The sequence below is a fragment of the Nostoc sp. genome, assembly GCF_036918245.1.
Taxonomy (GTDB): Bacteria; Cyanobacteriota; Cyanobacteriia; order Cyanobacteriales; family Nostocaceae; genus Nostoc.
In genome coordinates, this window is the sequence record NZ_JBALEF010000006.1 from 1 (window position 1) to 57671 (window position 57671).

The 57671-nt window shown below is 41.3% G+C and carries 51 protein-coding genes, 1 tRNA gene, 1 pseudogene and 1 other annotated feature (1 of these 54 running past the window's edge); of the genes and pseudogenes, 27 read left to right on the forward strand and 26 right to left on the reverse strand.

Annotated elements, in window-relative coordinates; genetic code table 11:
- Nucleotides 1-137 precede the first annotated feature (137 nt).
- The 6 genes from V7L12_RS01445 to V7L12_RS01470 all read left to right on the forward strand — a co-directional run bounded on the left by V7L12_RS01445 (nucleotide 138) and on the right by V7L12_RS01470 (nucleotide 4543).
- Nucleotides 138-842: a hypothetical protein gene (locus V7L12_RS01445; RefSeq protein WP_335081455.1), complete on the forward strand. Its 705-nt coding sequence runs from the start codon at nucleotides 138-140 to the stop codon at nucleotides 840-842.
- Nucleotides 843-1201: 359 nt separating this feature from the next.
- Nucleotides 1202-1588, forward strand: coding sequence for a GtrA family protein (locus tag V7L12_RS01450; RefSeq protein WP_335081457.1), 387 nt, complete (start codon nucleotides 1202-1204; stop codon nucleotides 1586-1588).
- A 70-nt stretch (nucleotides 1589-1658) separates the two neighbouring features.
- Nucleotides 1659-2609 carry a glycosyltransferase family 2 protein gene (locus tag V7L12_RS01455; protein ID WP_335081548.1) on the forward strand — a complete coding sequence of 317 codons (951 nt, stop codon included), beginning with the start codon at nucleotides 1659-1661 and terminating at the stop codon, nucleotides 2607-2609.
- A gap of 264 nt (nucleotides 2610-2873) precedes the next feature.
- The gene (locus tag V7L12_RS01460; RefSeq protein WP_335081460.1) at nucleotides 2874-3257 is read left to right on the forward strand and encodes a sugar 3,4-ketoisomerase; all 384 of its coding nucleotides are present in this window, start codon (nucleotides 2874-2876) and stop codon (nucleotides 3255-3257) included.
- Nucleotides 3254-4051: a DegT/DnrJ/EryC1/StrS family aminotransferase gene (locus tag V7L12_RS01465; protein WP_335081462.1), complete on the forward strand. Its 798-nt coding sequence runs from the start codon at nucleotides 3254-3256 to the stop codon at nucleotides 4049-4051. Before V7L12_RS01460 ends, V7L12_RS01465 begins: the two co-directional genes overlap by 4 nt.
- 108 nt (nucleotides 4052-4159) lie before the next feature.
- The gene (locus tag V7L12_RS01470; RefSeq protein WP_335081550.1) at nucleotides 4160-4543 is read left to right on the forward strand and encodes a hypothetical protein; all 384 of its coding nucleotides are present in this window, start codon (nucleotides 4160-4162) and stop codon (nucleotides 4541-4543) included.
- Here the strand turns inward: V7L12_RS01470 and V7L12_RS01475 are convergent.
- Nucleotides 4452-5547 (reverse strand): annotated as a pseudogene (locus tag V7L12_RS01475) (B12-binding domain-containing radical SAM protein). The gene V7L12_RS01470 and the pseudogene V7L12_RS01475 overlap by 92 nt on opposite strands.
- Nucleotides 5548-6235: 688 nt before the next feature.
- On the opposite strand from V7L12_RS01475, the gene trpS reads away from it, so the two are divergent.
- From trpS to V7L12_RS01490, 3 genes are all read left to right on the forward strand, one after another.
- Entirely contained in the window at nucleotides 6236-7246 is a 1011-nt protein-coding gene (gene trpS / locus V7L12_RS01480) for a tryptophan--tRNA ligase (RefSeq protein WP_335081464.1), read from the forward strand.
- A gap of 58 nt (nucleotides 7247-7304) precedes the next feature.
- Nucleotides 7305-8234, forward strand: coding sequence for a methylenetetrahydrofolate reductase (locus tag V7L12_RS01485; protein ID WP_335081466.1), 930 nt, complete (start codon nucleotides 7305-7307; stop codon nucleotides 8232-8234).
- A gap of 122 nt (nucleotides 8235-8356) precedes the next feature.
- Entirely contained in the window at nucleotides 8357-9214 is an 858-nt protein-coding gene (locus V7L12_RS01490; RefSeq protein ID WP_335081469.1) for an Rpn family recombination-promoting nuclease/putative transposase, read from the forward strand.
- Between the two features lie 74 nt (nucleotides 9215-9288).
- On the opposite strand, the gene V7L12_RS01495 is transcribed toward V7L12_RS01490, so the two are convergent.
- The 3 genes from V7L12_RS01495 to V7L12_RS01505 form a co-directional block, all read right to left on the reverse strand.
- Nucleotides 9289-9534 carry a hypothetical protein gene (locus V7L12_RS01495; protein WP_335081472.1) on the reverse strand — a complete coding sequence of 82 codons (246 nt, stop codon included), beginning with the start codon at nucleotides 9532-9534 and terminating at the stop codon, nucleotides 9289-9291.
- Between the two features lie 208 nt (nucleotides 9535-9742).
- Nucleotides 9743-10291: a phosphate-starvation-inducible PsiE family protein gene (locus tag V7L12_RS01500; RefSeq protein ID WP_335081474.1), complete on the reverse strand. Its 549-nt coding sequence runs from the start codon at nucleotides 10289-10291 to the stop codon at nucleotides 9743-9745.
- A gap of 87 nt (nucleotides 10292-10378) precedes the next feature.
- The gene (locus V7L12_RS01505; protein WP_335081476.1) at nucleotides 10379-11302 is read right to left on the reverse strand and encodes a tetratricopeptide repeat protein; all 924 of its coding nucleotides are present in this window, start codon (nucleotides 11300-11302) and stop codon (nucleotides 10379-10381) included.
- A gap of 265 nt (nucleotides 11303-11567) precedes the next feature.
- On the opposite strand from V7L12_RS01505, the gene V7L12_RS01510 reads away from it, so the two are divergent.
- Complete coding sequence (locus tag V7L12_RS01510) at nucleotides 11568-13616, forward strand: elongation factor G (RefSeq protein WP_335081478.1); 2049 nt, start codon at nucleotides 11568-11570, stop codon at nucleotides 13614-13616.
- Between the two features lie 53 nt (nucleotides 13617-13669).
- Here V7L12_RS01510 and V7L12_RS01515 read toward each other — a convergent pair whose 3' ends face one another.
- Nucleotides 13670-14140 carry a hypothetical protein gene (locus V7L12_RS01515; RefSeq protein WP_335081480.1) on the reverse strand — a complete coding sequence of 157 codons (471 nt, stop codon included), beginning with the start codon at nucleotides 14138-14140 and terminating at the stop codon, nucleotides 13670-13672.
- 188 nt (nucleotides 14141-14328) lie between these two features.
- Between V7L12_RS01515 and V7L12_RS01520 the strand changes: the two genes are divergently transcribed.
- A complete protein-coding gene (locus tag V7L12_RS01520) occupies nucleotides 14329-14979 on the forward strand; it encodes a Uma2 family endonuclease (protein ID WP_335081483.1) in 651 nt (216 codons plus the stop codon).
- Between the two features lie 135 nt (nucleotides 14980-15114).
- Here the strand turns inward: V7L12_RS01520 and rplL are convergent, their stop codons facing one another.
- From rplL to rplS, 8 genes are all read right to left on the reverse strand, one after another.
- Nucleotides 15115-15504 carry a 50S ribosomal protein L7/L12 gene (gene rplL / locus V7L12_RS01525; protein ID WP_335081485.1) on the reverse strand — a complete coding sequence of 130 codons (390 nt, stop codon included), beginning with the start codon at nucleotides 15502-15504 and terminating at the stop codon, nucleotides 15115-15117.
- Nucleotides 15505-15597: 93 nt separating this feature from the next.
- Nucleotides 15598-16212, reverse strand: coding sequence for a 50S ribosomal protein L10 (gene rplJ / locus V7L12_RS01530; protein WP_335081487.1), 615 nt, complete (start codon nucleotides 16210-16212; stop codon nucleotides 15598-15600).
- Between the two features lie 62 nt (nucleotides 16213-16274).
- Nucleotides 16275-16441: a sequence feature (ribosomal protein L10 leader region), on the reverse strand.
- Between the two features lie 70 nt (nucleotides 16442-16511).
- Complete coding sequence (gene rplA / locus V7L12_RS01535) at nucleotides 16512-17225, reverse strand: 50S ribosomal protein L1 (protein ID WP_334825386.1); 714 nt, start codon at nucleotides 17223-17225, stop codon at nucleotides 16512-16514.
- A 112-nt stretch (nucleotides 17226-17337) separates the two neighbouring features.
- On the reverse strand, nucleotides 17338-17763 hold the full coding sequence (gene rplK, locus V7L12_RS01540; protein WP_335081489.1) for a 50S ribosomal protein L11: 426 nt from the start codon (nucleotides 17761-17763) through the stop codon (nucleotides 17338-17340).
- 6 nt (nucleotides 17764-17769) lie between these two features.
- Nucleotides 17770-18420 (reverse strand): transcription termination/antitermination protein NusG, encoded by a 651-nt coding sequence (gene nusG, locus V7L12_RS01545; RefSeq protein ID WP_334825388.1) that lies wholly within the window; start codon nucleotides 18418-18420, stop codon nucleotides 17770-17772.
- Complete coding sequence (gene secE / locus V7L12_RS01550; RefSeq protein ID WP_292780076.1) at nucleotides 18420-18641, reverse strand: preprotein translocase subunit SecE; 222 nt, start codon at nucleotides 18639-18641, stop codon at nucleotides 18420-18422. Before secE ends, nusG begins: the two co-directional genes overlap by 1 nt.
- 187 nt (nucleotides 18642-18828) lie before the next feature.
- Nucleotides 18829-18901, reverse strand: a tRNA-Trp gene (locus tag V7L12_RS01555).
- Between the two features lie 152 nt (nucleotides 18902-19053).
- The gene (gene rplS / locus V7L12_RS01560) at nucleotides 19054-19416 is read right to left on the reverse strand and encodes a 50S ribosomal protein L19 (protein ID WP_094348921.1); all 363 of its coding nucleotides are present in this window, start codon (nucleotides 19414-19416) and stop codon (nucleotides 19054-19056) included.
- Nucleotides 19417-19569: 153 nt separating this feature from the next.
- On the opposite strand from rplS, the gene V7L12_RS01565 reads away from it, so the two are divergent.
- The gene (locus V7L12_RS01565) at nucleotides 19570-20514 is read left to right on the forward strand and encodes a glycosyltransferase family 2 protein (protein ID WP_335081492.1); all 945 of its coding nucleotides are present in this window, start codon (nucleotides 19570-19572) and stop codon (nucleotides 20512-20514) included.
- A 146-nt stretch (nucleotides 20515-20660) separates the two neighbouring features.
- Here V7L12_RS01565 and V7L12_RS01570 read toward each other — a convergent pair whose 3' ends face one another.
- Nucleotides 20661-22274 (reverse strand): calcium-binding protein, encoded by a 1614-nt coding sequence (locus V7L12_RS01570; RefSeq protein WP_335081493.1) that lies wholly within the window; start codon nucleotides 22272-22274, stop codon nucleotides 20661-20663.
- Nucleotides 22275-22653: 379 nt separating this feature from the next.
- Between V7L12_RS01570 and V7L12_RS01575 the strand changes: the two genes are divergently transcribed.
- Nucleotides 22654-23712 (forward strand): glycosyltransferase family 4 protein, encoded by a 1059-nt coding sequence (locus V7L12_RS01575; RefSeq protein ID WP_335081496.1) that lies wholly within the window; start codon nucleotides 22654-22656, stop codon nucleotides 23710-23712.
- A 120-nt stretch (nucleotides 23713-23832) separates the two neighbouring features.
- Here V7L12_RS01575 and V7L12_RS01580 read toward each other — a convergent pair whose 3' ends face one another.
- Nucleotides 23833-24489: a hypothetical protein gene (locus V7L12_RS01580; protein ID WP_334825401.1), complete on the reverse strand. Its 657-nt coding sequence runs from the start codon at nucleotides 24487-24489 to the stop codon at nucleotides 23833-23835.
- A gap of 345 nt (nucleotides 24490-24834) precedes the next feature.
- Here V7L12_RS01580 and V7L12_RS01585 point away from each other — a divergent pair, with 345 nt between their 5' ends.
- Nucleotides 24835-25170: a hypothetical protein gene (locus tag V7L12_RS01585; protein WP_335081498.1), complete on the forward strand. Its 336-nt coding sequence runs from the start codon at nucleotides 24835-24837 to the stop codon at nucleotides 25168-25170.
- A 312-nt stretch (nucleotides 25171-25482) separates the two neighbouring features.
- Here V7L12_RS01585 and V7L12_RS01590 read toward each other — a convergent pair whose 3' ends face one another.
- A complete protein-coding gene (locus V7L12_RS01590; protein WP_335081500.1) occupies nucleotides 25483-26310 on the reverse strand; it encodes an ABC transporter permease in 828 nt (275 codons plus the stop codon).
- A 600-nt stretch (nucleotides 26311-26910) separates the two neighbouring features.
- Between V7L12_RS01590 and V7L12_RS01595 the strand changes: the two genes are divergently transcribed.
- Complete coding sequence (locus tag V7L12_RS01595) at nucleotides 26911-27450, forward strand: DUF3172 domain-containing protein (protein ID WP_335081502.1); 540 nt, start codon at nucleotides 26911-26913, stop codon at nucleotides 27448-27450.
- A gap of 102 nt (nucleotides 27451-27552) precedes the next feature.
- Here the strand turns inward: V7L12_RS01595 and V7L12_RS01600 are convergent, their stop codons facing one another.
- Both V7L12_RS01600 and V7L12_RS01605 read right to left on the reverse strand, forming a co-directional pair.
- Nucleotides 27553-28317: a DeoR/GlpR family DNA-binding transcription regulator gene (locus tag V7L12_RS01600; RefSeq protein ID WP_104906232.1), complete on the reverse strand. Its 765-nt coding sequence runs from the start codon at nucleotides 28315-28317 to the stop codon at nucleotides 27553-27555.
- Between the two features lie 117 nt (nucleotides 28318-28434).
- Nucleotides 28435-28602, reverse strand: coding sequence for a hypothetical protein (locus V7L12_RS01605; protein ID WP_335081504.1), 168 nt, complete (start codon nucleotides 28600-28602; stop codon nucleotides 28435-28437).
- Nucleotides 28603-28612: 10 nt separating this feature from the next.
- Here V7L12_RS01605 and V7L12_RS01610 point away from each other — a divergent pair, with 10 nt between their 5' ends.
- Nucleotides 28613-30532 carry a transketolase C-terminal domain-containing protein gene (locus tag V7L12_RS01610; protein WP_335081506.1) on the forward strand — a complete coding sequence of 640 codons (1920 nt, stop codon included), beginning with the start codon at nucleotides 28613-28615 and terminating at the stop codon, nucleotides 30530-30532.
- Between the two features lie 99 nt (nucleotides 30533-30631).
- Here V7L12_RS01610 and V7L12_RS01615 read toward each other — a convergent pair whose 3' ends face one another.
- The 6 genes from V7L12_RS01615 to V7L12_RS01640 all read right to left on the reverse strand — a co-directional run bounded on the left by V7L12_RS01615 (nucleotide 30632) and on the right by V7L12_RS01640 (nucleotide 37740).
- Entirely contained in the window at nucleotides 30632-31462 is an 831-nt protein-coding gene (locus V7L12_RS01615; RefSeq protein WP_335081508.1) for an AMIN domain-containing protein, read from the reverse strand.
- Nucleotides 31463-31572: 110 nt separating this feature from the next.
- Nucleotides 31573-32046: a hypothetical protein gene (locus tag V7L12_RS01620; RefSeq protein WP_335081510.1), complete on the reverse strand. Its 474-nt coding sequence runs from the start codon at nucleotides 32044-32046 to the stop codon at nucleotides 31573-31575.
- 4 nt (nucleotides 32047-32050) lie between these two features.
- The gene (locus V7L12_RS01625; protein ID WP_335081513.1) at nucleotides 32051-34240 is read right to left on the reverse strand and encodes a cation:proton antiporter; all 2190 of its coding nucleotides are present in this window, start codon (nucleotides 34238-34240) and stop codon (nucleotides 32051-32053) included.
- Between the two features lie 436 nt (nucleotides 34241-34676).
- Complete coding sequence (locus tag V7L12_RS01630; RefSeq protein ID WP_335081515.1) at nucleotides 34677-35966, reverse strand: cation:proton antiporter; 1290 nt, start codon at nucleotides 35964-35966, stop codon at nucleotides 34677-34679.
- Between the two features lie 409 nt (nucleotides 35967-36375).
- Nucleotides 36376-36810, reverse strand: a complete 435-nt coding sequence (locus V7L12_RS01635; protein ID WP_335081518.1) for a hypothetical protein — start codon at nucleotides 36808-36810, stop codon at nucleotides 36376-36378.
- 183 nt (nucleotides 36811-36993) lie between these two features.
- Nucleotides 36994-37740 (reverse strand): GDSL-type esterase/lipase family protein, encoded by a 747-nt coding sequence (locus V7L12_RS01640; RefSeq protein WP_335081520.1) that lies wholly within the window; start codon nucleotides 37738-37740, stop codon nucleotides 36994-36996.
- A gap of 586 nt (nucleotides 37741-38326) precedes the next feature.
- Here V7L12_RS01640 and V7L12_RS01645 point away from each other — a divergent pair.
- Nucleotides 38327-39529 carry an AAA family ATPase gene (locus V7L12_RS01645; RefSeq protein WP_335081522.1) on the forward strand — a complete coding sequence of 401 codons (1203 nt, stop codon included), beginning with the start codon at nucleotides 38327-38329 and terminating at the stop codon, nucleotides 39527-39529.
- Between the two features lie 70 nt (nucleotides 39530-39599).
- Here V7L12_RS01645 and V7L12_RS01650 read toward each other — a convergent pair whose 3' ends face one another.
- Together V7L12_RS01650 and V7L12_RS01655 are read right to left on the reverse strand one after the other, a co-directional pair.
- The gene (locus V7L12_RS01650) at nucleotides 39600-40559 is read right to left on the reverse strand and encodes a DNA-binding response regulator (protein WP_335081525.1); all 960 of its coding nucleotides are present in this window, start codon (nucleotides 40557-40559) and stop codon (nucleotides 39600-39602) included.
- Nucleotides 40560-40700: 141 nt separating this feature from the next.
- A complete protein-coding gene (locus V7L12_RS01655) occupies nucleotides 40701-42680 on the reverse strand; it encodes a scytonemin biosynthesis sensor histidine kinase (RefSeq protein WP_335081527.1) in 1980 nt (659 codons plus the stop codon).
- Between the two features lie 1737 nt (nucleotides 42681-44417).
- Here V7L12_RS01655 and scyA point away from each other — a divergent pair.
- From scyA to V7L12_RS01705, 10 genes are all read left to right on the forward strand, one after another.
- Nucleotides 44418-46301, forward strand: coding sequence for a scytonemin biosynthesis protein ScyA (gene scyA, locus V7L12_RS01660; protein WP_335081529.1), 1884 nt, complete (start codon nucleotides 44418-44420; stop codon nucleotides 46299-46301).
- A 332-nt stretch (nucleotides 46302-46633) separates the two neighbouring features.
- A complete protein-coding gene (scyB, locus tag V7L12_RS01665) occupies nucleotides 46634-47695 on the forward strand; it encodes a tryptophan dehydrogenase ScyB (protein ID WP_335081531.1) in 1062 nt (353 codons plus the stop codon).
- A gap of 25 nt (nucleotides 47696-47720) precedes the next feature.
- Entirely contained in the window at nucleotides 47721-48689 is a 969-nt protein-coding gene (gene scyC / locus V7L12_RS01670) for a scytonemin biosynthesis cyclase/decarboxylase ScyC (RefSeq protein WP_334825443.1), read from the forward strand.
- Between the two features lie 88 nt (nucleotides 48690-48777).
- On the forward strand, nucleotides 48778-50058 hold the full coding sequence (locus tag V7L12_RS01675; RefSeq protein ID WP_335081533.1) for a ScyD/ScyE family protein: 1281 nt from the start codon (nucleotides 48778-48780) through the stop codon (nucleotides 50056-50058).
- 343 nt (nucleotides 50059-50401) lie between these two features.
- Nucleotides 50402-51700 (forward strand): ScyD/ScyE family protein, encoded by a 1299-nt coding sequence (locus tag V7L12_RS01680; protein ID WP_335081535.1) that lies wholly within the window; start codon nucleotides 50402-50404, stop codon nucleotides 51698-51700.
- Nucleotides 51701-51875: 175 nt separating this feature from the next.
- Entirely contained in the window at nucleotides 51876-53072 is a 1197-nt protein-coding gene (gene scyF, locus V7L12_RS01685; RefSeq protein WP_335081537.1) for a scytonemin biosynthesis PEP-CTERM protein ScyF, read from the forward strand.
- A gap of 114 nt (nucleotides 53073-53186) precedes the next feature.
- Nucleotides 53187-54476 (forward strand): glycosyltransferase family 4 protein, encoded by a 1290-nt coding sequence (locus V7L12_RS01690; protein WP_335081539.1) that lies wholly within the window; start codon nucleotides 53187-53189, stop codon nucleotides 54474-54476.
- A 14-nt stretch (nucleotides 54477-54490) separates the two neighbouring features.
- Entirely contained in the window at nucleotides 54491-55582 is a 1092-nt protein-coding gene (gene tyrA, locus V7L12_RS01695) for a bifunctional chorismate mutase/prephenate dehydrogenase (protein ID WP_335081541.1), read from the forward strand.
- A gap of 11 nt (nucleotides 55583-55593) precedes the next feature.
- Nucleotides 55594-56799, forward strand: coding sequence for a 3-dehydroquinate synthase (locus V7L12_RS01700; RefSeq protein WP_335081543.1), 1206 nt, complete (start codon nucleotides 55594-55596; stop codon nucleotides 56797-56799).
- A 383-nt stretch (nucleotides 56800-57182) separates the two neighbouring features.
- On the forward strand, nucleotides 57183-57671 hold the 5' portion of the coding sequence (locus V7L12_RS01705) for an anthranilate synthase (RefSeq protein WP_335081545.1). The gene runs 1716 nt beyond the window's last position; 489 of the gene's 2205 nt are visible here — the first part of the coding sequence; its start codon is at nucleotides 57183-57185; its stop codon lies off the right edge, out of view.

The following is a 57671-nucleotide window of genomic DNA, read 5'->3' on the forward strand; positions in this document are numbered from 1 at the left end:
TAATTTCGATTTCAGACACGGTAGTAAATACAATCTGGTATGATTTGCGCTGGATTATACCAGATTGTGTCTACATTTAGAATGAAATAGCCCTGCGCACTAGTCAAAGAGTATACCTTGTTGCTGCTGGTCTTGCTGTGGCTTTAAGTTTACTAATTTATTTGGAGATGCAATCTCCTATTTATCTAAGTTCTACTGCGAGTTTAAGCTTAGGCTTGAATAGTTTAAGTAATCCTCAAGAATGGCCGTATAGGTTTATTAATGAATGGCCATTTTCTACAAAAATTCATGACTTACTAAGCGGTTTAATTCGTAATTCGACAGTATTTAAATGGGTCTGGCAAATACTATCTATATGTACTCATGTTGCCTTGAGTATGATAGGTATTCCTTTGCTCATTATCACTAGCATTTACCTATTTTGCCAACCAGCACATCAAGAATTTCTCCTTTTTAGGAGCTTGATTGTGTGGATAACAGTTGTGTCAGCTCTAGGTGTAACGTGTCTAAAATTGAGTTATGACGATTTCTCACTTGCGGGAGAACTACTTTTGCTAATAAGATGGTATCCATTTTTATTAATGATTCCTGGACTTTATCAGGTTTACCAGTTTTTGCAGCCTCATATATCCTTAACTAGACCAACGCAGATTAGTTTAGTAGTCGCTTTTGTCGTAATATATCTGGCTGCTCAACAGCTTGCTAGACCTAGTATTTTAATGACTGCGCTGTATTCTGAGGCAGTCATAGTAAGTGCTAATGAACGAATGGCTCTTACTTACATTCATGACAATACGCCACAAAATTCTGTAACTTTAACGGATAAGTATCTAAAAGACTGAAATTTTGTATTAACCAGTATTACCGGGAGGCCAACTTATCTACAAAAGGATTATGACGATATAAGCGAGCTAACATTAAAAAATTTTCCCTCAGAGAATCGAGAGCAAGTTATTAAAGACTTATGGGCAACATCTCAATCAGAGCAATTTTGCCGACTCCTAATAGCAACTCCAGCGACTCATCTTATCGAGTATTCAACTCATCCCTTACTTGTAAATGACCCAGCCTGTATACAGCCTATTTGGGAAAGCTCTAATCAAAGTATTCCAATTTCATCTGAAAAGGTAACTATCTGGAAAATCAATCGTTAACTAGGAAAAAACATATGGAAATGATGAGTCGTTATTGAATTAAGCTTATGCGTTATCCTTCCAAAAGATTTGTAAATTTCCTGATAGTAGGGGGAATCAATACACTTTTTGGTTACTCAATGTTTGCTCTGTTGATTTTGCTGAAAGTCTCCTATGAAAATGCAGTTCTCATATCAACTATGTGTAGGATATTATTTAACTTTAAAACTACCGAAGTTATCGTTTTTAAAAATATAAACAACACTCTAATTTTTAAATTTATAGGAGTCCATGCTATTATCTACTTCCTGCAAATATTTTTACTCAAACAATTAATAGCTTACAAAATTAATATTTTTTTAGCAGAAGCTTTAATTTTACTTCCTCTCGCATTAGGAGCATATACATTAAATAAAATATTTGTTTTTCCCAAATCTCAACCAAGAAAAATGTGAATGATCAATATAGCGTCTGCAAAAATTAAAAATTACGGAGGATTTAACATTAGCTTATATTTCTGTTGTTATTCCTGTCTATAAAGCTGAAGGTTGTCCACATGAGCTTTATCAAAGGTTAAAGGCCTCTCTTGAAATTATTACTGAAGACTTTGAGATAATTTTAGTTGAGGATTGTGGAGGCGATCGCTCCTGGGAAATCATAGTAGAATTAGCTAAAAAAGATCCGCGAATTAAAGGAATTCAATTTAGTCGCAACTTTGGTGAGCAATATGGTATTACAGCTGGCTTAGATCACTGTAATGCGGAGTGGGTTGTAATTATGGACTGTGACTTGCAGGATCGTCCTGAAGAAATTCCTCGTTTATATGCTAAAGCACAAGAAGGCTACGATATAGTATTGGCTAGGAGAGGTAAGCAAAAAGACCACATTTTGAAGCGCCTTACTTCCTCGCTATTTTATAAAGTTTTCAACTATTTAGCAGATATCAATTACGATGGGCAAGTTAACAACTTTCGTATTGTTTCTAGGAAAGTTGTAGACAGTTTTCGTGTCTTGCGTGAACAACTAAGATTTTTTAGTCTTTTGGTACAGTGGATTGGTTTTCCCACTGCTAGTATTGACGTTCAACATGGTAATCGTTTCGCAGGAAAAAGTACATACACCTTTAGTAAATTATGGAAACTGGGAAGCGAAACTTTAGTTGCTTATTCTGATAAACCTCTTAGATTATCAATCAAGCTGGGTTTCTTAATATCTTTCCTAGCTTTTCTATATGGCATTTATACTTTTATTGATTCCTTACTTTACGGCTCAACGGTTACAGGTTGGACTAGCCTGATTGTTTCTTTGTATTTTCTGTGCGGAATTATTATTGCTTTTTTAGGAATTATCGGTCTTTATTTGGGTAAAACTTTTGATGAGACAAAAAAAAGGCCACTATATATAGTTAGACAATATTCAGATAGTAAGGACAGCAGTGTATCAAGGTTGTATTTAAGTAACCGTTCAGGGGGGTAACGAGACAATGAGGGTTACAAGCGATTTCTTAAGTATGAATGGATTTAAATAGATGTTTATTCTAGCTAGCGAACATTTGTTGCATCTATTGAAAAAGTTATCAGAGAATTTTGCAAAAACCATGTAATTAGTTTTGTTTGACTACTTATTCATCAATATCTGCAACTTCATCTAAATCAAGTGAAAGTTTAATATGTCAGTTGAAATAAATATTTAAAAGTCTTTGAAAGAAAATCAGACTAACATTCAGCAATATCGATTGATTTGCCGAAAATTACTGATCCTCGTGGCAATTTGACTTTTATTGAAGCGAATAGACATATCCCTTTTGAGATAAAAAGAGTTTTTTATCTTTATGATGTGCCGATTGGCGAAGAAAGAGCCGGACATGCTCATCGCGAGTTACAGCAATTTGTTGTGGCAATATCAGGTAGCTTCGATGTAAAAATCAATGATGGTTATCAAGAGAAAAAATATCACATGAATTGCTCACACTATGGTCTTTATTTCGGCTCGATGATCTGGTGCAAAATTGAGAATTTTTCGCTGGGAGCGGTTTGTATGGTTTTAGCATCAGATTTCTATGATGAATCTGATTATTACCGCAACTACAAAGATTTTATTAAAGCTATAAAAGACAGATCATGAAAATATCGTTTCTTGATTTAAAGGCATCTTCTTTAGAAATAAGACAAGAATTAGATGAAGCCTATAAAAAATTTATAGAGTCCGGCTGGTACATTCTTGGGCAAGAGTTAGAAGCTTTTGAAGCAGAATTCGCCTCTTATTGTAATGTCCAGCACTGTATTGGTGTTGGAAACGGTTTGGATGCACTACATCTAATATTAAGAGCAATGAATATTGGCTTAGGTGATGAAGTAATTGTTCCAGCTAACACTTACATTGCGACTTGGCTAGCAATTTCTCATGCAGGAGCTACACCAGTTCCTGTAGAACCTAATGAAAAAACTTACAATATTGAACCAAAGAATATTGAAGGAGCAATTACTTCTAAAAGAAAAGCAATCCTAGCAGTTCATCTTTACGGTCAACCTGCTGATATGGATTCGATTAACGAGATTGCTGCACGATATGAACTTAAGGTAATTGAAGATGCTGCACAAGCTCATGGTGCACGTTACAAAGGTAGAAAAGTTGGTAGTTTAGGTGATGCAGCGGGCTTTAGTTTTTATCCAACTAAGAATCTAGGAGTATTAGGAGATGGTGGAGCAGTAACAACAAATGATGGTGAACTAGCAGATAAAATTAACCTGCTCCGAAACTATGGCTCTCGTGTTAAATATTTGAATGAAATTCAAGGTTTTAACAGCAGGGTTGATGAATTACAAGCTGCCTTTTTAAGAGTGAAGTTAGCAAAACTGGATAAGTGGAATGCTCATCGGGATCAATTAGCAAAGTATTACATAGACAAACTGTTCTAGAGCAAGAATTTTCTGAGGCCAAAAGCATAAGTTTCTGAAGGTGATACAGACGGAAATTCCCGATGTGCTGATTATTGAACCACTTGTTTGTATAGGGAGTAATTGTCAATGGAATCTATAATTTACATTATGCAGAGAAAATTCTTTCGTTTTCAACCGGCAATTCAGTTATTAAAGGTTGAAATACCCTATGTATTAGTGCTCATTACTACTTGGATTCTTATGACAATTCTTGTAAATCCTTTGGGAAATTTTCCTCTAAATGATGACTGGGCTTATGGGCAAAGTGTGCAATCTCTTGTAGAAAAAGGTAATTTAAAAATTTCACCTTGGAGTGCTGCTAATTTACTTTCTCAAGTTTTTTGGGGCGCATTATTTTGCTTACCATTTGGTTTTTCATTCACAGCACTTCGATTCTCAACCTTAACGTTGGGTGCTTTAACGCTTCCAGTTGTGTCTCTAGTTGCACCTTCACTTCATGACGGAAGCTGAAGAAGTGTTCACCAAAGCTCAATGCTACAAGGTAATCATACAATAAATCCGGTTTCTGGAAGGCGATCGCAACCAATTGCCACCAAAAACGCCAACGAGTTGAGCGAACAACACCCTGACGCCAAACAATTATCCCAAATAAACGCAGTTCATGCCAAGTTATAGGACGTTTGCCTTTGGGACGCTTACCTATCCATCAAGTCAATCAGTTCGTCGTCCTCTGCTAGATTTAAGGACGCTTCTGGGAGTAACATAAATGGATAGTTACGCTCTTGCATCCAGGGAATTAGCGATCGCAAAAACACTTTAGCACTGCGTTTGTTACCAATAAAGTTGTCATCTACAACAAATACCAATCGTCGCCAGCCCATTTGATATAAGACTTCCATCTCAGCCAGCATTTGCTCTGGTGTTTTTGTGCGCGGCTTGCGACCAAATAAGGTGATAATATCGCAAAATTCACACTGGAACGGACAGCCCCGCGAAAATTGCACGGTGATTGCTAGGTAAGCATCTAAGTCTAGCAAGTCGAAACGGGGTATAGGTGTTTGAGTAACATTAGGTTTTTCTATAGCGCGGAAAATTCCCTTTGTTTCTCCCCGCGCCAATGCTTCTAAAAATAAGGAGATAGTGCATTCCCCTTCATCCAAAATTAAATAATTAGCTCCTGCTTCTAAGGCAAATTCTGGTACGGAGGTAGCGAAAGGCCCGCCAACTATAACTTTTTTACCTAACGCTACCCCTTTTAGAATTAACTCCCACAAATCTTTTTTCTGGATAATCATTGCAGAGATGATTACCAAATCACACCAATCCCAGTCTTCATCTGTTTCTAGGCGGATATTACGATCCAGTAGTCTAATTTCCCAATCCTTTGGTAGCATTGCTGCTACTGTAATTAAACCCAATGGCGGATTTTTAGAGCGTAAACCTGCCAAATCAAGGGTTTTTTGGTAAGACCAGAAAGAACTGGGCATTATGGACCAGAGTAGTAAAGCTTTCATCAGCAAACTCCCCGGAGTGGAAAAATTAATTAATAATTCTCAGGTTACTGCTACTTTCTCTGAGCAAAATTTAAATTTTGTCTATTTCTGTAAATCAAAGGAAATAAATCACTTAAATAAAAAAAAGTGTTATTTGCTGGCTCTTGCGGTTTAGTGTTTGTATTGTTGTGCTATCTCAACGCAATCTACTGCATTGTTAATGTATCGATTCACAATGCGATTGTTTCGATTCACAATGCAATTGTTTCGGTTCACAATGTGATTGTTTCGGTTCACAATGCGATTGTTTCGGTTCACAATACGATTGTTTCGGCTTACAATGCGATTGCATCAAGTTTTTATTTACAAACTACAGTAAAGTAGGCATTGTAATGCTCACCTTACAAGCTGTCTTACCACACAAACTTGTGTCGTTATCACACTATAGCGGTTCCCATTCAGATACGGTTACAACATTACATCACAAGTGTAGGGTGTACCTCAGGTAAACGAGAACCGCTATAAATTATCGTTTTCCTTTATGAAAAGTTTCTATAGCAATCCAAGTTGAGTTAAAATCTCTCATCCACAACGGCGAGTTGACCTGGAAAATGTCAAAATTAAATGAGTTTTGCATAGGCGCAAGCGACTTGTCGCCAGACATCGCCACTTGACATAGCGCGGATTTGAGATAACTAAGTTGAAATTTATGGGCAAGCAACGTGTTCTTTCTGGAGTTCAACCAACCGGCAATTACCATCTAGGTAACTACTTGGGAGCCATTCGCAACTGGGTAGAAGGTCAGAGCGAATACGAAAATTACCTTTTTGTAGCTGATTTGCACGCGATTACAGTGCCACACGACCCAAAACAGTTGGCAGCTGATACCTACACTCTTGCTGCTCTCTATTTAGCTTGTGGTCTTGATTTAAATCACTCTACTATCTTTGTACAATCTCACGTTTCAGCCCACAGTGAACTCACCTGGTTGCTCAACTGCATTACACCTTTAAACTGGCTGCAAGATATGATCCAGTTTAAGGAAAAGGCCGTCAAGCAGGGAGAAAATGTGAGTGCAGGCTTATTGGATTACCCTGTGCTGATGGCAGCGGATATTTTGCTTTACCAAGCTGATAAAGTGCCAGTGGGTGAAGACCAAAAGCAACACTTGGAATTGACACGTGATATTGCAGCTCGGTTAAATCACCAATTTGGTAAACCAGAACAACCAGTTTTGAAGTTACCAGACCCTTTAATTCGCAAGGAAGGGGCAAGGGTGATGAGTTTAGCGGACGGTACCCGCAAAATGTCGAAGTCCGACCCTTCCGATTTAAGCCGGATCAGTTTGTTAGATTCACCAGAACAGATTCAATACAAGATTAAGCGTTGTAAAACCGATCCGATTCGTGGTCTGACTTTTGACGATCCAGCGCGTCCAGAGTGTAATAATTTGTTAACATTGTATACATTGCTTTCTAGGAAGAAAAAGGAAGATGTCGCAGTTGAGTGTCAAGATATGGGTTGGGGACAATTTAAGCCATTATTGACAGACACAATTATTGACTCCCTGAAACCAATTCAAGAAAAATATCACTCGATAACGGCGGATAAAAGCTATTTGGAGTCTGTGTTGCGGGATGGAGGGGAAAAAGCTAGAGCGATCGCAAATCAAACTTTATCACAAGTCAAAACTGCTTTAGGCTACTCTCTTCCTCTATAAGTTTTCACCTTTAGGTGTGATTTGTTATACCATTTAAGAAATTGAAAACCTTAATGTCATGCATCACACCCATAGCCCCACAGCCTTTAATGACTTTCGTCGAGCTGTACAAGCAGGAGAATTTCTAGTTACCGCCGAAGTAGCACCGCCGAAAGGGGGAGATCCAGCGCACATGATTCAAATGGCGGCGACTCTTAAGGGGAGAGTTCATGCCGTCAATGTTACTGATGGTAGCTGCGCCGTGTTACGGATGTCTTCGTTAATGGCGTCGGTGATTTTGTCACAGAATGGTATAGAGCCGATTTGTCAAATTGCTTGCCGCGATCGCAACCGCATCGGTTTACAGGCTGATTTGATGGGCGCTCATGCTTTAGGTATCCGCAATATTTTAGCTTTGACTGGCGACGCAGTAAAAGCAGGCGATCATCCAGATGCCAAAGCAGTGTTTGACTTAGAAGCTGTGCGACTGCTGCAACTGATTCGGAAGATGAATCAAGGTGTTGATTGTAATGAAAAACCCTTGACTGATGGGGCCTTAGATTTATTTGTCGGTGCAGCAGTAGATCCGCAATGTAAAAGTTGGTCGGGTTTGCAAAGTCGATTTGAACGCAAAATCGAAGCCGGAGCGCAGTTTTTTCAAAGTCAGTTGATTACCGATTTTGAGCGACTAGAAAAGTTTATGGATACCATTGCTGCTGGTTATAAAAAACCGATTCTAGCAGGAATATTTCTGTTGAAATCGGCAAAAAATGCCCAGTTTATTAATAGATGTGTTCCGGGTGTAGATATTCCCCAACATATTATTGATAGATTGGCAAAAGCCAAAGACCCTTTTGAGGAAGGGATAAAAATTGCTGCCGAGCAAGTGCAGATAGCGCGGCAATTATGTCAAGGTGTCCACATGATGGCGGTGAAGCGTGAAGATGCGATCGCGCCAATTTTAGATTTGGCGGGGATTGCTCCAGTTAATCAGTTGGTATCTATGTAAAGGAGAGAATGAATCTTTTATTGAAGCAGATGTAACCATCTGCTTTTTTTATGCTGAAACAGACCCGTCTATACTATTTTTGATAGACTTTCAATATCCAATGTTCGCTTGACTAAATCTAGGTGCAAACTGACAAAATATTTTATAGCTTATTTCAAGCTTTTCCTAGCATATTTTTTGCCATAATTGGCGACACAACTGCCAATGTCAACGCATATCAATTTGTTTCAGTCGAGCTAAAAGAAACTGCTTTTAGGATTGATGGTGTATTCATCCCCACAAGTGAAACTACAAACCAACCACTTTACTTTGTTGAAGTCCAGTTTCAATTAGATTCAACTTTTTATAGACGCTTCTTTGCCGAAATCTTCGTTTACTTGCGTCAAAATGAATCCGTCAATTTTTGGCGTGCTGTGGTTATCTATCCTCAAAGAAGTTTAGATCCAAGCGATCGTCTACCGTATGAGTTGCTGCTAGACAGTTCACAAGTGCAACGAATTTATCTAAATGAATTAGATACGGGGGAGAACTCACTTCAAGTTGCGATCGTTAAATTAATTATCGAAAGAGAAGAGACAGCCATTGACAAAGGTAGAGAATTGATTTTACAGGCTAGGCAACAGCTGACAGATGAATCTACCACCAAGCAAATTGTAGAATTGATAGAGACTATTCTGTTGTACAAATTTACCCGGTTAAGCCGAGAGGAGTTAGCAGAAATGTTGGGTATAGACGACGAATTCAAAAAAACACGCATGTATCAATCAATCAAGGAAGACGGCTTAGAAGAAGGTCGTCAGGAAGGTCGTCAGGAAGGTCGTCAGGAAGGTCGTCAGGAAGGTCGCCAGGAAGGTCGCCAGGAAGCTAAGTTAGAAGCTATTCCCCGATTGTTGGCATTGGGATTAAGTGTCGAACAAGTAGCAGTGGCTCTCGATTTGACGGTGGCGCAAGTACAGCAAGCAGCCCAGAATCAATTCTAGCTGATAGTGGACGCTGGTTGCGTCTAATGTAATTAACAAGTACGTAGGTGTAACCAACGCGCTTAAAATCTGGGTTACATCTTACCGTGTTCCAGCACTTGTTGTAGATGTTGGCGAATCTCTTGTGCATGTTCAATATCAGATTGCCGCAATTTTTGGAACAACTCTACACAAGGTTGAGAACCTACTTTTTCTGCATCTTTGATGTAGGTATCGTAAGCTTTAACGGCTTCAGCCTTGTTCTGCAAAACGGTGACAAAATCATACTCCAAGTCGCTAATCGCTATTTGAGATTGTCCGTTACCTGTATTTGTAGCCATTACTTGAACCTCTTTTAGGATTTCTAATTAACGTTATACTCACCCTTAAAGAGCGATTCATCTTCCAAAAAGAGTATATTTCAATACGTCGGAAGTACCTTGCAAAAATAATTTCCTGATACAGCCTCACACAAAGGAGTGGAGAGTAGGAAAATACTTTTTCGCCACTCCCCACTCCCCACTCCTCACTCCCCATTTTCATAACAATTTATCCAAGCGGTTGATTCTCATCACATTGACGTGAATACTGTAATTCCAACTCGTTTTGCCGTTCTCTACCTCCTCTATAGACAACCGGACAAAACTTAGTGTTAGCGCTCATACAATCCATGTGTGGCGTCTTAGCACATACCACGAGTAGTCCACCCAAAACAAACAACAAACCACAAATTGCAAGCGTATTAACCCAATAAATTTCCAGCGCTCCGTGAACTACTACCTCGCGCAGTAGAGATACAATTGTTACCTCAACTGCCACTCCTACAGAGATACTATGTTCTTGCAAATAGACCATTAATAGTCGAAATAACTCGACTAAAATCAACACAAATAGTATTTTTGCAGTCACATGTTTATAGTCTAGTGGCTGCATGAGGGCGATAGCTATCCCCCACAATTGGATTAGCATGACGGCGAACAAACCCAAACACAAAACAATCACAATTAAGTCTTGAAAGGCTTCCATGTTGCGAACAATTGAGTGCCGATCAAGCCAGCGATCGCTAAATAAAAATCGACTTTTCTGGCGCTTTTGCATGTACATTTTTCCAATCGGGACAAGTTCAGACAACACCAGCGAGTCAACCCAATAGTTTTATGTTATGCAATATTAAGTTTTTCTGCCTCAGCGAGGTTGGTAATTTAAATTTTGTGCTTGTTGCAACAATTGCTCGGCGTTTTTCGCCCACTGGGGATTTTTTTGAGCATTGTATAAATCTCTAGCAAATTGCAATACTTGTACTGCATCGCCATATTGCTGTAACTGGATAAAAACTAACCCAGCACCATAATAAGCATTGGGATAGTTAGAGTTAGCTTCGGCTGATTTTCTAAAAGCCTCTAATGCCTCTTGTAATTTACTTTGTTGAAAAAAAATTGAGCCGAGATTGTAGTAAGCTTCTGGATACTTGGGATTAATTTTTAATGCCTGATAAAATGCACTTCTGGCTGGATCGAGTTTACCTTGTTGGAGATAACACATCCCTATATGGTAAGGAGGTTCTGGTGCATTTTTACTATATTCTACGGCTTTTTTAAAAGATGCGATCGCTTGTTCACAATTTCGTTGCTGTTCTCGCACTAATCCCAAGTTATAGTGGGCAAATCCTAGTTTGGGATCGAGTTCTAAAGCGCGTTGCAAATAATCGTTAGCTAACTTGAAATTATTGCCTTCTAATAACGCTCCGCCTAAATTAGCAAAAGCTGGAGCAAATTTGGGATCGGCTTGCGTCGCTCGATAAAATGCATCCGCAGAGGGTTGTAATTGTCCTGTTTGTCTGAATGCTAACCCTAAATTATAGTGCGCTGGTGCCAATGCCGGATCTAGTTTGGTTGCTTGTTTAAAGGCGGCGATCGCATCTTTTACCTTTCCCGCCTGAATTGCTTGTAAGCCTTGGTTTAACCAGTCTACAGCACTTTTAGGATTAGATTGTGCCAGCTTTGAGGCGACAGGAGGAGATAGAGCAAGAGAGGGGAAGGAAATACTCATAACCAGCAAAGTCAAACTTACTAACCCCGCCATGCGATATTTAAAGAATGGTAATCTCATTGAGTTTCTGACTCGCAACACTTTCAGTTAAATTTACTTCATAAAAAGTTTTTTACAAAAGTTTTTGATTCGGTATAAAAATTTGTGATGCTTAACTTTTCTTAAGCTAAATCTTACGACAGGCTACAATTTTTTTAACTTTCGATTAAAGGGAGGATAATAACGAATTAAAGAAGGGGTAATTTTGACTCCAGAGAACTATTTTTTATCCCTTGATATATACAGAATCATGCGGTTATAAAAGACTTACCGCAAGGGAGGTTTTATGAACGAAAAAGTAAAATCGGGTTCGCGGAACGTTGCAATTGTCGGGCCTTATTTAAGTGGAAAAACCACTTTACTAGAAAGCTTGTTATTTGTCACAGGGGCAATTTCCCGCAAAGGCAATATTAAGGACAGCAATACAGTGGGAGATAGTGCTGCCGAGTCGCGCGATCGCCAGATGAGTGTAGAAGTCAGCGCCGCTAGCACTGAGTATAACGGCATTCGCTTCACTTTTATTGACTGTCCGGGAAGTGTAGAATTTGCCCAAGAAACGTACAATGCTTTAATCGGAGTCGATGCAGCAATTGTAGTTTGCGAACCCATCCGCGAACGAGTCCTCACCCTTGCCCCTTTATTTAAATTCCTGGACGATTGGGAAATTCCTCACCTCGTCTTCGTCAACAAAATGGATCGGGCAAATACTCACGTCCTAAAAACGTTGCACGCCCTGAAAGCAGTATCTAGCCGTCCCCTGGTAGCGCATCAATATCCGATCATGAACGGGGAACAACTCACCGGCTTTATCGATATGGTGAGCGAACAGGCATATCAATATCATCCAGGCGCACCTGCTGACCCCATTCCCTTCCCCGAAAGTTTAAAAGAAGAAGAACATACAGCACGGGCAGAAATGCTCGAAGCATTAGCAAATTTTGACGATCATTTACTCGAAGAACTTTTAGAAGACATCGAACCATCCCAAGAAGAAATCCTTAAAGATTTAAAAATGGAATTAGGGGCAGATTTGGTAGTACCCGTTTTCTTTGGTGTGGCAGAACAAGATTATGGTGTTAGACCTTTATTAGAAGCCTTGTTACGGGAAGCCCCCGAACCAGAAACCACAGCAGAACGTCGCTTAAAAAACTTAAAAGGTGATAAACCTCTAGCGCAGGTATTAAAAACTTACTACACTCCCCAAGGTGGCAAACTCTCTCTGGTGCGTGTTTGGCGGGGCAAATTAACTGATGGCATTGTCCTCAATGGCATTCGCACTGGTGGGGTTTACCGCCTGATGGGACAACAGCAGCAGTTCGTTAATGAAGTTGGTGCTGGTGAAATTGTCGCATTGAGCCGTTTAGAAGGCATTAAGACAGGGGATACAATCTCCACAGAACAGCAATTGGCGATGGAATTACCCAAAGCTGTACAGTTGGAACCTGTGTATGCTCTGGCCATTACACCAGAAAAGCGCAACGATGAAGTTAAACTCAGTGGTGCCATCACCAAGTTATTAGAAGAAGACTGCTCACTTGCTTGGGAACAACACGGCGATACCCACGAAGTTATTCTTTGGGGTCAAGGCGAGATTCATTTGCAAGTCACCCTAGACAGACTGCGCCGTAAATATAACTTGCCGATGACAACCCACTTACCGCAAGTGCCTTACAAAGAAACCATCCGTAAAACGGTGGCTTCAGTTCATGGGCGCTATAAACATCAAAGCGGTGGTCACGGACAGTTTGGTGATGTTTTTCTCGAAATCAAGCCCCTACCACGCGGTACAGGTTTCAACTTTAATGAAACTATTGTCGGCGGCGTGGTTCCGAAACAGTACATTCCTGGCGTAGAAATGGGCGTGCGGGAATTTTTGACACATGGGCCTTTGGGCTTCCCAATAGTTGATGTGGCGGTAACTCTGACTAATGGTTCGTATCACAACGTTGACAGTTCCGAACAAGCCTTTAAGCAAGCTGCCCGATTGGCAATGCAAACGGGGATACCTCAAGCGGAACCTACCCTATTAGAACCAATTTTGCGGGTGGAAGTGACAACACCAAGTGAATTTACCTCCAAAGTGCTGCAACTATTGAGTGGTAGACGGGGGCAAATTTTAGGCTATGAGGGGAGAAACGATTGGCAAGGTTGGGATAATGTCTCTGCATACTTGCCACAAGCAGAGATGCAAAATTTTATTGTAGAGCTGCGATCGCTCACCTTAGGCGTTGGTTCCTTCCACTGGGAATATGACCATCTCCAAGAAGTGCCAGAAAAGCTTGCCGAACGTATCATTCATAGCAATGGTAATGGTGGTAACGGCAACGGCAAGTAATTTTGGATTTGTCTGAAATCAAAGCCCTGCACTTTTAAATGCGGGGCTTTTTGTTAATGAATATTTAATACGCTTTGGACGTGCTGTTGAAACGCTAATCCTTCTGTACTCCACCGTTCTTGAAATGCTCGTATTTTTTCCAATCTTATTGCTTTTCCATTGGGAGGGAAGTTAATTGCACAATCAAATACTTTACTCTTATCTGGAGGATGAACCCAATCATTCGTCATCCAAATCACCTGGACAAGACGATAAATATTAAATTCCTCTCCAGCATTTCCATCAGGATAAAGTTGCTTATTCAGCATTTGAACAACATGCGTTACTTTGCTACGTTGTCTTAAAATCATCAGTTCACCTTCTTGTGGAGTCTTGGCATTTATTTCATCTTTATTTTCTAAATTTCTCCAATGCATAGCAAAAATCTTTAATTCTGGATGTATAGTAAGTATGCTTTGATAAGCCCAATGTTCACCATCTATAGGTTTTACGTTTTTCGTCCAAATTAATCCATTCAAATCCATAACTATTTCTCAATCTTGTTCTAATAGAGAAGCTTCAGTTATAGTTTTCCCTAAAATCATGCTAAAGTAACAAAACTTCGTTTTTGCACATATCATAAATCAAAAGTTTGATAGTTCAATATTATTTTTTGCTACGATAGTTACATCTTGGCTTTTACAATCTAAACCTGAAATTTCAATGGTAAGTAATGGTAACACTTCAATTGCAACAATTAAGTGTTCCGCCGGGACATAGAGTAATACTCCACGATGTTAGCTGGCAAGAATTTGAGGCAATTTTAGAAGAACTTGGCGACCATCGAGCCACTCGGTTGGCTTACAGCCAGGGAACTTTGGAGATGAGAATGCCGTTACCAAAGCATGAGAAAGCCAAAGTCATCATTGGGGATTTGGTGAAAATTCTGCTGGAGGAGTTAGAAATTGACTGTGAAACATTTGGCTCAACCACTTTCAAACGTGAAGATATGGCTTTTGGTGTAGAACCTGATGACTCTTTCTACATTCAAAATCATGCTCAAATGATTGGTAAAGAGCGAATAGACTTGAGGGTTGACCCGCCACCTGACTTTGCAATTGAAGTTGATGTTACTTCCAAAACTCAACTGGATGCTTATGAAGCATTGCGAGTTCCTGAACTGTGGCGATATGAAAATGGCAAGCTACAAATTAATATTCTTCAGGAAGGTAAATACATTGAGTCTGAAATTAGTTCTACTTTTCCCAACTTGCCCATTGTTGAAGAAATTCCCCGATTTGTCGAACAGAGTCGAACTTTAGGTAGAAGTCCAACACTTAGAGCATTTCGTCAATGGGTAAGAAAGCAAATCAACCCAATTTAATCTAATCCTTGTTCTTTTAACAACAAATGAGCGTTGTAATACTTAATAGTATTTTTATCTGCAACAAAAAACTTTACGATAAAAAAAGGAGCCTAACTTAGGCTCCTTAATAAAAAACTGGTAATAGAATTGTGACTACTTAACAGTTACCTTACCGCCAGCTTCTTCGATGCGCTTTTTAGCATCTTCAGCAGCATCCTTAGCAATACCTTCTTTAACTGCCTTGGGCGCAGCTTCCACCAAGTCTTTAGCTTCTTTCAGACCCAAACCGGTCAATTCCCGAACAATCTTCAGCACAGCAATCTTCTTATCAGCTGGGACTGATTCGAGAATGACTTCAAACTCAGTTTGCTCAACAGCTTCTTCAGCAGGAGCAGCAGGCCCACCAGTACCTGTGAAGGCTACACCAACAGGTGCAGCAGCACTCACGCCAAAAGCTTCTTCAATTTGCTTGACTAATTCAGAAGCTTCTAGCAAAGAAAGAGTTTTTAGTTGTTCTAAAATGTTATCGGTTGCAGCAGACATTGATATAACTCCTGTAATTTTGATTATTTATTTGTCATGGGTCATTGGTCTTTAACTATAGACTTTTGACTTTTGACTGATGAACCACGAAGTCTATTCAGCAGCAGTTTCAGTGCTGCTATCACCTTCAGCAGTGCTTTCGGCACTGCTATCTTGGACAGCAGCAGTTTCGGTACTACCACCACTTTGCTCTTGGTCGGCCACAGCCTGCAAAGCACGAGCCAGTGAACCAGGAACTTCGTTGATACCCACAGCAATCTTGGTAGCCAAGGAATTGATAGCCCCAGCAATTTGGGCGATGAGTTGTTCCTTAGATGGCAAGTCTCCTAGTACTTTGACATCAGGTTCTTTGAGTAGGCGACCTTCCAGTACACCACCGCGAAGTTCTGTCTTCTTGGTGACTTTTTGGAATTCTTGGTATGCCTTAATTGCCGATGAAAAATCTTCTTTTACCAGCAAAAAGGCGGAAGCACCGTTGAGTAATTCCGACAGAGGTTGCCATTTTTCATCGTCTTTAATGGCAATGCCCATCAGGGTGTTTTTAGTCACTTTACAAACAGTGCCACTGGGACGCAGGCGCCGCCGTAAGTCTGTGATTTCCGAAACTGTTAGCCCCTGATAGTCAATTACCAGTGCCAAAGTTGACTCACTCAAAGTTTCTTTGAGGTCAGCTACTATTTCTTTTTTATTTTCTAGTGTTCTACCCATTCCAATCTCACCTCCTTAAAACAATCGGGGAAGTGCCCTTTTTGTACGTTTTTTTCAACCTGAACCCAAACAACAAACCCCAGCTAACTTAGCCAGGGTTGAGTAGTAAGACTCTTGACGCCATAGTTATCACACTTTTTTGGTGGTAATTCTGACAATTAGAGTTTTAACCTCGGCAGGATATTAAGTTATTAGCACCTGCTGTCTCCGGCTTTGCCTATTTAATTTTGTCATTTGTCATTTGTCTTTTGTCATTAGTCCTTTGCCTTTACAAATGACTAATGACTAATGACTAAAAATTAACCAGCTTCGCTCAGTTTTAAATCTCGTAGGGCACTGATATCAACTTTAATTGATGGCCCCATTGTGGCTGACACATAAAATGTGCGCCAATAACGACCTTTAGCTCCTGAAGGACGGTTACGGTCAATCGTCTCCTGCAATGCCTTTAGGTTAACTAACAAATCTTCGGGCGAGAAGGTTGTCTTACCAAACATAACATGGACAATACCAGTTCGGTCAGCTCGGAATTCTAATTTACCAGCTTTGAATTCTGCGATCGCACTTCCTAAGTCAAATGTTACGGTTCCCCCCTTGGGCGATGGCATTAAACCACGCGGCCCAAGCAACTTACCCAGCTTTGCCACCTGTGGCATCACATCGGGTGTGGCAATCAGCTTGTCAAAATCCATTCTACCTTTCTGGATTTCGTCAATCAGTTCTTCTGAACCAACTATATCAGCACCAGCGTTGCTGGCTTCGTTGACCTTTTCGCCTCTGGCTATCACCGCCACCCGGACGATTTGTCCTGTACCTTTGGGCAGTGCTACCGTTGTCCGTAACTGTTGGTCTGTATACTTGGGGTCAATTCCCAACCGGATATGCGCTTCAGCAGCTTCAGTAAATTTAGCTGTTGCTGTGTCTTTGAGAAGGGCTAAAGCCTCTAGGGGATGATAATCTTTCTCTTCTACTTTTGCTTGCAGACCCTGCAAACGACGCGATATTTTTGGCATTTGTTCTCCTGGGGTAATTCCGAAGCCTCGCCTCTCCCCCGATAATTTTTAGTTATTTGTCCTTTGTCATTTGTCATTTGTTGATTTTTTACTAATAACCAATGACCAATGACTAATCCGTGACTGTTACGCCCATATTTTTAGCCGTTCCTGCCACAATCTTCATTGCCGCGTCGATATCGTTGGCATTCAGGTCGGGGAGTTTCGTTTGGGCTATTTCTTGCAATTGTGCTTTGGTAATTGACCCAACCTTCTTTTTGTTGGGTTCATTCGAGCCTTTTTCAACTTTAGCCGCCTTCCGAATCAGCACTGATGCGGGTGGCGTTTTGAGTACGAATGTAAAACTCCGGTCTTCAAAAACCGAAATTTCTACAGGTATCACCGTTCCAGCTTGGTCTGCTGTTTTGGCGTTGTACTCTTTACAAAACATCATGATGTTGACACCATGTTGACCCAAGGCTGGACCAACTGGCGGTGCTGGGTTGGCTTTTCCAGCATTCAGGGCCAGTTTAATGACCGCCACTACTTTCTTCGCCATTTGTATTTAGCTCTGTTTCTCTACCTGATTAAATTCCAATTCTACTGGTGTATCCCTGCCGAAAATTGAGAGCAAGGCTTTAAGTTTACTCCGCTCTGGAGAGACTTCAATCACCTCGCCTTCAAAGTCTTTAAATGGACCAGAAAGCACCATTATCTTATCACCAGTAGCCATGTCAATTTTGACAACAGCTTCTTGCTCGCTGGTTTGTTTGAATATGCGTTCAACTTCTGAAGAACTCAGTGGTATGGGGTTGACATGACCGCGACCCTTGCTACTACCACGTTTTTGTTCTGAACCGACAAAGTTAATTACATGAGAGGTGTTGCGTACCACCTGCCAAGTATCATCATCCATCATCATCCGCACCAGCACATAGCCAGGGAAAACTTTTTCTTCTGTATGCTGGCGACTGCCATCTTTGCGGATTTTCACCGCTGGCGTCTGCGGAATTTCTACCTGGATAATTTTGTCACCTACGTCAAAAGTTTGAATGCGTTGCTCTAAGTTAGTCTTTACACGCTTTTCACAGCCTGAAGCTACTTGTACTGCATACCAGCGTGCTTCTTTTGACGCTGCTTCTGCTGCTTCTGCTGCTTCTGCTGTTTCCTCTGACTGCAACATTGAGTTGCGTGGTTCATCTGTTGCAAAACTCATTAGAACACCTGTTTTGCTGCCCAATGAAACAATCCATCGACCAAGTATATCAAAGATGCGGAGAGTGCCACCATTAACAACACAGCGGCGGATTCGCTCACTATCTGTTTACGACTGGGCCAAACTACTTTTTCAAGTTCTTCTTTGGTTCCCTGTATGAAGTTGCCAAAGCTAAACCCATTTGCGGTTTCTGGCAATTCTGCTTCACTTTTTTTGGCCACGACCGTTTATCCCCCGTTTCTTATACTAGATCCTGTTTAATTGTCATCTAGGTTTGCAGTTTCGACTCTATTTCACTTACTGTCAGCAAAACAACTGCAAATACAATAAGTTTACCCGAAATTATTAGCGCTAACTGCTATATTAGCAGCTGCGTAATTATTTCGGGCTTTGTTTTTTGCTCTTGAGCGCGCCCTGGAGGACTTGAACCCCCGACATCAGGTTTTGGAGACCTGCGTTCTACCAACTGAACTAAGAGCGCACAAGCTGTTTTTGATCCAGTGATTGCGCTGAACTAAATTTCAGTTTAACGCAATATGCGATTTATATCATACCTTAATTTGGTCGGAAAAACAAGTCAGCGGCAGATGCCGCTTGAAGCTTGAGATTTCTCCCATACTTTTGCAGGATGAATCACAAAGGGCGGTCAAACCGTTGCTTGATCCGGGTTGCCTTACCTACGCGATCGCGGAGATAATATAGTTTAGCACGGCGGACTTTACCGCGACGTAACACTTTGATGCTGTCAATCCGGGGAGAATGCAACAGAAATACCCGCTCAACGCCCACGCCTTGAAAAACCTTACGGACTGTAATAGTTTCGTTAATGCCGCCATTGCGCTTGGCAATCACTACTCCCTCGTAGGGTTGTACGCGGTATTTTTCGCCTTCCTTGATTTTCACTCCTACTTTTACAGTATCGCCCACGTAAATGTCGGGCAGATTTGATTTTATCTGTTCCGCTTCAATGGAGCGGATAATCTCTTGAGCGTTCATAGTCTTTCTGTCTGCTTAAAAAAAACTCACAATCATCAATGATAAATCGATAATCCTATTTCAGTCTACTTGTTAGGATTGATAATTTTACTGATACAACAGCCTAAAGATCAAAGCTATATTGCAGAATGCTGTACCACAGGGGTGAAATTTATGAAATTTAGCGTCGTCATCAGTACCTATAATCGCTTGAATTTGCTGCAAAGAGCAATTGATTCGGCTCGTAACCAAACAATCAAGTGCGAGGTGGTTGTTGCTGACGATTGTTCTTCTGATGACACCCAAACCTATCTTAAAAGCTTAGGGGACAAAGTTGTTTACCACCGTAACGAAGTGAACCTTGGTCATGCAGCAACGGTAAATGCTGGAGTTGCCAAAGCTAGCGGCGACTGGATTAAGTTTTTAGATGATGACGACTATTTAGCGCCTAACTGCATAGAAGAGATGGCAAAGGCGATCGCACTTTGTCCCGATGCTGTAATCTGTTCTTGTGTGGCGGCTCAAGTGGATGGCAATGAAGTTGAACTCTCTCGCACTCCCCAAGTCGGCCCCGGTTTAGCTTTTTATATCCCGCAAGCCGATATTCACTACGGTATGCTTTTAGAGCTTGTACCCTTTGGCACACCTGTACAAGTAGCTTGTCGGCGTGATGCTTTCCTGAAAACTGGTGGTTGGGACTCCACACTCGATGCTAACTGTGATGACATCGATTCCTGGATTCGGATTGCTCAGTTTGGCGATGCGATTTTCCTTAATCAGTGTCTTGCTTACCGCACTGTCTGGCCAGGTGCTTATAATCAAAAGTTTTCTTTGTCTCGGCGGTTGGCGACAAATATTTTGATGAAGGAAAAAATTTACGCCTTGGTAAATGAGCAACATCGCTCAAAGATTCCCGTCTTTCAGGATATAAAAAATTACCTGAAACTTCATTGGATTTTAGTGGCACTGAAGCAAAAAAATCTCAAGAGTTTTCTTTCAATGATAGATCCGTCTATACTTTCTCCTCAGTCTTGGAAGTTTTTGCTAACTGCTGCCTCATCACGCCGCTCTCAAGGAAATAATTCTCAGGTTCGTAAACTTGTATTGATTGAGTTGTAATCTAATGTCCGACAAAATACCCAAAATAAAAAATTTATTTTGAAGTGAGAACTTTAGTCCTCACTTTTCGTCAATTCAATACTAATGAATTTATGCAATTTGGTACTGTCAAGTGTATTTACCTCATACTATGCCAAATCTGAAAGCTAGACGAGGACATTACTACCAACTACCAGATTTGTCGCAGTGAAATTATTCAAAGTCGCTACGGTGTCATCGTCATAAACTCCAATGTAATTGACTTTTGTCGAAGTACCCGATTGCACAAACTTTAGGTGGCCATCTAAGATTGGATTGCTGCCACTGTAGCCCCGGCTCTTAAGCAGGTCAGTAAGAACTAACTTATCCTGGCTTTGATTGAAGTCAGTAATTGTACTGTAACTACCAAATCCTTGGTAGACAAATTGATCGTTACCGCTACCGCCAGTCAGGGTATCATAAGAATCACCAACAAAGAGAATGTCATTACCAGCACCTCCGATGAGGCTATCCTGACCTCTACCACTTACAAGGGTATCATCGCCAGTACCACCAATGAGAGTATCATTACCTGCACCACCACGTAGTAGGTCATTGCCACTCTTGCCATCGATGCGGTCATCACCCCCCTGACCATTAATGACATCATCTGAGTTATCAAAGCCATTGACATTATTGTTCTGGTCATTGACAAAGGTGACTGTGTTTTTGTTGAAGATGGTGCTTTGGGTGGAGTTGGCATTAAAGACATCAAAGCTATCACGAATGCTGCTTTGCCCATCAAATAGGATATTGCCGATGCTGGAAAGGTTATCTAAGTTTTGCAGGATAACTTTGTCATCAGCTACGCCTTTAAAAGTGATTTCCAGATTGTTATTATTCTGGGTGAGTAGCAGATTTCGGGCAGTCAATCCAGTACCTTGGAATTTGAGTGTATCCAATTCACCAACGATTGCTGCCGATGGATTTGAGCCTTTTCCTAACTCACCAAAATCGCTGATGGTATCAACACCGTCACCTAAATTGTAAACAAATTTATCTTTACCACCGCCACCAGTTAGCAGGTCGTTGTCTTGATTACCTGTGATGATATCGTTCCCAGCTTCAGCATCAATTATGTCAGCGTAGTTGTTGCCCACTAAATTATCAGCGCCACTGGTTCCAATCAAACCGTTGAACTCTAATGCACCAATATCAACTGTACCCTCAGATACTCTGTCAAATCCGATGCTGCGTTGGTCAGTGGTGATACCTGCTGGAATCAGGGCATTATTACCAGCGTTAATGGCGCGACTATCCTCAAGTAAGGCATGGGTAAGGGTTGCACCACCGTTATTTTGCAGTGGGCTAAGTTTGGGATCGATAGGGTTGGCGCTGCTGCCAAGGATGCTGCTGGTAGTAAAATCAGCGCTACCAGTGTTATCTCCAATCAGGTTATTACCGTCGTCGGTGAAGTCGCCGGAAACGTCGGGGTTGATGTCGCCGCCGTAGAGATTCCTGTTGTTGAAGTTGCCTGCAATGATGGTGTTTGCAACAATGACAGTCCCGCCACCAGAAACACCTCCACCAGTGCCGCCCCCCCAGTTGTAAAGGTCTTCTGCGGTATTATTGGTAATCGTGGTGCTGTTCAGATTGAGGATACCTGAGTTAGAGATGCCGCCACCGTCCCCTCCACTTGCCCTATTGCCAGAGACAGTAATGTTGGTAATGTTAAGGATGCCTGAGTTAGAGATGCCGCCTCCAGAAAGTGCTGAATTACCAGAGATAGTGCTATTACTCAAGCTGACACTGCCAGAGTTAAAGATACCACGCCTTTAAAGACTTTTATTCTCTGTTTTGGCTGCTGTGTGAAATGGTATTTATATATCTGCTGTGCCGTACTAGAGTTCGATGCCAGGTATTGGGAAATAGAAAATAAAGCTGTAGGGACTTAAAATAGCAGATTCAGTCTTCAGTATTTTGGAGTTTTACCCCGATTTATTGAGCCGTTACTGAATAAGTCTTTAAGCTAAGTAACTGGTTAGAAGCGCTCTTAATTAGTAGTCAGTGGTTAATTTTACGCACTACTGACTAATTTTGAGTTGTCACTGAAGACCTCAATAATTCTGTTGATTTATACCCAGTTACTTATCTTTATTTTTTATACACATCTCAAAGATTATGCGAATTATACATATTTTGAACCACGTTCAAGAAATAGGTAACGGTATTGTGAATGTGGCTGTGGATCTGGCTTGTCTACAGGCAAAATCTGGTTATGAGGTAGCGGTTATTTCTGCTGGTGGTGAATACGAGGCTTTACTAGATATTTTTGGTGTCAAACATTACCAACTAGACCAAAGCAGGAAACCGATAAATACGATTAAAGCAGCTATACGTTATCGAGCGATCGCAGCTGAATTTCAACCGGATATTGTTCATGCCCACATGATGACGGGGGTAATATTAGCACGTATTTTTAAAGGAAACAAATATGCTTTAGTTTCTACAGTTCACAACGAATTTCAGCGTGCCAGCCTGCTGATGGGTTTAGCTGACAGGGTAATTGCTGTCAGTAAAGCTGTGCGAGATTCGATGATTAGGCGTGGTATTGCAGAAAACAAGTTGCGGGTGGTGTGTAACGGAACTTTAGGCAGTCCCCGCACCCGACAGATACAAGATTATCAACCATTACCATTACAGCATCCAGCGATCGCCACTGTAGCCGGGATGTATCAACGCAAGGGAATTGCTGAGTTAATTGCTGCCTTTGAACAAATTGCCTCAGATTTTCCCCAAGCCCATCTTTATTTGGTAGGAAATGGCCCTGATAAACAGCTATTTGAGGCACAGGCACAAGCAACTTCTGTAAAAGAACGCATTCATTTTGAAGGCTTCCAATCAGAACCTCAACGCTATTTGATATCTTGTGACATCTTTGTGCTGGCTTCTCACCGTGACCCTTGCCCTCTAGTGCTTTCGGAAGCTAGAGAAACTGGAACTGCGATCGTCGGTACTCAGGTAGACGGGATTCCTGAAGCTTTAGACAACGGGCGAGCAGGTCTTTTGGTGCCAGCAAAGGATAGTCATGCTTTAGCTGGGGTTTTAGTGCAATTACTGAGTAATGCCGAGATGCTACAAGAGTGGAAACAGCGGGCAAAGAAAAACCTAGAGAGGCTGAGTGTTGCCCGCGTCCATCAGGAAACAATGACAGTGTATCGGGAGTTAATTACAAAATGAGGGCATTGGGGATGGGGCATTGGGCATTGGGCAGTGGACAACTAACTATTAACTGTTAACTGTCCACTCCCTGCTCCCCTGCTCCCTGGCTTCTTCCCCAGTCCCCAGTCCCCAATCCCCTTAACAGAGCGATCGCTTTAGTTTGAAAGCTACGCCTAAAGCGCCAAATACCAGTACACCCAAAATGTTAGTTGATTCAGGAACGGCAGTATAATAAGAAGCCACCCTGATCGGTCCATCTTTATCTTCTTGCTCTGCTGGAATTGGTGGAATGATTCCAGCACCTGGCGCTAGATTAGGCAGGCTAGCGAATGGATTGTAAAACAAAGTTCCGTTTGGGATGACGCCACCACTAAAAGTGATAGTACTACCAGCAATGGTAATGTCTGTAAAAATATCCTTTAGATCGGGGTTAGCAGAGTTACCAATCTTCCCATCTCCATTAACATCTCCCCACTGCACTGGTTCATTATCAAATGGTGGAGTAGAATTCGGATTACTATAGGACAGCGTTTTTAAATCAAAGACCAAGCTGTTTATATTGTAACCAGTGGCATTTAGAAAGTTATTAGCTACATCTGGAACACCATATTCTATTACTTGCCCCGGTAGATAGTCTGTAAGGGTTCTTGGTTTTTTTGCGTCGAGTATATCTTGGTTTTTAGTCGTCACAATGGGTTCTACAAAAATGACGGCTTTTGCTGGTGTCCAAGACAAAAAACTAATTCCTGCTGCTCCTAGAACAGACAAGGCTATTTTTGTGGCAATTTTAGTCATATTTGTGTCCTTTTGATATTGATTAACAGAATGCTACACCGCATGGTTTAAATCAAACAGCAAAAACCCACTTTTCAACTGCTATTTACCTACTAGATAAATAGTGGTTAATGTGTGCTTGCTCACTGAGTTGATATTTACTCATAGGTTGATTTATAGAGCAATTCTTGTAATGCTTTATCACGATAACTAGTAATTTCACGCAATCTTTATCAAAAATCCAAATTATAACTTATATATTGACAAATTACACAATATGTGAAGCATAAGTAATTATCCTGACTCCTAATGAACTGTGGTTTATTTCTGTCTTAACGGGACGCTACATAGCAGGTTTGAGATGAAATGGTTATAAGATTTAGAGATTATGGCAAACGGCTTGGTGATTTTGAGCAAGAAATTTTAGTACGTTGTCCCCAATGCGATGCCTACGGTGGGCTGCGCCTACGCATTGCCAAGGTATTGACTGTAAACTCTGAGCAATCAAGTCTCAGTTCCATCAAAAGAATTACCTGTCAGCACTGTAGCTATACAAAACAACAGTCAAAGGATGGCAATCGAAAAGCCGCATTGTTACTGTGGCAGAACAATTACAGGAATAAAAGAAATTCTCGCTATGGAATATTAGACCATTTTTTTGGCTTACCCCTGTGGCTACAAATCTCTTGTTGCGCTCAATAGACCTCTTGCATAAATCAAAAATAAAGAACCCCACCCCGTATTTGAGTAAAGCAAACGCTCCCCTCCCCTTGGCAAGGGGAGGGGTTGGGGGTGGGGTGTTAGGGACTTTTGCAAGAGGTCTAATGAAGCTCATTTGAACTTCCTGGAAAGCTATGTTCAATCAAGGTTGCGAGAACGCTTGCCAGACTATTCATTAGGCTGGCATAATGGCAGTCTTGCCAGTCGTCTACCGCGATGGATCAAGCTGACGCGGCATCGGGAAAAAGTTTTACAGAAAATTCAATAGTTAAAGCACAGATTGTAATCAACGCTTTAATCTTGTTGATGAGCAAATTTATAACCACCCCATAAAGAAAGAGCGATCGCAACCACCAACAAAATCGGTATGCTGTACCAAGGAAACTGAGACAAGGGTAGATGGGCGACTGCACGCAATCCAATACTGGCGTAGGTTAATGGCAACAGGTAAACTAGAACTTTCAGAGCCGCTGGTAGTGTAGCAGGGTCAAAGAAAGTCGCTCCTAAGAAGGACATGGGGATAATGATAAAATTATTATAAAGTCCGACTGATTCGAGCGATCGCACACTCAACCCTACAATCACCCCTAATCCAGCAAATACCGCACAATTGAGCGCCACCAACAGTAAAAACAGTGGGTTGAGAAAATTCCAGTTTCCTGTCAACAGCAGCGCTACCAAAATCACGGAAGCGGAAGTCATCAAACCCCGCACGACTCCCGCCAGCATTTTACCGATGTACAACGCTAAGGGATGTATGGGAGTTAACAATAGTTCCTCAAAGGTTTTGGTAAATAGTCTGTCTCCACAAATTGAAAATGTCGTTCCCGCAAAGCTAACCGTCATCGACGATAGCGCCACCATTCCCGGTAATATAAATTCCAAATAGTTGTCATAGTTACCACTAATTCCTGAACCGGGTTTGATGGAACTACCCAAACCCAAGCCAAAAGCTAAAATATATATCAGTGGCGATATTAAGCCTGATGCAGCAACTGGTAGGATTCTCACGCGTAAATCTAACCAATCTCCCCAAAAAATAGTCAGACTATCAGCCAGGAAGATTTGAAGTTGCGAAGTTTTGAACCTCTTGCCCGAAGGTAGCGCTCTTTGAGATGTCACGTGCTTTCAAATACTTGTTAAAATTTCATTAAGTGTTAATTTACATTGTTTTACACATCAATTGCTAGGGGTAACAAAAATATCTCATCCTAAAAATTGAAAATTAACAACAAAAGTTAGATAGTTTAAGCATTCTGACTAGATTAATTGTGAAAACTAAATTAGCTATATCTGATAAAAATTAAAAGTTTGGTATAATTACTAAACTAAATTCCCAAATTGATTGATAGAATCAAGCAGTGCAAAGAGAAGACAAAGGTTATAACTAATAACAATTAATTAATGCTCAAATAAATATACTCATTAATTATTCCAAATGTAAAAAATAAGCGATTAGTATGACTTGACATAAATCCAGCTATTATTTTAATTAGCCACACAAGTTCTTGAGCAACTTGTCTAAGGTAGGCAAACTTTCGCCACAGTGTACTATATTAAAATTTTGTCCCGATATCTAGATAAGCTCCTATTTTTCTCATTTAACGAGAATATCACAGAGAAAATCACAGGCAATTACAGTCAAGAATAGGCATACTGAAAGAGGGAGAAAAAACTTTAGACCACTCCCTCCCAAATCGGCGTGAAGGTGATTAAGCAACAATGAAACGTAAATCTACTGGTAGATCGGCTACTACTTCTAAACCCTCTATTTTCCAATCCCCTCTATTTAACTTCACCACCATCGCAATTATGGGAGGGGTGTTGATTTTGGGAATTGGGATTGGCATTGCTTTTAGTTCTACAACCACATTGGCACCATCAAATGTAGCTTCCCGTGAATTTATAGACACCAAAGCACCGAACCCGGAAATTTGTGTGCAGTACGGAGCCAGCGCGATGGTGATGGACGCTAGACTGTTCGTCACTCTCAACCCTTTCAATGTCTATGTTGCCCAGCCTAGTATGCGTCCTGGATGCGTAATCCGACAAAATAACTGGGCGCTTTTAGAGAACCGCAAGTTGGTGACATCTGATCAGGTAAGAGATTGCAAAAATCGCCTGAACACCTTTGGTTTCACAGGTAACTTGGACAGTGACAAACCTGATATTAGATGTATATATCAGAATGAAGCTGCTCAAAACCTCTTCACCGCTCAACCGGGAGCAGTTGGAACACCTCAAGAAACGGACAGATTTTAGATTTGGGCATGGGGCATGGGGCATTGGGCATTGAAGAAATTCTTTCCTTGTCTCCCCAATCTCCAATCCCCAATCCCCGCGATCGCATCTTCCTTCATCAGCTCATTCGTACTCATCACGTATAATTGTCAAACCTAAAGCTTTATAGGCACTCAACATATTATTAGATACTGTCGGTGCTGTTACTAGATAAGTCAGGGCATGAATAGACTCCACTAGATAAGGAGCAGCCGTGTCTAATTTTTCTGCTGTCACTAATCCTACTACCTCAGCCGATCCAGCAATCATGGCTCGTTTGACGTGCGCTTCGTCTAGGTTAGGTACACTAATCCCAACTTCTGGATGCAAACTGCAAACTCCCAACATGCACAAATCTGCACGAATCATCCGTAATGTCTCAATCGTGACAGTACCCACGTTCACCAAAGCTTTTTTGTAGAGTTGTCCACCTAACATCACAACCTCTATATGGGGATGTTCTGCTAAAGCAACGGCGATTGGCGGACTATTTGTGATCACTGTTGCGTGTAAATCTAAAGGCAAATGACGAGTTACTTGGAGAGTTGTTGTACCTCCATCTAAAATCACCACCTGTCCTGTACAAACTAATTTTGCTGCTGTCCGAGCGATCGCTTCCTTTTCTTTTGGTGCTTGCTTTTGGCGATCGGCATAACTAGCGGTGGCTGGAGATTTAAGAAGCGCTCCCCCATGAACGCGTTGCAAAAGTCCAGTTTCTGCCAGTTCTCGCAAGTCTCGGCGAATCGTATCTTCAGAAACCTTGAGAACAGCACTAAGTTCTGTCGAAAGTACTTTTTTATCACGACGCAGAATTTCTAAGATAAATTGCCGTCGTTCAGCAGTTAGCATAATTAATTTTCCTGAAATTGCGTTTTTGAACTTGAAATTGCACGTTTGTGAGTTTATACTTATTGATATGCAAGTCTCTGTACGGTAATCCGTAACTTCAATTGAATTCAAGCACATTCATGCACAATTGCATGTATTGATTTTGGCATTTGATGAAATCACACGGTTCCACAATGGTTCTGAGTGGTTAGCTTGAGCTTGGATAATTGTTGCCCATCGGGGTTTTAACAATTTTTTTTGTGGTGCGATCGCGCGTTCCGTCTGTTCAAATTGTTTTTTATTCAATCAAGAAACCATGACTATTATGAACACTCAATTTCCAATTGATCTCGGTGCTTACAAACCTTTAGCGCTCAATCCCGCAAATTCCAGCCTCACCGCCGAACAACGAGATACTCTCAAAGCGAATATTCAACTTTGCCGAGATGTGATCGTCTTTTTTACAGCGACTGGCTCTGCTAGCGGAGTTGGCGGTCATACTGGCGGGCCATACGATACAGTCCCAGAGGTGATGATTCTCGATGCCTTTTTCCGGGGAGCATCGGAGCAATTTGTACCGATTTTCTTTGATGAGGCAGGACATCGAGTTGCCACTCAATATCTGATGGCAACATTGCATGGTGATTTACCTGCCGAGCAACTTTTACGTTATCGGCAAGCACATTCCAATTTACCGGGACACCCGGAACTAAAACTAACCCCTGGTGTGAAATTTAGTTCTGGGCGCTTGGGTCATATTTGGCCTTACATCAATGGTGTGGCAATGGCGAATCCAGGCAAGGCTGTTTTCTGTCTCGGTTCTGATGGTTCGCAGCAAGAAGGCAATGATGCCGAAGCTGCTCGCTTGGCTGTTGCTCAACATCTTAACGTCAAGCTGCTCATTGATGATAATGATGTAACGATCGCCGGACATCCTTCTAAATATTTACCTGGTTTTAGTGTCGCCAAAACCTTAGAAGGCCACGGTTTGAAAGTACTTCAGGGAGACGGGGAAGACTTAGACGATTTATACCGTCGCCTGAGCGAAGCTGTGAATACTCCTGGAGCGATCGCTCTAATCAATAAACGCCCGATGTGTCCTGGTATTGAAGGTTTAGAAGGTTCCATTCATGGCCATGATGTAATTCCTGTAGATTTAGCAGTTAAGTATCTAGAATCTCGCGGACAAACTGCGGCTGTCGAATACCTTAAAAGTATTGAGAAACCCAAACAAACATATACGTTTCTGGGTTCTGGTGACAAATGGGGCGCTAACCGTAGTGTGTTTGGTGAAGCCGTGGTGGGTGTCCTCAGTCGCATGAGTGAAGCGGAGCGTAAAGAAAAAGTCAAGGTCATTGATAGCGACTTAGAAGGCTCCTGCGGTTTGAAGATAATTCATGAAACATACCCAGAAATATTTATTTCCTCCGGCATTATGGAACGGAGCAACTTCTCTGCTATGGCCGGATTCGGGATGGACAAGGGCAAGCAAGGTATTTTTGCGACCTTCAGCGCCTTCTTAGAAATGTGTATCTCAGAAATCACGATGGCACGGCTGAACTATTCCAATGTTCTGTGTCATTTTTCCCATGCGGGTATAGATGACATGGCAGATAACAGCTGCCACTTTGGTATAAATAATATGTTTGCCGACAATGGCTTGGATGATGGCTACCCAACACAGTTGTACTTCCCGGCAGATAATAATCAAATGACAGCTTGTGTAGAAGCTGTGTTCTTTGAGCCGGGACTGCGGTTTATTTTCTCCACCCGTTCCAAAGTGCCCAACATTAAGGACAGCAACGGCAATGACTTCTTTGGAAGTGGCTACAAATTTGTTCCTAGTAAAGATGAGGTTATACGAGAAGGGACACAAGGCTACATTATCAGTTTTGGCGATGCTCTCTATCGTGCCGTTGATGCTGTAGAGCGTCTGAAGCAAGAAGGGTTAGACGTTGGTTTGATTAGCAAAACAACTTTAAACACCATTGATGAAGAAATGATTACCAAAGTTGGTAATGCTCCTTTTGTGCTTGTAGTAGAACCCTTCAACCGTCGCACTGGCTTAGGTAGTCGTTTCGGCTCTTGGCTACTAGAGCGGGGGTTGACTCCCAAATATGCCCATCTTGGAACTTATAAAGAAGGTTGCGGCGGTTTGTGGGAACAGTACCCATATCAAGGTATCGATCCAGTCGGCATCATCAACAAGGTAAAGGAATTAGTTGGAAAAAAATAATTCATTGTATTAGGGCATAGCGCATAGCAAATGGGGCATTGGTTCGATTTCCCATACCCCATGCCCCATGCCCCATGCCCCATGCCCAATTCCGTATTTTTATTTAGTTTTGGGTAAAGGTTGACCAAACTCAATGATCGGGGGATCGGGAGCATTGGGGATTGTTGGAACTGGAAATTCCGATATTCCCAAAGGAGGAATGTTATTTAAATTATCAGGTTGATTTGGGAAAGAAGGAGGGGGAAGAATCGAAGCAGGTTGTTGAGAGGATGTATTTGAATTTAAAGGAGGTACGGTGACAAAAGGCTGCCCTGAGTTAGTAGTAGTTGAGGGCAGTTCATTGGATGGAGTCGGAACTGTGAGTGAGGGCGATTGTGGATTAGTAGTTACAGGTGGGTTACTAGGCGGCTTTTGAAGTGTTTGAGGTTGTTTCTTGGCTGAAGCTGCGGACTTTCCTGGTTTTACGGCAGTAGTTTTTTTACCAGAAATAACCGGACGTAACACCCAGCGAGTGGAGTTTTTTCGGGAAACGGGTTGTAGTTGTACCTGTTTGGGATTAAAAACAGTCCCTGCTGCTAAATCTAAGACAATGCGTGTATCGTTTGCGTTCAGTTGAGAAATGCGAATGCTTTTGATGGCTCCAGAATAATTTTGTTGCGTGGTAATTTTGCCCAACTTAGTATTCGGTAAATCTACAACTAGACGAGAAGGTTTTGCCAAGTAGAAATAACGAGGGGTTGTGCCTGCTGAGAGGGTGATTTCGAGTTGCTGTGTTTTGGGAGAAAAACGCCAATTATTTAGCTTTGCCCCTGGTGTAGCAGCAGTAGTGCAAGTTTCGAGGGCGATCGCTGCATAAAAGCCTAATATACTGATGCTAAATAGCTGCTTGCCACATTGGTAAAATTGCTTAGTCTTTAGTCCCCGATCCATTCTGTTTATTTGCTCCATAAAACCCATACAATGCGCTGACATTGCTGTTTACTTCGCGCTTCTAATCCCGTAGACGCGATTAATCACGTCTCTACCCACTCCCCATTCAATTAGCTTTTTGCAGCCGTAAATTTCAGAGTTTGTGGAATACCATTTACGGTTAATTGACCTGTCATATTAGCTTTATCCACAAGTTGCATTTGAATTGTGACTGAGTTCAGAGGATCGTTTTGAGGGCGAGGAATATTACAAAGGATTGATCTGCCTACTTTCCCAGATAAATTTAATTGTTGATTTCTGAAAATGCCTGCCAGAGAGTGCTTTTCGTCAGTGTCGGCTTTAGCGTTTGCCGGTAATACAGAGGCATTTAAGTAAATACCTGACTGCTGAATGTTTAACGTCAGAGTATCCGATTTTTCACAGTTAGGCAAATTCTCCGCTAAAGTTAGACGATAGCGACCGCTAACTGGAGGAGGAGCCTTGAGATTATTTTCTCCGTAAGCACTGACAGTTTTAAACAACAGTAGCACTGAAATTATTGCTACTCCGTAAAAAGCTAAAGATTTGAAGTTGAAATGATTCATGTTCTTAACTCCTCAATGTTGGCTCTTGACTACTAACCTCAGTAAGTACGGAAGCCAGATGAGCGCTGACTTGACTGTAGCGACGGGTAATCAGCAAGGAGGAGGAACATTGGATGGCTAGTTGATCTGTATATCTTCCCAAGGTTTGACGCTCAATACCCCAAGTGCGGCTAGTACCAGCAATTGTCAAGTCTACATTTTTTGAGGCTTCGACTACAGTTTGGATTGCCTCTGGAGTTTGGACAGTTTTGATTTCGATGCGATCGCGTACACTACTCGGTAATTGCTCCATCATCGTATTTAACTCATAACTCAATTCATCCTTGAGTTGATTTTCGGCTACAACCTGCAAAACCTGTAACAGACAAGTCTCACGGTTAATTAGCAGTCTCAGAGCTATTATTAGCGCTAAATCATCATGAATATTTGCCGAATAAGGCACTAACAAGCTTTCTAAGCGATCGCTTCCCTTGTCCACAAACACTGCAACATCAACTGGCGCAGTAGTAAGCATTTGACCAACTCTTCCACCTAAACGGTTGCTACTAAAAGCTGGGCGATGCCATCCCACAAGAATTAAATCAGCTTGTTTGAGGGCGGCAATCTGTGCGGTTTCCCGTGCCACATTACTAGATATGCGAACGATCGGACGCACGTGAGAGCGTATTTCTACTGGTTCGAGAGTATTAATCAATTCTTCTAACTGCTGCCGACGCTGGGCAATTAATCGGTCTGCTTCAACTGGCGTACTTTCAAAGGCATAATCTTCTTCAAATTCAATCAAGCTCAGAGGGTTAACAACGGCGGGATGTCGGGAGTTGAGAGCGATGCTTGCTGCCAACTGTAACAAGCCTTTTTGGGTACTCGGATTCGCCACGGGCACCAAAATTCGGTAGGGACGAATGTAAGTTTCGGCATTAGTAGCGCTGGTAGCCGTTTCTGCTTCTAACTCCGGTTCTACTACATCTAACCTGATCAGCTTTTTCGGATATGTCCATTCCAGAAGTGGCGAGGTCATGAAGGTAGTTACCAATGCCATAATTACCAGCATGGTAAATATTAAGGGGGAAATTACCTTTAACTCTAGACCAATGTTTAGCACTATCAGTTCGGTTAAACCGCGAGTATTCATTAACCAACCGAGTGCCGAGGCTTCCCGTTTACTAATGCCACTGACACGCGCAGCTACATAAGTACCAACATATTTACCTGCGATCGCCACTCCTAAAACCAATGCACACAAAAGCCACAATTCGGGACGGTTGAGTAAGCCTATCTGCGTTTTTAAGCCACTGTAGGCAAAAAATATGGGCAGCAAGAATATCAGGACAAAATCTTCCGTTTTTACTGCCAATTCCCGCACTAAATCTTCATTTTTGGGCATGGCTGCTCCCAGTAAAAATGCCCCAAAAATTAAGTGAATGCCAATTAGTTCGGTGATCAGTGCCGATGCAACCACGCCCATATAAATCCCAGCTAGCAGTAATTGGCTGAGTCGTCCCGCCCGGAGGTAATGTTTGGCAAGGCCTTTGAGGAACCAACGTCCCACCGTCAATATCAAGCCGATGTAGACGATACTGGCGATAATTGTGGGTATAGCACCAGCAAAGTCGCCAGTCCGAGCAACTGCGATCGCTACCGCCAAGAGACACCAAGCTGTGACATCATCCACGGCTGCACAAGTTAACGCCAAAGTTCCTAAACGCGTTCCTTGTAAATTGTTTTCAGTAATGATTCGCGCCAACACTGGGAAGGCAGTAATCGACATCGCCGCCCCTAAAAATAAGGCGAAGGCGGTAAAAGATACACTTGCATCGGAAACTAGGGGATAAAGTAGTACCGCTAGTAATGTTCCTAAAGAAAACGGCACCAAAATGCTGACATGAGAAGTTAAAACTGCTACTTCTAATTGACCGCCGAGGTATTTGGGATTTAGTTCTAGCCCAATCAGAAACATGAAAAATATTAGTCCCACCTGAGACAAAACATTCAGAAAAGGAAAAGTTTCTGGTGGAAACAAGGTAACTGCTAGATGGGGAGCAACTAAACCAAATAAAGATGGGCCAAGCATAATTCCGGCGACAATCTCACCAATGACTAGTGGTTGCTTAATGGAACGAAATGCTAACCCTACGAGCCGTGAAAGTCCAATAACAATCAGCACCTCAACCAGAACGAGAATAACTGTGTGCATGGTTTCCTTAAAATTAACTATCTGGTTTCCCTAAGATAATTCTTTAAAAGAGCGGGAAATGTCAAGCTTGTTAAATATAACCAAGAGTAACTTCTGCTTCGTTGTTATATGAATTATTGTTAAGATGCAGTTGCAGCCGTGAAACATCAATTCTGATGATTTTATGAGCTACATCTCGAATAACTTCCGAATTAACAATAGCAAGAAAACTAGTTAATCGATAGTCAGTTTGTAGTAGTGCTTAAACACCACTACAAACATAACGGTTATATGGCAATCTTATTTGATTTGCTTTCCACTAAGTGGCTTATAACCTCGACTTTTTCAAGAAGTCAGGGATATTTTTATTCAGAAATTATTTAAAATTTCTATAAACAAAGTTAAAGCAGAGAATTTTACCGAATTACTAAGTAATTAATTTTATATTGTAATTTACTTAATTAGAATATTTATCATAGCTTGTACCGTGCAATAAAAAGGCAATCAGTGGTGATGCCATCAGGGTAGTAATGACTGCCATAATAACCATGATAGTGAATAAAGTTGGGGTAATTATACCTTGTTCTAAACCAAGGTTGAGGATGATTAACTCCATCAAACCACGAGCATTCATCAAAGCGCCGATAGTTGCAGATTCGCGCCAATTTTCCCCGGCTAATTTTGCAGCTAACATACAAGCGACACCTTTACCGAGAATTGCGATCGCAATAATTAACAGCGTCACTCCCCACAAAGTAGGTGTGTTTACCAAGCCAATTTGAGTGTTTAATCCAGAGAAAACAAAAAATATTGGTAACAAAAAATAAGTAGTTAAAAACTCTGTATATTGGCGAATTTGTTGGGCGAATTCTCCGCGTGGTGTCACTGCTCCCAACACAAAAGCACCGAATATTGCATAGATGCCTGTAACATCGGTAAACCATGCACAAAACATCAAAATTATCAACATCAAAGTTAGGGTTTGTCTGTTCACACCTGCATCGCGTTTTGTCATGCGTGTGAATGCTTTCAGTAGAGGTTGTCCGAGAAAAATTGCAAATAGCACATAGCAAATGCCACCACCAATTGCTAATATGGCAATACTCAAAGAATTTTTCACGCTAGCAAGCACAATCGCCAGCAAACACCAAGCAACTCCATCATCTACCGATGCTGCACCTAAAGCCAAAGTACCAAAGCGAGTTTGTACAAGACCGCGTTCGTAAAGAATCCGAGCTAACATCGGAAAAGCCGTAATTGTCATCGACGCACCTAAATACAAAGCGGCTGACCAAGGCATGACTTTTGGTTGAAAGAAATCACCATTGTGATAAAACCAAAAAGATGCGATCGCTCCTAAAATAAAGGGAGTGATAATCCCGGCAGCAGATAGCAAACTTGCACTTTTGATATGATGTTTTAAGAGTTTGGTATTGAACTCTAAACCAATCAAAAACATATAAATTACCAACCCAATCTGGCTGATAGCATATAAAATCGACATTGATGGATTGGGTATTTTAAGTCCGACAGCAGTGATGATGGGAAGCTTAGGAAATAACCATTGCTGAAAATCTGGTGCAATCAATCCTAAAAGTGATGGCCCTAGCATGACACCTGCAATCATTTCGCAAACAACATCGGTTTGAACAAGATAGCGGCGTCCTATAATCGTGACAACGCGACAAGTGGTTAAAATAACTGTAAGTTGTAGAAATAGCCGAATAACCAAATCAAAATTTGACATTGCACTTCCTTAATTTACGTCTCTGCATTGAAGAATCTCTCTAGACTCCAAAGCTTGTCCTGTTTTTACTCATATATGACTACTACATCAGCACAAGTGCCAATTTTGTAAATATAAAATAGCTGTTTTTAATTTGATGAGATACAACAAGTAATGCGTTGCTTTGGAATCCAAAGCCATATTGTTCTTAGGAACGCACACAAGTGTACGTCAATACAAGATATTGCATTCAAACTAAAACCGCCATATATGATTTTTGATGATTTGTTAATTTGCGATTTATAACCTTTTTCATCTATTTAAACTACAGTCGCCTGTAGGGAAGCACATCTGTGCATCCCTACAGTTTGTTTCATCACCTAAAATTTACTATAATTTTTGATTAAATTAGTTTTGATAATTTAAGATTTTATAACCACTCCCCACCCCGAAAACGCCACCGGGGGAAGATAATTCGCATCAGGCTTTGGGAAATAATAAAAACTGCTATCCACACGGTGCTATAATGCAATAAAAATGTTCCTAGTGACAGTTCTTCTTTAGGTAAAGGTATTGGTAAAAAGCCAAATAGTTTGACTCCACAAAATATAAATATTAATTCCCATATACCAGCCAATAGTTGAGAAACTGCGGGCCAATCCCTATCCCAACGGGATTTTTGTAGATAGTCATAAAGCACATCCCAGCCTATGCCAAAGATGGCGACATAAGCAAGTATCCAAAAATAAACCGAGTTAGCACCAGGCCCAATCCAACCTATTGCAAAAGGCAAAGATACGAGTACGCCGACAGTTACCAGTAATAATAATCGAGTTTGCCAGCGACCAAATAAAGTTGGTGTCATAGGAGTGCTGAGTGCTGAGTTAAGAGTTAGGAGTTAGGAGTTATGAATAATAAAGAAATTAGAGTTTTTATAGATAGATTTTGACTTGCTTAATTAAGAAGTAACGAAAATTGTGGTGCTTTTTGCGAGGATAGCAAATATGAGAATATTAGCTAGCCCCAAAGCACCAACACATCTATATTATTAGGATGGTTTCAGGTAATAATCAAATTTAGAATGGTAAGCTGCATTGGCAAAGCCCATTGAAGGTATGGCATCCCAATTGATTACATCTTCTAACAAAGCTTGATAACCTAGAGTATTGGGATGAAGTCCATCTTCACTCAAGCGTTTGAGTCGCCAACTTTCACCGCGTTCCATCCATTGCTCAAAAATATCCAAATAGGGAATCTGCCGTTTGGTGCAAGCAATTCGAGTTGCTTCTTTGTAGCGGTGCTGGTCGGCATGATTATAGTAAAAACAATCTAAAAATGGCATTTTGGCTTCATCTACTGGCACCATGCCCACAAATAATACAGGACAGAGTTGCTGTGCTAAATCTAGCAGAGACGCAATTTCCTTTTCAAATAAGGTAAAATCTGTGTAACTTCGACCATCGGGACGCGCTAACCGTGCTGAGTCATTCACGCCTACTGATAAAATAATCAAATCAGGAACACGATTTCGCAGTTCACCCCGGTGGCGAAATTCAACTTCCAGTCTTTGGGCTACTTGTTGCGTGCGATCGCCTCTTACCCCTAAATTATAAAGAATATGACCGGCACTATCCGGCAACATCCACCATCGCCGTAGTTGCTCAATCCAGCCTCCTTTTTCCGGGTCGCCGAATCCATAAATTAAGCTATCCCCCAGTGCGACAATCTTCATAGGCTGAAAGTGATTTGGTGGTAAAGACCGCTGCATTGAGGAAGAAGCGAGAAATGTGTGCATTTAACAACTATATTTTATATTTTGACAAGATTCTATACATTTCTATACCATAGATGGCTATCTTTAGTGTTCAAGTATCTATGGAGTTTTTACTTGTTGATATAGTTGCAAGGTTAATATTGCCGCAGTTGAGCCTCTGTATAATGGGCTACTGCACTTTCACAATCAGCATGAGAATCGAACCGCAGAGGCGCTGAGGAAGAGGGAAATCCCCGCAAAACTTTCGCCCTTTTGTCATAAATTCAAAAGGGCGAAAATTTTATTTTTGGGATGTAGGGAATTCTGGTGGGCAATTCCACGGACGTAACATAAGTCCTCATCTACAGACGGATAAGTTGTGCAGGTGCATCAATCGCTAAAAGTAAACAGCCACTTACCAATTGGTTTGTCAAAAAAGTTGACATAAGTAGTTTTTTGTAGTATTTTATATTACAGAAGTAATGAGTTAGATTAAAAAGACTTCTTCGCCAGTACAGTGGAAATAAAATTGCCATTTGCACGCAATTAGTTGATATTACGAGAAAAAATTTTCAAAACTTCCTACTTAACACAAAATAACTTAATTAACGCTGCATAACCGATAAATATGGATTTTGACTATTTTAGAAGCAATGAAGGCACTCCTACAAATAATACTCGGCAAAGCTTACTTGCTTGTGGCTGGCGACCGTTTAACCGAGAATTAGACTGGGGGTTTTTGTGGCAACTGTTGTACAGTGACTCCCGCGAATTAACTCAAAAAAGTTTTAATTTAGTAAGTAATATTGCTGATGTTTTAGGACGGAATAATTATGCTTGGTGGGCAAATTTATTAAGTGTTGTATCTGATAATACCCGCTACGAAGTTGAAAAATTTTGGAATTACATTACACCAGATCCTCAATCACCAGATCATCGCTACAAAGATGTTTTGAGTACGGAAACGCCCATCGTCCAATTTGTCAGTCGTAGTAGTATTCCCATTGATTATGTTCTTAATCGACTGCAAGAAATTACTGTACTGCGAGTTTTAGGTGTGTTGGGTAATCCCGATATTATTACCCAGTATTACTCAGAAAGAGATTTTTACTTTCCTATAGATAGATTCGTTAGCTGGGAACGCCTAGACGTTATTAATACTGTTTACGCTTACTGGTCTAAGTATGACATTTGGTTGCAAATTGATCCCTACGATCGCGGGCGACGACAATATAGTTTAATGGCGAAAAATCTCGCGCCACTAATTAACAAAGCGACTTACGACTTAGCAGTAATGCTAAGTGGATATCAAAGTCGTGTAGGCAAAGTTCATAGTCAATTTCCCATTCGGACATTCCCCGCAGATATTCAAAACTTTACTGATTCTGTACAGCAAGCAATTCTGAATCAAAACCAGTTAGCAGTTGTTGTACATGGGCAACCAGGTACTGGTAAAACAGTCTGGACACAAGCAGTAGCAAAAGAAATTCTTGTACCTTTAGGGTATGTAATTTTTATTTTAGATCATGATGCGATCGCTAATTTTGTCCCCCCAACTTACATAGAGCGTATTTGTATCGTTATTAACGAAGCTGATAATCTAGCGCAAAATCGTGCTTCCGAGGTAGCGCAATACAATAACAAAACCGAACACATTCTGAGTTTGCTGGATGGGACTTTGTATCAGAGTGTAATTGATGACTCTGGTATTCAGATGCAGCAACGGTTAGTTGTCTTGATGACTTGCAACACTACCGAAAGATTAGATCCAGCCATGTTACGTAAGGGCAGGGTGGATTTAATATATGAGTTTACGCAACTATTTATTTGAATTGGGTAACTCGGTAGTCTTTTGAGGATAAGGGAGAATGGGCAATGCTGTATTTCTGCTTTCAGCACTTTTAGCAGAGTGTGACCTGTTTTTGCGATACAAGCTGATGCTCTTTGCGCCAAGCCTGGGGAGGTAAACCGTGATGTTGGCGAAACTGACGGGAGAAATGAGACACATCCTGATAGCCCAATGCTTTTGCTATCTTCTCGACTGTCTCATTATTATTTTGGAGTAAAAAACGAGCTCCCGCCATCCGGCGTTTGACAATCCAGCAGTTTACAGTCTCTCCTGTCTGCTTTGCTACTCGGTTAGTTAAGTAAGCAGGTGAGTAACCAACAGCAACAGCCACATCACACAAAGTAATTCCTTGATCGTAATGAGCTTCGATAAAGTCGAACACTTCTTTTAATTGGGGAATGCAGGGAAAGATTGACGAATCAGGGATCATCGCTTCTCTACCAGAGGCTTCTCTACCAGAGGCTTCTCTACCAGAGGCTGACGCTCTTAACGTCGCTACTGCTTCCCTATCGCCAACGCCAACACCAATACCAACGCCAACGCCAACACGTCCAGCGAGCGCTGTAGTATTACCCGCAAATACTGATTTTGCAGCTTTCTCCAATTGAATAGTGCACCAGTATTGGAGAGTAGCTTGCTTTTGCAAGCGAGTAGCGATCGCTCTGAGCAATTCGTCTATTGTAGAGGGTTTGCTAAGATGGTCGTCTGCTCCCAATTCCATAGCTTTGCGAACATCTGCTCTGGTACTACTGCCAGTCAGAAAAATGAAAGGAATAATTGCTGTAACAGGATCTTGGCGTAGCGTAGCTAAAACGCTATAACCATCCATATCAGGCATCGTGATATCGCAAATCACTAAGTCGGGTATATGCTCTTGTGCTTGTTGGATAGCAGCAACACCGTTGGCAGCACCTATCGTATCAAAACCTTTAGCCTCAAGACTCTTTAAATAAAGATTGCGGGTAACGTTATCATCTTCAATGACGAGAATTTTCTTTGACGATTCAGACATAATTTTCTATTACCATAACTTTTTGCAGAAGCTACTTACTAGACTCTTTGGTGAGTATGTAAATAGGCATGAGATTAATTACTTCGTTCCGAGAGTTATGATTGATAATTTGTGAATTAACAATTATCTTCATTTCAACACTCATAACTCGGAACTGGTCAACTCTGATTTGATTAATGGCAACATCACAGTAAATGTAGTGCCCACATCAAGTTGACTTTCTACAGAGATTTGACCGTGATGTAAATCTACAAGGGTTTTAAGAATCGATAGTCCTAGTCCAGTACCAGGTATATGATCAATATTACTACCACGGTAAAATGGCTCAAATATTCGTTCTTGATCTGCTACTGAAATACCGATACCTTTATCTTTGACCTGGAAAATTAATTTTTCATTTTTGCAATATAGTTTCAAATCAACTGCCATGTTGGAGGTAGAATACTTGATTGCGTTATCGAGCAAATTCTTCAAAATAGGCTCTAACAGTTTTTTATCTATGCAGGCTGTTAGAGAGTTATCTTGACTTACAAAGTTAATCGGGATTTGGCTAACACTCATCTGCATTTGTGCAACTAAATCATTACAAAACTCAACTAAATCAAGTGGTTTGGGTTCACAGTTGATTTTTGCTGATTCTGTCTTAGAGAAGAACAAAATATCATCCAACATTTGGCTGAGTTGTTCGGTAGCTTTTTGAATGTGATCGAGTAATGGTTGTATTTTCTTCTGTGTACGTTTGTCTACTTCTTCCTTTAGCAAACTATTAGAAAATGAAACAATATTCAGCGGAGTCCGGAATTGATGACAGACCATAGAAAGAAAACGCGCTCTAAGTTCGCTAAGTTGTTTTGCTTGTTCTAAAGCTTGGTTAAGACCTAATTCCGCATATTTGTAATCGGTAATATCGATACCTGCAATCAATTCGACTGGTTTTCCTCCAAAATCGAGAACTCCATCTAGCATGGCAACCGCGCAAGCTAGCCAGCGCTCCGTGCCGTTTTTTGTCAGAATATTCATCTCCTGGTATTCAAAGTCACCTGCTTCTACCTGGTTGCGTACCTGCCTACGTTTTTTGCTTTTAATCAGTCGGCGCAGTCCAAAGTCTGTTAGCAGTTCCTCTTTTGTGTAGCCAGTGAGTTTTTCCACTGCTGGATTTATGTAGCAAAGCTGCGTGCCTTGAATCAGAAAAGTGCTGGCATCTGTCGTTTCTGCTAAAGTCCGAAATCTAGCTGCGTTCAGCCGCAATGCTTCTTCAGTTTGTTTCGATTCAGTAATGTCCCAAATACTCCACACTCTACCAATAATTTTGCCCTCGATCCACTGAGGTTTTGAGTAGTGTGCAAAAACTCTCCCATCTTTCAACTCCAGAATGTCGTAGCTCTCAAAATCAGATTGGCTAGACACTTCCCAAATCAGCCGACTAAAGGCTTGTGAATCTTTAAGTTGGTTCTCAAAAAAGGCTTTGCATCGAGGACATTTATTGGATAGTATTAGAGACTCGGGGATCTGCCACATCTCCACAAATTTCTGATTAAAGCTCAGAATATCTCCCTGAAAGTTAACTGCAACAACACCAATAGCAGTAGATTCGAGAGTAGAACGAAGTAAAGATAGGGATGTTTCTAGCTCTACTTCTTTTACCTTGAGTTGAGAAAATTCTTGTTGCAAATTGTCTTTGGCATCCCTTAATTCATCAGTCCACTTTTGTACGCTCAATTCTACTATTTCATCAGTTTGATCACGAGCAAAAACACAGCCAAATTCCATATCTTGGTGTTTGACATAGTTCATGGATATTTCTACCAAAAATATCCGACCTCCTTTTGTCCGGTAGCGAGATTTAAAGGTAAGGAAACCTTGTGAGCTAATATCTGACCAATTGTGTAGAGAAAAGTCTACGTCTATATCATGCAGCCTCATGGAAAGTAATTCCTCACGGGAGTACTCAGTCATCAGGCAAGTAGCATCGTTGACGTAAAGAAACTGTGCGTTTGCTCCTAAACAGAAAGCCGCATCTACAGCTTGATTTATCAGCAAGTGAGCAAACTTCATCTCTATTTCTGGTTGTAGTGCCCATTGATTGTTTGATCTAGCTAGTGTATATTCGCCAGAATTCATATTCCTACTTCCTCCTGGTAATCGATCAGCACCATAGCTATTAATGAGTTAAAAATCATAACTTCCTAAATCTTTGGTGCACTATTCGGCTGTTAAAAAATAAAATTTTTTAACGTACTAAAAAATTTTATTAATAATCTTAACAAAACTTATTATACCAGAAGAATGTGAATTATTGAACCAAATTTTTCTAAAAAAAAACTAAATTTTTAAAAAACTTTACTATTGACTTAAACAGCTTTTTATGTCCGCACAAAATTTAGACAAATCAAATCCAGATTAGTCAATAAACTTTATTAGATAAGAGTTAAAAACTCTTAATCTATAAGTAGAAAAAATATTTTAAATTGAAATTAGTCCTGCACCAAAACTAACTAAATGGTTCACCAACCTAAAATTGCTGGGTTTCGACTGGGAAAAAGTTAAAGAATAAAAGTTTTTATCCTTTAACTTTTCCCTCACCAAGGACTTTAGTGAACTAGTAGTACACTGTGGCGGAAGTTTGCCTGCCTTTAACCAGTTGCTTGAGTAGAGGCAATTCATGAATTGCTCCTATTTGTCTGGTTAATTGAGATAGTAGTTAGATTTACGCCGTGCTGTACTAGTGTAGATTCGTTTGATTTTCAACATAAAAGCGATGTGCAGTGCTGGGCCTGGCTTAAATGAGCAAATTTCACCGATCAACTTATTTACTTAATTTATCTTAATTTACTCTCTCAGATATCTAACTATAAAATAATATGCTTAGTCATCTGTCGTAAGAAGTACAATTGTATCGTAAAAATACGTATAATTTTAGGTATAATTTAGTGTTTGTTTTGTGATAAACAAACACTTGATCTTATACTAAGCATATATTGCTGGATTTTATGTCATAGAAAACATATTTTAGAAAATAACTACGTACTGAATACTTTGTCATCTCTCAAAAGAAATATAAAAAGATAAAAAGTTAAAAATTAATGTCTTTCTCGTTACAAATAATTGACTCAAAGAGTTTTTGGTAGCAATATAAATACCGCTAAATCGCTTCATGCTTTAATTCGGATGAAAAGTTAGTTGTGTAAGTCCTAAAGCAAAAGAATTGACAATCAGATCAAAAGATTTTCTATTGTAAATTTGGTAATGTGCCGCTTCTGCGATCGCAGAATATCAATCTTTCAGAATGACTAAGTTGGAAATGTCACAATCACGATAAAAACTAAAGAATTGACACCCTCATCAAAAGATTTTTCATTGCAAATAGATTTTTATCATAGTAATTATCATAAAGTTAAGAATTTTCCCAGGCGGTTAAATAAGTGAATGGGTGCAATTAAAGGTAACTATGTAAAGCTTTGTAAAAATTATGAGATGTGTTTGAGTTCAGCTTAGTTGCTCGTTTACATACCTTTAGATGATTTGGTTTATTCCCGCCAACCTACTTCAGCACTGCAATCATCACACTAGAAGCGAAAAATTTGACACCTTCATCAAAAGATTTTTGATTGCCCAACGGTCTTTATCTCCTTTATTCTGATCATAAGAAGCACAGCCTCAACTGTTGTATGCTTTTGGTAAAAATTTTTTGGTACTGCGCATCATAAGCATCAATCAGCAGTGACTAATCATTTCTACTATCGACCAAGCTAGGTCATAGCTGCAAGAAACAACAGAGTTGTTTGTATTAAATATTTCTAGCGCTGTGATTGTAAACTAAAAAGCCTTTGTGTAACTTTTTGTAATTACGTGAAACTAATGAGTCAAAACTATACTGGTTCAAACTCTCCTCTCATCACCACTGAGCCATACAAGGAACTTGCAGCAAACAGATATGTAGAATCTGTGTCTGACTCCCGTCAGCTTGATGAATCGGAGAAGAATGGGAAAATTCAGCCATTTTTAAACGATGAAATAGCTCCAACACTCTCAGTTGCCGATGCGATCGCTCAGATGTTGGAAAATTTGGGAGTAGGCTACGCTTTTGGTGTCGCAGGTGGTGCGATGGCAAGCCTTTGGGGTGCGCTGTCAAATAGCAGCATAGAAGTGTTGAACTTCCGCCATGAAGCCGGAGCCGCATTTGCAGCGACTGAAGCATACTTTGCTAGCGATCGCCCTACTGTAGTTTTTACCACAGCAGGGCCGGGGATCACCAATGCCCTGACTGGGTTATTTGCGGCTCGTGGTGAAGGTGCAAAGGTAATTTTGCTGTCAGCTTGCACCTCAGCACCGCAGCGTGGACGTTGGGCTATTCAAGAAACCAGCACTTACACCTTGCCAAGTGGAGGGATTTTTACCTCAGGAGCGCTATTCAACTATGCAATCACTATTGAATCTGCGTCTCAACTACCGCAGATTTTTCGTAAATTGGCTTTGGCTATGGCGCAACCAGGCGGATTTGTTGCCCATTTGAGTATTCCCACCGCTGTGCAGACAAGTTTAGTTGAGGATATAGCTTTACCTCAATTAGATGTTACTCCGTTTCCGATGACTGCTTCAAAAGAAGCGATCGCTAAATCTGTAGAGTTATTATCATCTGGCCCCTTTGCCATCTGGGTTGGTTTCGGTGCGCGTGACGCAGCAGAGGAAATCCTTGAACTCGCTGAAAAAACTGGAGCAGCCGTCATGTGTTCACCCCGTGGTAAAGGTATCTTCCCCGAAGATCATCCCCAGTTTGTGGGTGTTACAGGTTTAGGCGGTCATGCTTCCGTCTTGACTTATATGGAAGAACAACCTCCATTACGCACACTCGTATTAGGAACCCGCCTTGGTGAACCGACTTCCTTCTGGAGTTCGGCTCTGGTTCCAAAAGGAGGCTTTGTCCATGTAGATATTGACCCAGAAGTGCCAGGTGTAGCCTATCCACACGTTGAAACTTTCGGGGTTCGGTCTGACATCAAAGCTTTTGTAGAAGAGTTATTGCAGCAATTACCAGATGCTCCTCGTTCCACAACTTTGTCGCTACCTCGTCCAGAACACAAAGCAATTGAACCTGCTCCAGACGTAGATTATCCAGTGCGACCAGAAGTATTGATGGCAGCAATTCAAAAGATAATTGTTGAAGATAGCGATGCGGTAGTAATGGCAGAGTGCGGTAACTCCTTTACTTGGTCAACTCATCTACTGCAATTTGCCGAAGCCAATCGTTACCGAGTCAGCACCGGAGTTGGAGCAATGGGTCACGCCGTCACCGGAGTGTTGGGTGCAGCAGTGGCGAACAATGGCAAGGCTGTAGGGATTGTAGGCGATGGGGCAATGCTGATGAATAACGAAATCAGCACAGCCGTGAAATACAAAATTCCCGCAATCTGGATTGTACTCAACGATGCGCGTTACAACATGTGCCATCAAGGGATGAAAATCTTGGGATTAAAGGGTGCAGATGCAACACTTCCACCAACAAACTTCGCCATGATTGCTCGTGGTATGGGAGCAGAAGCGATCGTAGTCGTCAGAGAGTCAGATATCGAAGCGGCATTAGAACAAGCGATCGCATCAAATGTTCCCTTTCTGATTGATGTAGTGATTGACGCTGATCGCCCAGCACCCTCTGGTGGACGTAATAAAAGTTTGGCTGCACAAGGAGTCAAATCAAGTCAGGCTAAAAATTCAGCCAAGCAAGTTTCATTTCCAATGATTTGATTTTAAAAGCTGGCAATCTCATTCAATTCTTATTAGACACTAAGACACCTCAATCAGGCGGACTTTGCAACGTAGATCGGATTAATATATCTATCCGCACTCTTTGTCAACTCACCAAAGGATAAAGTAGCAATTGAGAAACGATAAAAATTCTTTTCCAGCCAACAACTACCCCGCAAAAACTGGAACTTCAAATTTTTGATTTTTGAACGCTACTTTATTCTTACTTCACCTTATCTTAATATTCGAGACTCATTTTGTGTTTATATCTTTACATTTTGTAATGGTCATTACTTTCTCTAACCAATCCCAAACAATATCAAGAGGTCAAGATGCTGCTATTTGAAACTGTTAGAGAAATGGGTCACGAACAAGTTCTCTTCTGTCATGGTAAAAATCCCGAAATTAAGGCAATTATTGCTATCCATGACACGACCTTGGGCCCAGCGATGGGAGCTACAAGACTCTTGCCTTATCTCAACGAAGAAGCTGCTTTAAAAGATGCACTTCGTCTAAGCCGTGGGATGACATATAAAGCTGCCTGTGCCAACATTCCGGCTGGTGGGGGAAAAGCAGTCATTATCGCTAATCCTGAAAATAAAACAGATGATCTGTTGAGAGCTTACGGACGTTTTGTTGATAGTCTGAATGGACGTTTTATTACCGGACAAGATGTCAATATTACTCCTGACGATGTGCGGACAATTAGTCAAGAAACTAAACATGTTGTTGGGGTATCAGAAAAGTCTGGCGGGCCTGCTCCGATAACATCACTAGGAGTTTTTCTCGGAATTCAAGCTGCTGTGGAGTCTCGTTGGCAAAGCAAAAGACTTGATGGAATGAAAGTTGCAGTTCAAGGCTTAGGAAATGTTGGTAAAAATCTCTGCCGCCACTTACATGAGCATGATGTCAAGCTTTTTGTTAGCGATGTAGACCCAGTAAAAGTAGAAGAGGTAAAACGGCTTTTTGGCGCAACTATTGTAGAACCAACAGAAATTTACGCTCTTGATGTAGATATATTTGCTCCTTGCGCTTTAGGAGGAATTCTTAATAGTCATACAATTCCTTTCCTGCGAGCTTCTATTATTGCTGGTGCAGCTAATAATCAATTGGAGAATGAGCAACTACATAGTCAAATGCTTGCCAGAAAAGGGATTCTTTACAGCCCTGATTATGTAATTAATGCCGGAGGGCTAATCAATGTTTACAATGAAATGATTGGTTATGACGAAGAAAAAGCTTTCAAGCAAGTGCATAATATTTATGACACCCTATTAGCAATTTTTGATATTGCTAAACAGCAGGGAGTTAGTACCAACGATGCTGCCAGACGATTAGCAGAAGACCGGATCAACAATAATAAGCGAACCAAGACTAAAGCGATCGCAGCTTAATTGTTATTATCTTAAGGAGTGAAAAGTGGAAAAAAATACCTTTGCGACATCAGCTTACATTGCGACTTCACCAGAGAGCGCCTTTGACTACCTTTGTAGTTTAAAGAATTTAGATGAATGGACGCTTTACAGCCGGATGAAAGAGCAAATTGATGAAGATACCTGGCTCGGAACTGCATCCGGTTATCACAAAAATCTTTACTATCACGTTAAAAAACTAGAAAATCCACTTTTCTACGGCATTGAGTGGCACTGTGGATTAGAGTATCAGAAATATTATCAGGTTTACCCTGTTTTACTGTTTCCTACAGACTATATCGAACCGGGGACAGATGAAAAAGGCGTGTATTTTCACTGGTTGAGCTTTGTCGATCCCAAACGGCAGACTCAGATGATTATGCAGGGAATTCACACAGTACACACTTCCGAGTGTCGTTCTCTCAAAGGTAATTTGGAACGTAAAGCTGGTCTGACCTCAGCAGCTAAAGGAAGCCACTTTATCGATACAGACACCATTTATGTTGATGCCCCAATTGAAATCGGCATTGAATACTTAAAGGACTTAAAAAATGTAGATGAGTGGGCGCATTTACTGCGACCAAATGGTGATATCACTTCTGAATCAGGTGAATTCAAAGATGAATATGACCAAAAAGTAAAAGTGTCTGTACGAGTTCATTCTTTGAGTAAATACTACTTGCTTGAACAAGAACATTTTTATCCAGACTACGAATATTATCAGCGCTCTGTAGCCTTACTTATCCCAACCGCATACTCTTTCGCAGATCCAGAAGCCTCTGGTTTTATCCTGCATCGAATTACATTCTGGAAAACAGATGGAACTGTTACCCACGGCAAACTTCAAATTGAAGACTTTGGGGCTGAGAGCATGAACATAAAACGTTTACTCGAAGCCAAAGCTGGCAACCTCAAATCATTTGACCGAGGAATGAGCTACCTGCCAAAAACTCCAGAATCACTAGTTACCAACTAAAATCTCGGCGTTACTCTGCGCTTCCCTCAGCGTTCTCTGCGTTTAAAATTCACCCCTAAATTCCCCACGATTACCTGTATTGCAACACATGAAACTCAAGCCACTTACTATTACTATCCTCACTTTTTGTGTTGCTGCTTTTTCGGGAATGAAAGCTGCGTCAGCCGCATCCTTTTCAGTAATCGCCGACGGTCTATATAATGCCGGTGGTCTGAGCTTTGGCCCAGATGGCGATCTCTATGTTACAGAAGCGGGAATCGGGGGAAGTGGCGCTTGTGTTCCACCACCAAGTGGTCAAGGCGATTCTTTATGCTATGGCACAAGTGGTGCAGTTACCAAAATTGAGAATGGTAAAACCGAGCGGATACTTACAGGACTCCCTTCCTTAGCATTACCAGATGGTACTGGAGGCGCTGGCCCTCGTGATATCCAATTCGATCCGAAGGGTAAACCTTATGTTCTGATTGGGTATGGGGCTAATCCAGCCTTTCGCGATCGCAATTTAGGTTACACTGACCTCGGTAAAATCATTGCTCCCGACTTTAAAACCAATTCCTGGACGAGTGTTGCAGATTTAGCTAACTATGAACTCGCCAATAATCCCGATGGTGGTGATGTCGGTAGCAATCCCTTGGGTTTTGTAATAGATGGTAATAAATTGGTTGTAGCTGATGCAGGTGCAAACGACTTACTCCGTTTTAATACTGTTAGTAATAATTTGCAGGCGATAGTTGCGTTTCCCCAAGACATCTTGACTAATCCAGTCTTTCCACCTTCTGATTCCCCATCCAATGAACCTGCACAAGTGCCATCTCAAGGTGAAGTAGTGCGATCGCAGTTTGCAACTCAACCAGTACCCTCAAGTGTGACAAAAGGCCCTGATGGTGCTTATTATGTCAGCCAATTTACTGGTTTTCCCTTCCCTGAAGGTGGGGCAAAAATCTATCGAGTCGGCGCTGATGGTTTACCAACAGTCTTCGCCGATGGCTTTACCCAACTCACAGACTTGGATTTTGATACTGAGGGCAATTTATATGCTTTGCAGTACGCCAATCAGTCAGCCTGGAAGGGTAATTTTGATGGTTCTGTAATCAAAATAGCTACCGATGGGACACGCACAACTCTTCTGAGTGGGAATGGATTAGAGTCGCCTAGCGCCTTGACTATTGGTGCTGATGGTGCAGTATACGTCACAAACCGAGGCGATCGCCCAGGAGAAGGACAAATTCTCAGAATTGAAAATATCAAATCTGTTCCTGAACCTGATTCTGCTTTAGGCGTATTAGCGATCGGTGCTTTAGGCGTTGGTTGGTTGCACAAGAAGAGAGCTACCAAACCTCCTATACATGCAGTCGTCGCGTTCAAGTAAAGAGTTTCAAAGCAATATTCAGTAAACCAAAAAGTTTTTTAGAAGTCAAGACAAGTGGACATTTCAGTTGAATGCAGGCATACCACAAAACAACTGATTAGTGAGCATTTCAGCTGATGCTACTAGTAACAATACAGGTGATAGCTGTTAAACCAATGCTTTTTACCTGCTTCTTTATAAGGGCTGGAACGCTTATCTTTACGTTAATTTTTACAAATTTATGGTTTACTGAATATCAGTGCCTCTCAAAAAGGGCATTTCCCCTGCGTTCCTTAAAGACCGAGAATCGTTGTCTTTAAAACCATAAAAATTTCCACTTATTTAACTCTCAATCTCCAAAGGTATGAAACTCAAATCATTTACTCTTACACTTTTAACTGTTTGTATTGCTGGCGTTTCTGTACCAAAAGCAGCCGAAGCTGCAAGCCTAACGGTAGTTAGTGATGGTCTTAGTAACCCACGCGGAATCGACTTTGATTCTAGCGGCAATCTTTATGTTACAGAAAGCGGTTCTGGGGGTGATGGAAAAGACGGAAGATGCATTGCATCACCTAGCGCGGGGTATATTCCTTTATGTGCTGGTCAGAATGGCTCCCTAGTCAAAATTGCTAAAGACGGTACAAAAACAAATATAATTTCCGATCTGACTTCTCTAGCATTATCCCCCTCTGGCGAACAAGCAGCCGGGCCTGCGGACTTCAAATTTGATTCTCTAGGTAACGCTTATCTTTTGACGGGTCTTGCAGGTGATCCAACCAATCGTGATACCGTTTTAAAATCGCCTGACCTCGGAAAATTATACAAAGTAGACTTAAACACTGGTGGGTTGACAACTCTTGCCGATTTTGCAGCTTATGAAACTGCATTTAATCCTGATGGGACTGATTTGATTTCCAACCCCTATGCTTTTGCAATTAAAGGTGAGACTGCTTACGTAGTTGATGGGGGCGGAAACAGTATATATTCTGTAGGACTCGATGGCAGTGGTATTAAGAATGTAGCCGCAGTCCCTCAGAAACTGATAGATAGAAATAAACTTGAATTCCCTGACCTTCCCCCAGATGTAGATCCATCTGCGCTGCCAATTACACAGCAATCAGTACCTACAGGTATTACCGTTGCTCCAGATGGCAGTTTAACAGTCAGCGAATACACTTATTTTCCCTATCCAGAGAAAGAAGCACGTATCTTTAGCTTTGACCCCGATACCTTGCAATCAAAAGTTATCGCCGATGGCTTTACACAGCTAACTGGCGTAGCTTATGACCCAGATGGCAATTTGTATGCTTTGCAACACATCAATAATTCCGAATGGAAAGAAATTCAACAGGGCGGTATTATCACTGGTGATATTAGTGGTTCTGTGATCAAAATAGGCACTGATGGTACTCGTGAAACGATTTGGAGTGGTGATGGACTAGAAGCTGCTTCTGGCATCACTTTTGGCCCTGATGGTGATTTATATATTTCAAACCGAGCCAGACTCGCAGGAACAGGACAAGTTATCAAGATTGATCCTAGAGTAACCAAAGTTCCCGAACCCACCTCTTCAATAGGTCTGATAGTTGCTAGTGCTTTAGGTGCAACTTCAATGCTGAAGCGCAAACGCAGCAAAGAATTAGCCAAAGCAGAGACTGTCTGATTCCTCTTTACCTGGCTCTGTAAGCATTCGCTTACAGAATAGGCTGCTGCCTCACACCGAAAGTTGCATTTCAAACAAGAGGCAGCAGCCTAAATTACCGGGTTCCCAAATTGGGACTGGTAACAAATATTAGTCTAGGAAAGAGTATAACTCATACAACCAGGACTTCAAACTCATGGGATTAGTCAAAAATTTCTCAATCGGCATTCTCGGTACTGGATTCTTGGTGTTGGCAACAGCAGCCCAAGCCAAGGCTATAACATTAACTTACGACAGAAGTATCGGCAGTCCTGGCTTCGGCCCTGGGCAACTGTTTGTTCCCCAAGGCATAGCGGTGGATAGCCAAGGGAATACCCTTATATCTAACGGACGCGGTGTTAACCCGGATGGTACTCCTAACTACAACCTCGGTGACAAAATTGAAAAATTTAGTCCAAGCGGTCAGTATATTGGAGCAATTGGCTCCGGCGGCACAGGGCCCGGACAGTTTGACGAGCCAACAACTGTAGACTTTAATCCCGTAACAGGGGATTTGTATGCAGGTGATGTTTACAACAACCGCATCAATCAATTCGATTCTCAGGGTAACTTTATTAGATCCTTTGCAAATGGAGAATTTACCCCTCTCATACCAGGTAGATTTTTCTTTGGACCATCGGGTGTAACATTTGACAAAACTGGCAACGTTTACGTTGGTGATTTTAACGGCGAAAGAATCCTTAAATTCACATCAGACGGAAAGCAAATTGGTGTTATTGGTGGCACCACTGGCACTGCACTTGGAGAATTCCAAGGTGTAGCCGGTACAAGAATTTCCCCAGTTAGTGGAAATATCTATGTAGCTGACCAGTATAACAACCGCGTTCAGGTACTCGATCCAAATGGTAAACCTCTGTACACATTTGGTTCAGCAGGTAGCGGACCTGGACAGCTTCTTCAGCCAATTGGCATCGAAGTGGACGACCAAGAGAATGTTTATGTAGCTGATTCTATCAACAGTCGCGTTCAGGTATTTGATAAAAACGGTAACTTCTTGACTTCCTACGGTCAACCAGCCCTAGATGCATCAGGCAACCCAGTTCCACCTCCAGGATTAACTGACCCCCCATTTGGCAATCCCCTCGACCTCACACCAGGCAGATTTAACTGGACGGGTGGTACAAGCCTCAAAGATGGCAAGCTTTATGTGGGCGATTTCTTCCAAGGTCGCGTCCAAGTGTTAAACGTAGAAGGCACAAGGAAAGTACCGGAACCTAGTTCAGCATTGGGTTTAGCATTGCTTGGACTTGGGGCTGCTACCGTCACATTGCAAAGACGTAGGCAACAAAAGCCAGTTTTCAGTTTAGAGAAAGAACTGCAAAAACAGTGCTGAGTTCTGATGCTTGAGTAACAGTGCTAGTAATGTGTCAAGTTGAAATTAATAGGTAAACAAGTTTGTAGTAAGGACTTTACTCCTTACTACAAGTCTTCAGGACATTAACGGTTAATGCACATTCTGATTTATTCATACAACTATCATCCAGAACCAATTGGTATTGCACCTTTGATGACTGAACTAGCAGAAGGGCTGGTGAAGCGAGGGCACCAAGTGCGGGTAATCACAGGTATGCCTAACTATCCTCAGCGTCAGATTTATGATCGCTATCGGGGTAAGTTATACGTTACTGAAGAGAAAAATGGTGTCAAAATTCAGCGTAGTTACCTGCGGATTAAGTCTAAACCTAACCTTGTAGATCGGCTACTGCTAGAGTTGAGCTTTGTCTTTACAAGTTTGCCACAAGCTCTCAAGGGTGAGCGACCTGATTTAATTCTCTTAACAGTGCCACCGTTACTCGTTTGCTTACCTGCAACCTTAATAAGTTGGCTATACAACTGTCCAGTAGTCCTGAATGTGCAAGATATCCTCCCAGAAGCTGCTGTGCGTGTTGGGCTAATTAAAAATAAGTTGATGATTCTCGCTCTAGAAGCTTTAGAAAAATTTGCCTACCGAAATGCACATACCATTAGTGTGATTGCTGATGGCTTTGTGGATAATTTAATAAATAAAGGTGTACCTGTTAATAAAATTGCCTGCATTCCAAATTGGGTAAATCTAAATTTTATCCGCCCTTTACCAAAGGAGAATAACTATTGGAGAGCTACCCATCAACTCGATGGTAAATTTGTAGTGCTTTATTCAGGTAATATTGCTCTCACGCAAGGTTTGGAGACAGTAATAGAAGCAGCAGCTTGCTTGCGCCATATTAATGATATTGTCTTTGTCGTAGCCGGCGAATCCCAAGCTCTCGAAAGGTTGCAAAAACATTGTCTTGCTTGTGGTGCAGATAACGTATTGCTTTTACCATTGCAACCGCGAGAAAAACTACCGCAAATGTTAGCAGCTGCTGATGTCGGGTTGATTGTGCAAAAGTGCAATGTGATTTCTTTCAATATGCCTTCTAAAATACCATTGTTGTTAGCCAGTGGTCGCCCAATTGTGGGTTCAGTTCCCGCCACTGGTACTGCTGCCAAAGCTATTCGAGAAAGTGGCGGCAGTATTATCGTTAAGCCAGAGTCAGCAGATGCTTTAGCCACTGCGGTATTGGATTTATATAATCAACCGGAACTAGCAGCAAAATTAGGGCGTGAAGGAAGAAAGTTTGCGGTAGAAAACTATTCCTTTGAGCAAACGCTAGATCGGTATGAAGAGTTATTTTCTAAGATGATTGCCAAAAGAGCAACAACTTTGGATATGTTGCCCAAATTGAGTTCTCAGGAATCACTTGTTGATATTTGAAAATTGGAAGAAAAATGCCTTTGAAATCCTCTTCTTCAGATCGGCTTAAAAAAACTGACGAAAGGTTGATCGCCTTATTGAGCGATCGCATATCATTATTAGCAGCATCAGAACAACCTTCTTTAGATGAACAACTGGCTGATGTCGCTCCCCTACTCGCCCAAGCTGGTATTCCTGAGTCTGTTTGGGCAGGTGTGCTAAATAGTTGTCATGCTACTCTGATTCCTAAATATGCAATAAATCATCTCACTCCCCGACAAATCACCATCATCGGTGGATGTGGCAGGATGGGAAGATTATTTAAAGAGCAGCTTTCGCTAGTAGGTAACAATGTTAGCGTTCTCGAATCTGATGATTGGGAATACGCAGATCAACTGTTAAGTCAGGCAGAATTAGTTTTAGTCAGCGTTCCTATTAAACATACAGTTGATGTTATTAAGCGTGCAGCTAAATACCTCGCCCCAACTACCGCTTTGTGTGACATTACGAGTATTAAAACACAGCCAACTCAAGCAATGCTTGAACACCATTCTGGCCCAGTCATGGGTTTACACCCAATGTTTGGCCCAAATGTAAAATCGTTTTTTGGACAAAAAGTGGTAGTGTGTCCGGGTCGAAACGATGATTCATTTCAATGGTTTTTAGACTTTATTAAAAGTCAAGGTGGAGAGTTAATTGTCTGTACGCCTGAAGAACACGATCAAATCATGGTCATCGTTCAAGCAACGCAACATTTCTGTAGATTTAGTCTTGGTGTTTTTTTAGCGGAAGCAAAAATCGATATACAGCAGACTTTAACAATGTCAACTCCTAACTACCGTCAAGAAATTGACATTGTTAAACGTTTGTTTTCCCAAAACCCTCACTTATGTGTGGATATTATGCTAGCTACAGAACAAAGGTGTGATGCAATTAGCTTTTTAGCTGATACTTACAGTCGTTTGGCAAAACTAGTAGCGATGAAAGACAGAGAGGCATTAATTCAAGAATTTGAAAATGCTCAAAGCTTTTTTGAAGAGAAAATCAACACTTTTATGCAGCCTTTAAATACAATGGCTATCCAACGAGATTTTCAACCAAAGCTGCACACAAATATTAGTATTTAAAAAGCAAAAATATGGTAATTGACATTAAGCAAAAAAGTAGATTAATTAATCAACGTGTTTCAGTTACTTTTAACTACGAGGTTTACTTCACCCAAAATTTATTTGAGTTGAAAAATCCCACCTTAGCCCAAGTGATTGGTGCGGATGAGGAGACAAAGCCGAAGAAATTAGTTGCAGTGATAGATGCAGGAATATTAAAGTATCAACCTGAATTGGTGAAGCAATTAGTCGCGTATACCAAGTTTTATGCAGAGGTACTAGCGATCGCAGCTGTACCGATGATAATTTCGGGAGGAGAAGCTGCCAAAAACGATCGCACTTTAGTAGAGCAAATCCAGCAACAGATTGAAGCCGCCGGATTATGTCGCCACTCCTACATATTAGCGATCGGGGGCGGGGCGGTGTTGGATTTGGTAGGATATGCTGCTGCAACTGCTCACCGGGGAATTCGTCTAATTCGGGTGCCGACGACGGTGTTAGCGCAAAATGATTCTGGGGTTGGCGTCAAAAACGGCATCAATGCCTTTGGTAAAAAGAACTTTCTCGGCACATTTGCGCCACCTTATGCAGTTATAAATGACTCTGCATTCTTGACAACTCTAGACGATCGCGATTGGCGTTCTGGGATTGCAGAAGCAGTCAAAGTGGCGCTGATTAAGGATGCCAGCTTTTTTGATTTTATCCACTCTCACACCACAGCTTTGAGGCGGCGAGATATGGACACTATGCAACAGGTTATCTATCGTTGCGCCCAGTTGCATTTAGAACATATTGCCAATGGCGGCGATCCTTTTGAAATGGGTTCGTCTCGTCCCCTGGATTTTGGACATTGGGCGGCTCACAAACTGGAGCATTTGACAAATTATCGCTTACGTCATGGCGAAGCAGTTGCGATCGGTATTGCTTTGGATAGCACTTATTCCTATTTGATAGGATTGCTGGATTGTTCGGAGTGGCAACGGATATTAAATACTTTATTGGCGTTGGGTTTTACGTTGTATGTGCCTGAACTGGCCCAGAATTTATCACAATTGGAAGATATTAATTGTTTGTTTCGGGGTTTGACTGAATTCCGCGAACATTTGGGGGGGGAGTTGACTTTGACGCTGTTACAAGGGATTGGAGAAAGAGTTGAGGTTCATGAGGTGAATTTGGTGTTGTATAGGCAAGCAATATCGCTGTTGCGGGAAGTGAGAGGGGGATTTTTAAACGCATAGGCGCTTCGCCTTCCCGTAGGGTAGGTACGCTGAGGGAAGCGCATAGGCGCTTCGCCTTCCCGTAGGGTAGGTACGCTGAGGTTTGATGAGATTATTTACTACTTTTGGGGGAGGTGGAGGTTTTTAAATAGGGTTGTTGGTAAATTTATTAGAAAAGCAGTATACAAAGCGAATAAATTGACAGCTAATCGAAAAATTGTTCAATGTATTATTTCTTTATATCTAGTATTCTTAAATAAGAAGCGAAAGGTTTTTGATTACATTTTTTAAAAAGAATATGTTGACTTAGATGGATAGAAGATTATCTAAGTCTGTTCTGGGTTTGAAAATAACTACTAATAATGATTAATGATTGATTAACAAATATTCTAGAGAAATTACTCATGGTTTTTGATTCAGGTTCCTACAATACTCTTGGCGGTGTAAGTGTTTCTCGCTCCATCACCGAAGTTAAGATGGACACTGCCCTAGAAGATATTCTGTTCCATTTAAATTCTCAGCGTGGAGGCTTGCTAAGAAGTAGCTACGAATATCCAGGCAGATACAAAAGATGGGCTATCGGATTTGTCAATCCACCGTTAGAGTTGACTACACAGGAGAATGCTTTCACTTTGATAGCATTGAATGAACGCGGTCAAGTGCTTTTGCCATTCCTTTTAGAGCGCCTATCCCAGTCAGGACAACTTGAGAACGTCACCCAAGAAAATAACAATATCGTCGGCTTTATTAAAGCTACAAAAGAATTATTTACTGAAGAGGAACGTAGTAAACAGCCTTCATCATTTACAGTTGTCCGCGAAATTCTATATACTTTCTCCAGTCAAGAAGACGAGCATTTAGGCTTGTATGGTGCATTTGGTTATGACTTAGTT

Excerpts from the sequence above, each read along its gene's own strand:
- V7L12_RS01450 (WP_335081457.1), top strand. The coding sequence starts at position 1,202 with ATGCGTTATCCTTCCAAAAGATTTGTAAATTTCCTGATAGTAGGGGGA.
- V7L12_RS01465 (WP_335081462.1), top strand. The coding sequence starts at position 3,254 with ATGAAAATATCGTTTCTTGATTTAAAGGCATCTTCTTTAGAAATAAGA.
- V7L12_RS01470 (WP_335081550.1), top strand. The coding sequence starts at position 4,160 with ATGGAATCTATAATTTACATTATGCAGAGAAAATTCTTTCGTTTTCAA.
- trpS (WP_335081464.1), top strand. The coding sequence starts at position 6,236 with ATGGGCAAGCAACGTGTTCTTTCTGGAGTTCAACCAACCGGCAATTAC.
- V7L12_RS01485 (WP_335081466.1), top strand. The coding sequence starts at position 7,305 with ATGCATCACACCCATAGCCCCACAGCCTTTAATGACTTTCGTCGAGCT.
- V7L12_RS01495 (WP_335081472.1), bottom strand. The coding sequence starts at position 9,534 with ATGGCTACAAATACAGGTAACGGACAATCTCAAATAGCGATTAGCGAC.
- V7L12_RS01500 (WP_335081474.1), bottom strand. The coding sequence starts at position 10,291 with ATGCAAAAGCGCCAGAAAAGTCGATTTTTATTTAGCGATCGCTGGCTT.
- V7L12_RS01505 (WP_335081476.1), bottom strand. The coding sequence starts at position 11,302 with ATGAGATTACCATTCTTTAAATATCGCATGGCGGGGTTAGTAAGTTTG.
- V7L12_RS01510 (WP_335081478.1), top strand. The coding sequence starts at position 11,568 with ATGAACGAAAAAGTAAAATCGGGTTCGCGGAACGTTGCAATTGTCGGG.
- V7L12_RS01515 (WP_335081480.1), bottom strand. The coding sequence starts at position 14,140 with ATGGATTTGAATGGATTAATTTGGACGAAAAACGTAAAACCTATAGAT.
- V7L12_RS01520 (WP_335081483.1), top strand. The coding sequence starts at position 14,329 with ATGGTAACACTTCAATTGCAACAATTAAGTGTTCCGCCGGGACATAGA.
- rplL (WP_335081485.1), bottom strand. The coding sequence starts at position 15,504 with ATGTCTGCTGCAACCGATAACATTTTAGAACAACTAAAAACTCTTTCT.
- rplJ (WP_335081487.1), bottom strand. The coding sequence starts at position 16,212 with ATGGGTAGAACACTAGAAAATAAAAAAGAAATAGTAGCTGACCTCAAA.
- rplA (WP_334825386.1), bottom strand. The coding sequence starts at position 17,225 with ATGCCAAAAATATCGCGTCGTTTGCAGGGTCTGCAAGCAAAAGTAGAA.
- rplK (WP_335081489.1), bottom strand. The coding sequence starts at position 17,763 with ATGGCGAAGAAAGTAGTGGCGGTCATTAAACTGGCCCTGAATGCTGGA.
- nusG (WP_334825388.1), bottom strand. The coding sequence starts at position 18,420 with ATGAGTTTTGCAACAGATGAACCACGCAACTCAATGTTGCAGTCAGAG.
- rplS (WP_094348921.1), bottom strand. The coding sequence starts at position 19,416 with ATGAACGCTCAAGAGATTATCCGCTCCATTGAAGCGGAACAGATAAAA.
- V7L12_RS01565 (WP_335081492.1), top strand. The coding sequence starts at position 19,570 with ATGAAATTTAGCGTCGTCATCAGTACCTATAATCGCTTGAATTTGCTG.
- V7L12_RS01575 (WP_335081496.1), top strand. The coding sequence starts at position 22,654 with ATGCGAATTATACATATTTTGAACCACGTTCAAGAAATAGGTAACGGT.
- V7L12_RS01580 (WP_334825401.1), bottom strand. The coding sequence starts at position 24,489 with ATGACTAAAATTGCCACAAAAATAGCCTTGTCTGTTCTAGGAGCAGCA.
- V7L12_RS01585 (WP_335081498.1), top strand. The coding sequence starts at position 24,835 with ATGGTTATAAGATTTAGAGATTATGGCAAACGGCTTGGTGATTTTGAG.
- V7L12_RS01595 (WP_335081502.1), top strand. The coding sequence starts at position 26,911 with ATGAAACGTAAATCTACTGGTAGATCGGCTACTACTTCTAAACCCTCT.
- V7L12_RS01600 (WP_104906232.1), bottom strand. The coding sequence starts at position 28,317 with ATGCTAACTGCTGAACGACGGCAATTTATCTTAGAAATTCTGCGTCGT.
- V7L12_RS01610 (WP_335081506.1), top strand. The coding sequence starts at position 28,613 with ATGACTATTATGAACACTCAATTTCCAATTGATCTCGGTGCTTACAAA.
- V7L12_RS01615 (WP_335081508.1), bottom strand. The coding sequence starts at position 31,462 with ATGGATCGGGGACTAAAGACTAAGCAATTTTACCAATGTGGCAAGCAG.
- V7L12_RS01620 (WP_335081510.1), bottom strand. The coding sequence starts at position 32,046 with ATGAATCATTTCAACTTCAAATCTTTAGCTTTTTACGGAGTAGCAATA.
- V7L12_RS01625 (WP_335081513.1), bottom strand. The coding sequence starts at position 34,240 with ATGCACACAGTTATTCTCGTTCTGGTTGAGGTGCTGATTGTTATTGGA.
- V7L12_RS01630 (WP_335081515.1), bottom strand. The coding sequence starts at position 35,966 with ATGTCAAATTTTGATTTGGTTATTCGGCTATTTCTACAACTTACAGTT.
- V7L12_RS01635 (WP_335081518.1), bottom strand. The coding sequence starts at position 36,810 with ATGACACCAACTTTATTTGGTCGCTGGCAAACTCGATTATTATTACTG.
- V7L12_RS01640 (WP_335081520.1), bottom strand. The coding sequence starts at position 37,740 with ATGCACACATTTCTCGCTTCTTCCTCAATGCAGCGGTCTTTACCACCA.
- V7L12_RS01645 (WP_335081522.1), top strand. The coding sequence starts at position 38,327 with ATGGATTTTGACTATTTTAGAAGCAATGAAGGCACTCCTACAAATAAT.
- V7L12_RS01650 (WP_335081525.1), bottom strand. The coding sequence starts at position 40,559 with ATGTCTGAATCGTCAAAGAAAATTCTCGTCATTGAAGATGATAACGTT.
- V7L12_RS01655 (WP_335081527.1), bottom strand. The coding sequence starts at position 42,680 with ATGAATTCTGGCGAATATACACTAGCTAGATCAAACAATCAATGGGCA.
- scyA (WP_335081529.1), top strand. The coding sequence starts at position 44,418 with ATGAGTCAAAACTATACTGGTTCAAACTCTCCTCTCATCACCACTGAG.
- scyB (WP_335081531.1), top strand. The coding sequence starts at position 46,634 with ATGCTGCTATTTGAAACTGTTAGAGAAATGGGTCACGAACAAGTTCTC.
- V7L12_RS01675 (WP_335081533.1), top strand. The coding sequence starts at position 48,778 with ATGAAACTCAAGCCACTTACTATTACTATCCTCACTTTTTGTGTTGCT.
- V7L12_RS01680 (WP_335081535.1), top strand. The coding sequence starts at position 50,402 with ATGAAACTCAAATCATTTACTCTTACACTTTTAACTGTTTGTATTGCT.
- scyF (WP_335081537.1), top strand. The coding sequence starts at position 51,876 with ATGGGATTAGTCAAAAATTTCTCAATCGGCATTCTCGGTACTGGATTC.
- V7L12_RS01690 (WP_335081539.1), top strand. The coding sequence starts at position 53,187 with ATGCACATTCTGATTTATTCATACAACTATCATCCAGAACCAATTGGT.
- tyrA (WP_335081541.1), top strand. The coding sequence starts at position 54,491 with ATGCCTTTGAAATCCTCTTCTTCAGATCGGCTTAAAAAAACTGACGAA.
- V7L12_RS01700 (WP_335081543.1), top strand. The coding sequence starts at position 55,594 with ATGGTAATTGACATTAAGCAAAAAAGTAGATTAATTAATCAACGTGTT.